Here is a 57,671-nt window from a genome sequence, read left to right as displayed (position 1 = left end):
CACCACGCTGGAGAAGAACGACGCGACCGCGCAGCAGACGCTGGCGCGGGCCAAGGCGGCGGTGGACGCGATCGGTTGATGACTGGCCGCCGGGCTCTCATTGGTTGACAGCTCGGCACCAGCCATCAGCGTTGGACTGGACGACTTGGGGGGACCATGGGCAAGGACAAGGACTGGGACATAGATCCGCCCGGTGTGCGGAGTGTTCTGATCAAGACCGGTGAGATCGCCGGTCAGCTCAAGGGTGAGGGGGAGACCCTCAAGAAGCTGGTGGAGAGGGCGGCGGCATCGGCAGGCACCATCCTCGGTAACGATGTGCATCGGGACCCGTGTAACACCGGGATGAAGGCGGCAGGCGACGCGTACGCCAAGGAACTGGGTCCCGTGGCGATGGCGCTGGCCGCGTACTTCGAGGCGCGGGGCGATTCGCTGTCGTACATGGCCAGCCGCGCCAGCATGTCGCTGAATGCTGCGACGAACGCGACGACCCACTACGTCGAGGGGAACCTCCAGATGGCGGCGCTGAGCCAGCGGAACGCCCGGCCGTTTTTGGAGTTCTGACCGATGGACGAGGGGGGAGTGCTCAAGCCGTGAAGCACATAGACGTCCAGGGGATTCCGCAGTTCACCGGGAATCTGGAGCAGTTGGAGAAGGACGCGCTGGCGTTCAAGACGATCGCGGGCAAGATCCGGAAGACTGGTTCGGGCATTCACACCGGTTTCCAGGGCTTGAAGGCGTTCTACGAAGCGCCGGAGGCGGAGCAGCTCTTCGCGTCCACTGCGCCGGTGCGCGACACCGCCGACGACTTCGCGGGTGAGCTGGAGTGGATCTGGAGCGCGCTGGACAGCTACGCGATCGAGATCAAGCCGATCGTCGAGAAGTTGAAGTCGCTGCAGACTCAGGCGTCGTTGTTCATGGCGAGCGTGGCGGACGACGACGACTGGGATAAGGACGACGACAAGGTCAAGAAGCACAACGCGATCTACAAGGGCGTGGAGGCCGCGGTGGCGGCGTTCCAAGCGGCCGAGCAGCGGGCCCACGACAAAATCGCCATGCTGCACGGCGGCAAGACGCTCAAGGAGCAAGCGGAGGCGTACCAGGCGCGCGCGGGTATGCCTGACGAGGACGAGGAGCCCCCGTGGGGTAGCCCCGTAGAGCGGAAGTACAACTGGTACCACCCGCACAATCTCAAGGTCGCGGTGTGGGACGGGTTCATCGTCGATGGCGTGTGGGGCACCATCAACGGGCTCCTCACCCTTATCGGGGTCCACGGCTGGGACAAGGCGGGGGCCGCCTGGAAGGGCCTGGCTCAGCTGGCGACATTCATCGTTGTTCCACAGATGGCGGTCATTCCTGATAAGTACCTGCCGCAGTGGATGCGCGAGAGCAAGCGGGTCGCTGTGGAGACCGCCAAGGGTGTGGTGGCGTATGACACATGGAAGAAGGACCCGTCCCGGGCAGTCGGCGTCACGGTCTTCAACGCACTGACCATCGCGGCTGCCCCGGCGAAGGCGGGGCAGGCCGCCCACGCGGCGAGTAAGGCCGCCAAGGCGGTGAGCGCCATACGGCAGGGCGGGCGCCTGGTCGACCCGATGACGTATGTGTTCAAGGGGGTCAGCAAGGGCTTGGGGAAGATACCGCTGCCCAAGCTCTCCACCATCCTCGGCAATCTGGACAATCTGATCAAGGCAGACGGCCCCAACCCCACCGGTGTGCAACACGCCTTGGACAACGCCGTCGAAATGCCGGACAAGACGGTTCGGGTCCCGATCAATGACCACGAGTTCGTCTACATCCGCAAGTCGGACGGCGCACTCCTTGACGAGAACGGTCAGCTCCTCCGGAAGGGCGCGATACCCAAGACGGAGTCGTCTGCCGCTGAGCGGCTCCAGGGCGAGGACCATTCCCTTGCGAGGGACCACGAGCTGGCCGGCGTGGGCGGGCGCGGGAACGAACTGAACGCCACGAACCAGGCGGGCGATCCGCCAGGGGCGACCGGCCGCGAGCCTTCGGGGCATGCGGCCAATCATTCTCAGCCGCAGGGCGGGCACGATCTGCCGCCTTCTCGTGAGCATGAGGCTCCGGGACGAATATCTGACGACGGGGCCACCGGTGCGGCGGAGGGCGGTACCCGCACCGGCCAGCACGGTAGCAGCGGCGACAGCGGGGCTGATGGCGCTCACAATGGGGTCGATGGCCGGGACGGTACGCCCGCGAATGAGCTGCCCTCACATGGGGGCGCTTCGGACGGACCTCCTGATATCGATCCGGCGAAGTACAGCAAGGACATCAACGACTCCGCGCAGGCCCACGCGGGCCGTATGGAGCCCGAGCAGGAGGCCGGGGTCGTTGCTGAACTCGCGCGGGCCAAAATGGACGCCCGCGATCAGGCGTCCGTGCTCCGTGCCCTACGCAAGGACCCGTACGGAGCGGCGGTGGCCGAGAGGATCGCGCGGGGACACCTGCGTGAGGTGGAGGGCTACGGCAAGCTCCTCGACATGTGCAAGCAGGGGCCCTCCAAGAATCAGAAGGGCATGGTTCCCGCTGCCTATATGGCCATAAGGCTTGCCGAGGACTTGCAGGCTCGAGGTGCAGGTCGGGTCGGAGTGGAGCTTGATACAGCCACGTTCGACCTTGATGTCTACACGCGCCACCCTGACGGCTCCATCGACTACGCTTACCAGCTCAAAGACGTCGACACGATCGAGGGTATCAACAGCGCTGCTAAGAAGGCTGCAAAGCAACTGGCACATGAAGGGATGAGTCACCGAGTGGCTATCCTGGACGTACATCAACCGATGGGAAGCCTCACCCCCAAGATGTTCAATGTGGCCGAGTCTCAGGCGCGAAAGTCAGGAGGGGTATTTCTCCTGCGCTTCACAGACGGGTCTATCACTGTCCCGCCAAACGGACGCATCTTCCCCTAAGGAACAATCATGTCGACATTGATGCGCGCACCGCAGGAATGCGGTTCCTGGTTCTGGGATCTTGATGAGTACGCCGAACCCGGATTGGAGTCAGCTCTAACGACAGCGGCGCGGATGAGTGAGGCGCTCGCACGACTTGAGCTTCTCGCCCCTTTCAAGCTGGAGTGCAGCTGGTACGTCCTGGATGTGGGTCCCACCGGTATCACCAGTAGCCTTGAGCTCACGACGCCCTTGGGAGACTCAAGTCTTCCGGAGCGGCTGCTCGGCAGTCGCCCCACAGCATTCCCCACTGCCGAGATCGGTGACGTGCGCGTCATCGGCAGAGGAACATGGCTCGACGAGGCGGGAAGGGCCCGCCAAGAGCCGCGACTGATGGATCTGTCGGTGGATCCGGCCCCCGTCGGGCTCTCGGCCGAACTGTCCGTGCACCATGACATTTGGGGCTGGTACGATTTTTCCGGCCGGCCGCATCCCGACGTCTACCGGCATAACGCTCCCCGGCTTGCGGCCGCCCTCAAGGAGCTCGCCAACCTGCTCGGTGTCTCTCCCGAGCCAGGCGAGCCGACCTATTTCGGTGCCGCCACGCCAGAGGGGCTCGCGATTCCGGAAGCGTACGAGGATGGAATGGGACCCGATTTGACAAGTCGACTCTGAATTCTCGGCAAGGAACGAGTTCAACTCTTGGCCACTCATGTGGGCGTCACTCGTTCACATCCTTGCAGTGGCATCAATAGGTCGATCACACAAAGGATATGTGCGGGTTCTTTGCTGCGTTGCCGGGCTACTGCCAGGGGAGGTGAAACGTGGCGATCTATGCGGAAGTCGAGAAGGTATACGAGAGCGACCAGGAGGTCCGCTATAAGTTCATGGGTGCCGAAGGAGTCGAGCGCGTCGTTGTGCTGGACAAGATGGCTCGGCGGACACGCTTTGATGGTGGAGTCGAGCACAACCAGTATCTGGCGGTTGCCAGCAAGGTTGCTGTGACTTGGGGGCGCGATGGGGTGGCACCGGACCGCTTGATCGTGGCGTCCTAGCGTTGATGCCCCAGCGGGGCTCTTTAGCTGGCTGCGGAGTGGATCCGTTCGGATAGTCGGGCTGGGTGGGGATGATGGCGGCGCAGGATTACGACAGTCAGCTGCTGGAGTCGGTGTCGGTGCGGCGTCGGCGGTTGCGGGATGCGCTGCTGCACGGGGCCCAGCGCAGTCGGCGGACCACCGATGAGAATCTCGGGAAGGCGTTCGCCGGGGTGGCCGTCGCTGCTGTGTTGTGTGCCGGATGTGTCGGATGGTCGTTCGTCTCGGGGAAGTTGGGGGACAGAGGGTCCTCGGGGCCGGGCTCTGGGGTGCGGACTGTGCCCACCACTGTGATGGAAACTTCCCGATGATAGGTTCGATCGAGTGCTGAGTGTGGGGGCGGCGTCACAGCGGGTGGAGCTGAGCCGGGTCACGTTGGTCGGGGACCGGCGGCGGGTCGATCTCGTGTTGCCCGCCGATGAGCCGATCGGGCGCCTTCTCCCTGACATTCTGCGGCTGCTCGACGACCGTACGGCCTCTCGGCCGATGCTTCGGCATCTTGTTACCGCTGATGGAAGCCTGCTGGCGCAGGATGCCTCCCTCGCCTCCTCGGGTATTCGTGATGGGGCCGTGCTGCGGCTCGTGCGGGAGGAGGACACCCCCGCCGCTCCCGTCGTGCACGACGTCACCGACGAGGTGGCCGAGGACCTCGATCTGCGGGGATGGCGATGGGGAGCCGGGGCCCGGCAGTGGACCGCCGCCGTGGGGTGTGTCGCGCTCGCCGTGAGTGCGGGGGGCTTGGCGCATGCGAGTCTTGGGGCCGTCGACGTCGCGGTGCCTCTGCTCGCCGTTGCCGTGCTGCTCTCCGCCCTTGGGGCTCCCCTCGCCCGGCGGCGTCAACGGGAGCTCGGCACCGTCCTGATGGTCTGCGGGGGCGCGCTCGGGGTGCTCGGGGCCTGGGCCGCCGCCGATGCCCATGAGTGGGCCTGGCCCGCGCGGCTTGCCGGGGTTGGCGGTGCCCTTGTCGTCATGCTGGTGCTGCTCGGTGTCTTCTCCGCGGTGGGGCGTGGAGGGCTCGTCGGGGCCGGTGCGGTGGTCGGCACCGTGGGGGCCTGGGAAGTCGCCGCCGCGGTGCAGGGCGACCTCAGTCTTGTTGGTGGCGTCCTTGCCGTTGTGTCCGTCGTCGCGCTCGGGGTGCTGCCGCGGCTCGCCTTGTCGGGTGCCGGGCTGACCGCCTTGGACGACCGGCGGTCCGGCGGTACTTCTGTGAGCCGACATGAGGTGGAGTCCGCACTGGCCGCGACGCACCGCGGGCTGGTGCTGGCCACCGTCGTCACCGCCGTCTCCGCTGTCGGCGCCGGGCTGCTCGCCGTCGCCGAATCCTCGCCTTGGACCGTGCTGCTGACCGTCGTACTCGCCGTGGTGCTGCTCTCCCGGTCCCGGGCCTACCCGCTCGTCGCCGAGGCCGTGGTGCTGCTCGCGGGGGCCGCTGTGCTGTTCGTACGGCTGGTGGTGCTCTGGATCGACCACGTCGACGGGGAGCCGTACGCGCCGTTGGCCGTGCTCGCGATGGCTGCTGTGTTGCCGCTCGGTGTGCTGGCCGTCCGGCCGCCGGAGCATGTACGGGTCCGGCTCCGCCGCGTCGTGGACCTTGTCGAGGCGGTCGGCGTCGTCGCGCTGTTCCCGCTCGTCGTCGGGGCATTCGGTGTGTACGGCCGGCTCCTTGACGTCTTCTGATTCCGCACCGCACAGATAGTCGCGCAACCACCGGTGATGCGAGGGGAGGGGAGTGCCATGGCGGGCACCGATTGGCAGGGTGACCTGCTCCGCCAGTTGCGGGGCGGTGATGGCGAGCCCGCTCCCGAGCCCGTCGTTCCGTCGTCGGTGAGCGCCGGGCAGCCCGCTGCCGCCCCTTCCGAGCCAGCCGACCGTGCCAATTCCGCCGCGACCCCTTCCGAGTCGGCCGCCCCTGCCAAGCCCGCTGCCCCCGCCGCCGAACCCATACCTGCCCCCGCCCCCACGCTCCCCGCCCCCTCCCCCATCCCCGTACCTCCCGTCGACCCCCACCTCCTCCCCGCCCACCGCCGCTCCCGGCCCGGCGACTCCGTCCTCCGCCGCACCCGCCGATCCCTCCGCCAACTCCTCCTCTCCTCCGCCTCCCGTGACGTAGCAGAGGCCACCCGTATCGCCCAGGCGTTGCAGCAGCCGGTCACCACCGGTCGGCAGATCGCGGTCACCAGCATCCGCGGGGGCGCCGGTAAGACCACCGTCGCCGCGCTGCTCAACCTCACGTACGCGCACTACCGGCAGGACCCGGTGCTCGTCCTCGAAGCCGATCCCGCGCTCGGTACGCTCCCGATCCGGCTCGCCGCGCCCGCCGTTCGCTGGACCTGCTCCGACCTGGCCCAGGTCATCAACCCCTCCATGCAGTTCGCGGAGGTCACCGGCTATCTCGTCCAGGTGGCGGAAGGTGGCTGGCTGCTGCCCGGCAGCCAGGGGCGGGTCGGTACCCGCCTGGAGCTGCCCTCGTATCGCGCGGTGATGATGGCCCTGCGCCGGTACTTCGGGATCACCGTCGTGGACTGTGAGACGCTGCCGAACCCCCTGGCCCGTACCGCGCTGGCCGCCTCGCACGCGCGGGTTCTCGTGGCGCCCGCGACCATGGAGGGGGTGGCCAGTACGCGGGCGGTGCTGGAGTGGATGGCCGATGTGCCGCGCCCGCGGCTCCTTCCCGGCACCGTGGTCGCCCTGACGATGTCGTCGCCGGACATGACGCTCGACACCGGCGCCGCCTCCGCCTATCTGGGCCAGGCCGGAATCCGCGTGGTGACGATCCCCTACGACCGGCATCTGGCGGCGGGCGGTCCGATCCGGACCGCCGCGCTCGGGCACGAGACCCGCATGGCCGCCGGGCACCTCGGTGCCGAACTCCTCAACCTCGCCCTGGGGAAGCCACGATGAGGAAGCCGCGATGACCACTCGTCTGATCCACCGGCCCGCGCGCACCACCCGCCCCCTCCTCCCTCCGGAGCCCCGCGCCATCGAGCCGCCGCCCAACCTCCCGGAGGGCAAGGCCGGGGGAGCCGCCATGGCTCTCATGCCTGTCGCCGGGGTGATGAGCTCGGTCGTGATGATGACCGTGCTGCGCAGTGGCCAGTTCGCCGCCATCGGCGCGATCGTCCTCGTCGTCACCGTCGTCGGCTCCGTCGCGCTGCTGCTCTCACAGCGCGGCAAGGCCCAGCGCACGCGCCGCCGCCAGCGCGAGCGCTATCTGGAGTACGTGGAGGAGCTGCGCGAGGAGCTCGGGGCGCACGAGCGGGAGCGCCGTGCGGGCGCGCGGGTCCTCGATCCGCCGCCGCAGGCGCTGTACGACATCGTCTCGGATCCGGCTCGGCTGTGGGAGCGGCGCCGGGCCGACGCCGACTTCCTGCGGGTGCGGATCGGCACCGGCGAGATGCCGGTGCGCACCCTGACCGTCTCGCAGCAGGGCAGCAGCGTCCTCACGCCGCCCGACCGGTTCATGCTGAACGAGGCGCGGGCGCTGATCGGCCGGTTCGGGACGGCCGCGGATCTGCCGCTGACGGTGCCGCTGGACCGGGTCGGCAACGTCAGCGTCGTCGGCGAGCGGGAGGCCGTGCTGCGGGTGGTGCGGGCGATCCTCGTCCAGACTGCCGTGTTCCACGCGCCGGACGACGTCGCCATCGCGCTCGCCGCGCCCGGCCTCGGCCCGTCCGGTCTCGCCGCGCCCGGCGACGCCCCATCCGGCGACACCCCGACGCACTGGGAGTGGGTGAAGTGGCTGCCGCACCTCCTCGACGCCGAGGAGCGCGATGGACCGGTGGCCGCCCGCCGCATCGCCCCCGACCTGCCGCAGCTCGCCCGGCTGCTCGGCCGCAACCTGCGGCAGCGCGCCGGCTACGCGGCGGAGATCCGGCGCGGACTGTCCGGCAGGGACGCGCTGGTGATGGCGAGTCGACTGCTCGTCGTCGACGACTGCTACGGCCAGGCCGCCCGCGAACTGGCCCGCCCCGACGAGGCGGTCCCGCTGCCCGACATGGGGGTGACCGTGCTGCACCTGGTGGCGGAGCGGGTGGCCGAGCCCGGCCAGGTGTCGGTCCGTATCACCGTCGAGGGCGACCACGTCGTGGTCGAAGACCTACGGGGTACGGAGCCGGTCTCCGCGCACGGAACGGTGGACCGGATCGCCGTCGCCGGTGCCGAGGGCCTGGCCCGGACGCTCGCCCCGCTGCGGCTCTCCGCCGAGTCCCTCGTCGACGCGCCGCTGTCCGGCCCGGTGGACTTCGCCGAGCTGCTGGGCATCGAGGACCCGGGCGCGCTCGACCTCGACCGGATGTGGCAACCGCGCGGTGAACGCGCCTTCCTGCGCGTGCCGATCGGCATCAGCGACGGGCACGAGCCGGTGCTGCTGGACCTCAAGGAGTCCGCCGAACTGGGCATGGGGCCGCACGGCCTGTGCGTGGGCGCGACCGGCTCGGGCAAGAGCGAGCTGCTGCGCACCCTGGTCCTCGCGCTGGTGGCCACGCACCCGCCGGACGATCTGGCCCTGGTCCTGGTCGACTACAAGGGCGGCGCGACCTTCGCCCCCTTCGAGGGGCTGCCGCACGTGGCCGGGGTGATCACCAACCTGGAGAACCAGGCCGGGCTGATCGAGCGCGTGCACGCCAGCCTCGCCGGGGAAGTCAAGCGCCGCCAGCAGGTGCTCAAGGACGCGGGCAACGTCGCGGACATCGCGACGTACGCGGCGCTGCGCGAGACCCGCCCCGACCTGCCGCCCCTGCCGCACTTGTTCGTCGTGATCGACGAGTTCGGCGAACTCCTCACCGCCAAGCCGGACTTCATCGACCTGTTCCTGTCCATCGGGCGGATCGGCCGGAGCATCGGCGTCCATCTGCTGCTGTCCAGCCAGCGCATCGAGGGCGGCCGGCTCAAGGGCCTGGACACCTACCTCTCGTACCGGCTGGGCTTGCGCACCTTCTCCGCCGACGAGAGCCGTACCGTCCTGGACACCGCCGACGCCTTCCATCTGCCGCCGCTGCCGGGCTTCGGCTACCTCAAGGTCGATACGAGCGCCTACGAGCGGTTCAAGGCGAGCTTCGTCTCCGGGCCGTACCGGGGACCCGCGCGCCGGGAAACCGACGACAAGGGTCCGGCGGCAGTCCCGTACCCCGCGTACAACACCCTCGGCTCCGCCGAAGCGGGCGAGGACGACGGCGAGCCGGTCAAGCGGCATCGCGACCCCGGCCCCACCGTCCTGTCCGTCATGGTCGACCGACTCCGGGACGCCGCGTCGCCGGTGCGCCGGATCTGGCTGCCGCCGCTGCCCGAGGCCCTCACCCTGGACCGGGTCGGCGGCGCCGTCGACGTCGGCGAGCGCGGCATGGGTTTCGTGCGCCGCACCGGCACCCTGCGGGTGCCGCTGGGCCTGCTGGACGACCCGGCCCGCCAGTGGCAGGGACCGTGGATCCTCGACCTCACCGTCGCCGGCGGGCACGCGGCCGTCATCGGCGGCCCCCAGTCCGGCAAGACCACCCTGCTGCGCACCCTCGCCCTCTCCCTGGCGATGACGCACACGCCGCGCGAGGTCGGGATCTACGGTCTCGACCTGGTCGGCGGCGGACTCCAGGCCCTCGCCCACCTCCCGCACGTCGGCGGGATCGCGGGCCGCGCCGACCGCGAACGCGCCGCCCGCACCGTGGAGGAGGTGCACGGCATGCTCGCCGCCCGCGAGGAGATCTTCCGCGAACACGGCATCGACTCCGTCGAACGGCTCCGCGAGCTGCGGGCCGCGGGCAAGGTGCCGGAACTGGCATCCACCGAGATCGTGCTGCTCATCGACGGATTCGGCGCGCTGCGCGACGACTTCGAGGCGCTCGACGACGCGGTGGGCGACCTCCTCAAGCGCGGTGGCGGGTACGGCATCCACGTCGTGGCCGGCATGCTGCGCTGGAACGACGTACGCATCGCCCACCAGTCGACCTTCGGCACCCAGATGGAGCTGCGGCTCAACGACCCCGGCGACAGCAGCATCGACCGCAAGCTCGCCCAGACCCTCACCCCTGACGACACCGGCCGGGCCCTGACCGACGGCAAGCTCTTCGCCCAGGTCGCGCTGCCGCGTATCGACGGTCTGCCCGAGACGGCCGAGCTGGGCTCGGCGATCGAGCAGGCCGCCAGGACGATCCGGGCGGCCTGGCCGGGCGACCTCGCCCAGCAGGTCCGCGTCCTGCCCGCCCGCGTCCCCGCCGCCTCCCTGCCCTCGATCGCGGCCGAGCCCAGGCGCGTGCCCATCGGACTCGACCAGAGCGCGCTCGCCCCGGTGCCGCTCGACCTGTTCGCCCACGACCAGCACCTGCTGATCCTCGGCGACAGCGAGTGCGGCAAGACCAACCTGCTGCGGCTGATCGCCCAGGGGCTCACCGAGCGGTACTCCGCCGACGAACTCGTCTTCGGCGTCATGGACCCCCGGCGCGGCCTGAGGGACGTCGTGCCCGAGCCCTACCGGGGCGGCTACGCCCACAACGCCAAGCTCGCCGGGGCGCTGGCCACCGGCATCACCGCCGAGCTCGACAAACGCATGCCCGACGAGGCGACCGACCCCCTGCCGCCGGCGCCGGGCAGCTGGGGCTCCGGGCCGCGCATCGTGATCCTCGTCGACGACTACGACGTCCTGACCACCGCCGGCCAGCAGCCGCTGACGCCGTTCCTCCCCTACGTGCCGTCCGCCCCCGACATCGGGCTGCACTTCGTCATCGCCCGCCGGGTCGCCGGATCCTCCCGCGCGCTGTACGAGCCGTTCCTGACGACCCTGCGCGAGAGCGGCACCTCCGCGCTCGTCATGACGGGCGACCGTTCGGAGGGGCAGCTCTTCCCCCGGGTGTACGCCTCGGCGCAGCCGCCCGGCCGGGGCACCCTGATCCGCCGCGGCCACCCCAACCGACTGATCCAGACCGCGATGGGCCCGGAAAACGGCCCGGAGAGCGGAGAAAGCCGAGCGACGACGCGATGACCAAGGACGTGATCGTCCTCACCGAGCGGATGCCGGACACCTGGACCCTCCTGGCCGGACTGCTCGCCGGAGGACCGGACCTGCACGTACAGCACGCCGCCGACGACGCCGTCATCCAGCTCTGCGACGACCACGGGCGGCCGCTGGTGTCGATCGAGGCCCCGATCCTGGTACGGGTGCCGGGCGAGGCCGCCCGCCTGCTCGGCCCGGACGCGCCTGCCCAGGACGGCCCCGTGTGGTGGATGGAGGCGCGCGCCTCCACCGCCGTCAAGGAGGCCGGACAGCTCGCCGGGGTCTTCGCCGGCCGCCTCGCCCACCTGCTGGGTGGCGCCGTCTGGCCGCCGGAGGCGGTACCGGCGGCGGGCATCGGGGCCCCCGTCGCCATGGCGGGCGTCACCGCGGCCCCCATCCCGGCCGCCGCGCAGCCCGCCGTGGACGTGCTGACCGACCGGGTCGCGGTCGTCATCCAGGACCGGCCCGTCATCGCCATGACCACCTGGCTCTCCGACGCCCTGAGCGCAGCGCTCGCCGGCGACCGCGGACTGCAGATCGTCACCCCCGCGCACGCCCGGCTCTCCCAGCCCACCAGGTCACTGCTCATGAGGCCGCCGTCCCGCTGGGTGGTCCAGGACGGGGAGGGCGGTTACTACGACGGGCTGACGGGCGCCGTACTGCACTGGCGCGATGGCGCGTTCTCTCCGGACAGGGTGTCCTCTCCGCTCGCGGCGTCCTCTCCTGACGAGGCATCGGCCCGTGACGAGGCTTCAGAGGCCCAGGACAACCCGGTGGCGGAGCGCTTCAAGGAGTTCGCGACCACCGGCGAGCGCCAGCTCCTGCTCTCCCTCCACACCCGCCATCCGGCCGACGACCAGCTCGTGCTCGCCGGTGCGCTGGAGGAGGCGTGCCGGACGCTGACCGGCGCGCCACCCGCCGGCTGGGGCACGGCCGAACCCGCGTCCCTCCCGTGGTCCCGCCGCCAGCTCACCGACGTCGCCCGCGACCGCGCGCCCGACCCCACCTGGACGGTCGTCGTCGGCGACCCCCGGTGCCGGCCCGCCATCGCCACCCTGACCGTCTCGCGCACCACGGGCGGCGTGGAGGAGACCGCGACCCTGGCCGTCGGCTACGCCCCGGACGAGGATCCGCCCCTGGAGGACCTCCCCGCCCTCGCCGACCGTCTCGTACGCGAACACCGCCTGGTCTCGATGCTCGCCCAAGTACGCTCCGGCCGCCGGGACCTGACCGCGCCCGCGCACTTCGAACCACCAGCGGTGCCCGTGGGCTTCGCCCTGGGCCCCGAGGACGTCCACGAGATCGGCCCCACCCACGCCCGCCGACCACCGCTGCCCACCCAGCCGACCGAACTGGGCCCCGCGGCCCGCCCCGGCCTCTACTACCCGCTCGGCGACGGCACGTCAGGCGCGGCCTGGGCCGCGTTCGAGCAACTGGTGCGGCACCTGCGCACGCCCTGACGTGTGCCGGGCCGTGCCGTGTCTCCGGGCACGTGGTCTGGCGGTACGGTCAGATCGCGACGATGGTCAGCATCGTCGGCGTCACCGCCCCTCCGGCAGCAGGAACGCCCGCCGTTCCTCCCCGGTCAGGTCGCGGAAGACCCGGGATCGGGCCTGGCGGAGGAGGGTTTCGAGGTCGGCCTCGGCCAGCTCCCAGATGCGGACGGTGCGGTCGCGGGAGGCTGTGGCCAGGCGGGTGCCGTCCGGGTCCCAGGAGACGCCGTTCGCCCAGTCGGTGTGGGTGCCGAGTACGGCGACCTGGGTGGCGGTGCCCGGGTCCCAGAGGCGGACCGTCCGGTCGCGGGAGACGGAGGCGACGCGGGTGCCGTCGGGGGACCAGGCGACGCCCTGGACCCGGTCCTCGTGGCCGGTGAGGACGGCGAGCTGAGTGCCGTTGAACGGGTCCCAAAGCCGGACGGTGTGGTCCCGGGAAGCGGTGGCGATCCGGCGGCCGTCCGGCGACCAGTCCACTTTCCAGGCGTAGTCCCGGTGACCGTGGACGGTCCGTATCAGTGTGCCGTCGGCCGGGTCCCATACCCTGACCGTTCCGTCCGTCCCGGACGTGGCGAGCAGATCGCCGCCGGGTGACCAGGAGGCTCCGCTGACCCAGTCTTCGTGGCCGCGAAGGACGGTGAGGCAGGCGCCCGTGGTGGTGTCCCAGATCCTGGCGGTGGCGTCGCGTGAGACGGTGACGATCCGGGCGCCGTCGGGCGACCAGCCGACAGCCGAGAGCTCCCCGTCGTGGCCGTGCAGCGAGAGGGCACGGGTGTCGCCGTGGGGCTCCCGCACGACGGCCGTACCGTCGCGCAGGGCGACGGCCAGCCGGAGGCCGTCAGGTGACCAGGCCGCGTCGGCTGCCTCGGCGGGGAAGCGGAGTTCGGATAGCGCGTGGCCACTGGTGGCGTCCCATATCCGGACCGTGCCGTCCTGGGAGGCGGTCGCGATCCGTTCGCCGTCGGGTGACCAAGCGGCCTGCCACACGGAGTCCGTGTGGCCGTACAGGGCGTCCTTCCGTGCGTCCACGTTCCAGACGACCACGGTGTGGTCCCGTGACGCGGTCGCGACCTCGCTACCGCGAGGCGACCAGGAAATGCCGTACAGGGTGTCGGTGTGACCGGCCAGCCAGGTCTCGACCAGGCCGGTTTCAACGTTCCACACGCGAGCCGCACGCTGTTCGTCGCCCGCGGCGAGGCGCTTGCCGTCCGGCGACCAGGACAGGCAGTTGAGGACGTCCAGGCTCTCCAGCGTTCGCTCGACGGTCCAGTCGGCGGTGTTCCAGACCCGGACCTTACGGTCCCCGGAGGCCACAGCCAGCAGGCAGCCGTCCGGTGACCAGCGGACGGACTCGACGTTGCCCTGATGGTCGGCGAGCACGCGCACGGTTCCTGCGGCTGGGTCCCAGACCCGTACCGCGGGGTCCTCGCCGGCGCTGGCCACGTGCTTCCCGTCGGGGGACCACGTCACGCTCCACACCATGCGCTCGTGCCCGCGCAGCGTGGCGACTTCCGCGTACGTACGGGCATCCCAGATCCGCACGGCACAGTCGCCGCCCACTGATGCCAGGTGGCTGCCGTCCGGTGACCAGGCCACGCCGCCCACGCCCTCTTGGCGATCGCCGACCGCTTCCGCGTGGTGCAGGACGGCGAGTTCGGCCCACGTCGCGGCGTCCCAGACGCGCAGGGTGGCGTCCCTCGACCCCGCGGCGAGCCTGCGCCCGTCGGGGGACCAGGCCACGCCGAGGATCCAGTCGCCCCCGCCGGTGAGCACGACGGGCTCCGCGTCGAGCGCGGGACCCCAGACCCGCACCGTCCCGTCGTCGCTCGACGCCGCCAGCCGCCCCCCGTCCGGCGACCACGCCACCCCGGTCACGGCCCGCTCGAAGCCCCGCAGCACCATCCGCAGTTGCGACGCACCCAGCGCCACCCGCAGCGCCTGCACGGCCGTCGGTGTCGCCCCGCACTCCTCCACGGCCGCGAGCGCGGCATGCACCGCCAACTCCGCTTCGCGCTCCGCCCTTTCGAGCACCCGGAGCGCCACCCCGTCCGCCGTACGCGCCATCGTCTCCCGGTCCGCCCGCGTCGAGCGGTCCACCAGTTCCGCGACCAGCGGCGCCGCGCCGAGCGTCTGCGCGGACTCGGCCATCCACTGGCGGGCGACGGTCAACCGCTCCCCGGTGAGCAGGTACGCGTCCAGCCGCCCCGCGTGCTCCCAGTCCTGCGCCCAGCGTTCCAGTTCGGTGCGGCGGCGCAGCTCCTCGACGCGGGCGACGACCGCCTGCCGCAGCGGCGCCCACTGCCGGAACAGCGCCTCATGGGTCACGTCCAAGGCGCCGTCGTCGCTGGCCAGCAGCCGTCCGGCGACGAAGGCGTCCACGATCTCCCGCTCCTGCGGGGTGAGGTCGGCCCGGTGCACCCGGCGGCGGGTGGGCTCGTTGCGGTCGACGGTGACGAAATGCAGCAGCGCGGGGATCACGGGTGCGTCCGTGAGCTCGGCGGCGATCCGGTCGGCCCGGTCGGACAGGGCCCCGGCGACGCCGCCGAGGGCGCGGTAGGTCTCCTCGGTCACCGTCCCGCCGGCCCCTCCGGCGCGCAGGTACAGCTCCTGGAGGGTGTACGCGAGCAGCGGCAGGGCGTCGCCGCCTCCGCAGTCGTCGACCATGCGGGCCACGACGCCCGGCGCGAAGGCCAGCCCGGCCTGTTCGGCGGGCTTCTCGATGACCTCGTGGAGCTCCTCCCGGCCCAGCGCGCCGACCACCGCCGGCTCGCGCACCAGCTCGGCGAAGCCGGACTCCAGGAACTCGGTGAGGAAGTCCGAGCGCAGCGTCGCCACGACCCACAGCTGCGGGTCCGCGCGCAGGCTGTCCCGTACGGCCGCCAGGAACGCTCCCCGTTCCTCGGGACCGGACAGCGTGAACAGCTCCTCCAGCTGGTCGACCACCAGCAACGCGGGCCGGGTGTCGGGGAGTCGGGACAACCGCCGCTCCAGCGCGCGGACCGGGTCCACGCCCGGCGCGAACGGCTCCGCGACCGCCCACCGCCCCCGCCGCCGCGCCAGCGCCGGCAGCAGTCCGGCGCGTACGAGCGACGACTTGCCGCTGCCCGAAGGGCCGACCACGGCCACGAACCGCTGCGCCCGGCCCGGGGCGGCGGGGTGCAGCCGGGCGACGAGCGCGGCGGTCTCCCGGTCCCGGCCGAAGAAGACCGCCGCGTCGTCCTCCGTGAAGGACTCCAGCCCGGGGTACGGCGGCTGGGCCGCGTCCCACACCCGGCGCACCGGCACCGGCCGGTCGAGGCAGTGCAGCCAGACCTGCCCGCCGATGAGCAGCAGCAGGGCGACGCCGACCATGGGCACGGACCACTCGCGCAGCAGCCGCAGGGGCAGCGGCACGTGGTCCGCCTCGCTCGTCGCGTAGTTCGTCGCGATGCCGAGCAGCGCCCCGACGACCATGAGCAGGACGTCGAGTATGAGTTTGAGCGGGCGTCGGTCCACGGATCGACAATCTATCCGCGGGGTGCCCGGCGGGACGGGTGGGTCGAGCCCCGGTGACGACGCGAAGTCCCCGTTACGACGTGAAGTCCCCGTTACGACGCGAAGCCCCCGGTGACGGCTCGAAGCCCCCGACTACGACTCGAAGTAGGCGTCCAGGACCGCGTCGAGTTCCGCCGTCCACTCCTTGAGCAGACCCCTGGCCGACGCCTCGACGTCGGTGTTGTACACGCGCCGATCGGTCGTGTAGACGGTGACGGCGAACCGGCGCCCGAAGCGCGAGGTGTCGAACTCGACCGCGCCGATCTCGCCCCAGCCGAACTCGGCCTTCTCGCTGTCGAGCCGGAACCGGATGCCGGCGCGGTCGGCGGTGACCGACCCGCGGTGGTCGGAGATCTCGAAGACGGGCCCGTCGGCGTCGTCTCCTTCCTCTCCTTCCGCTTCCTCGGACGACGTCTCTTCGGCGCCCTCTTCGGCCTTGCCCTCTTCGGCCTTCTCTGCGATGACGGCGTCGTCAGAGGCGGCGTCCTCGGCGGCGGCGTCCTCCGGCGTGCTCTCCGGTGCCTGCTCCGGGAGCTCCTGCTCGGGGGCCTCCAGCTCAGGGGCTTCCTGTTCCGGGGTTTCCTGTTCCGGGGCGGCGTCTGCCGCCCCGGCGGGCCCTGGGGGCGTGATGCCGGGGACATACGCCGGATCGGTCCCGGCGGCGTGTACGGGCGGGATGGTCGGACCTATGCGCTGCTCCACGGCGGGAAGTATGGCTGATGAACCTGTGCCGGAGACAGTCCGCACCGGCGTGTCAGTCACACCGGCCGGCCACGACCGGGTTTTCGGAAGGCCATCGGCTAGAGCCGGTCCGTGTTCTCGGTGAGGATGCTGTAGGCGAACGCGGCGGAGATCAGCGTCATGTGGTGATGCCAGCCGGGAAACGACCGGCCCTCGAAAGCGCGGAGCCCGAAGTCGCTCTCCAGACGCTCCACCGTGTCGGCGGTGCCGTTGTGCAGATCGGCCAGCGCGAGAATGTCGCCCACGGGCCGGTTGACCAGGTTGGTGATCCACATCCGGCCGAAGCCGCGCTCGACCGGGTCCCATTCGGCGAAGACCCGGAGCGCCTGGTCGGGGACCTCTCCCGGGCGGGCGCCGGGCAGCCGTACCAGCCCCGACAGCACGCTCACCTCCCGTGACCGGCCGCCCCGCGCCCGCACCAGGGCGGTGCGCGCCGGCCGGCCGCGGTGCGGTGAGAGGAACCGCTGTACGGGTATCGGGGCGACGGCGGCGGCCGATTCGGCGCTGTCCGCGCCGGGGCCGTTCGTACCGAGACCGTTCGTACCGGGGCCGCTCGCGCTGGGGCCGTTCGCGACAGGACTGTTCGCACCGAGACCGTTCGCACTGAGACCGTTCGCGGCAGGGCCGTCCGCGCGCCCTCCGACCGGCAGCCGCCGCTCGGGAAGGACCGGCGTCGTGCCGGGCAGGGCGACGACGAAGTGCCGCCGCCGTGCGACGAGCCCGCGGACGATCTCCGCCGTGTCCGCGTACCCGGTCAGATCCGCCACGACCGGCACCTTGGCGAGGGACCCGCGCGTGGCCAGGCTGTCGATGAGGTCGAGGGCCTGCGCCTCGGGCGGGATCCGGCGCGCCGTGTCCGGGATCCGGGCCTGCCGTCGCAGCTGCGGGTCGTCGTACCACCGGTCGGGGAGCAGCAGGCGCCAGTCGACGGGCACGTCCTCGGTGTCCGTCGACAGGAACGCCCCGATCCCGACCTGGCAGTTGACGGTGCGCCCGGCCTGGGGAACGAAGCGGCGGTGCACCCCGCAGGACTGCTCGCCGCGCTTGGGCACCACGGCCAGTCCGATGGTCCAGGCGCGCGGCTCGGTGCGCTGCTCGACCCAGCGGGCCAGTTCGGCTCGGATCGGCGCCCACTCCCACGGGCTGGCGTTGACGAACTGGTGCAGCGCCTGCGAGGCCGTGCGGGAGTCGGACACGGAGGCCGCCAGCCGGCGCGTCGTCTTCTTGCCCGGTGTGGTGAGCAGGCCCTGCACGTAGACCTGGGCCCATCGGCGCTGGTCGGTGCGGGGCAGCGGCCCGAACAGCTCCTCGGCGAAGGCGGCGACCGAAGTCCGCGCCGTCGCCCGTTCCCTCAGCTGTGTCGTCATCGCGAGTCCCCTCCCGCTGGTCTCGGCGCCGTGTTCGGTGCCACGATCAAAAGAATAGAGAACGATCGCTTTGTTTTCGACCGGGGTGCCCGCTCCTCCTTCCCCCGCTGCTCCTCCGCCCGATTCCAGGCGCCGGACGCCCCGGCGCCGAGCCCTACGTGATCGCTGCTCGAACGGAGGGCTTCGCAGCCCGAACGGAGGCCTGCGGCGTCCGGGCCGAGGCCTGCGGTGCTCGAGCGGAGGGCTGCCGGCCGGGGCTGCCGGCCGGGACGCGGCGGGACTCCCCGAAGGCGCCGGGCAGTCCGGTGGACGCCAGGAGCGTCCACAGGCGGCCGAGATGCTCCTCCACGCTGCCTTCCGCGACCCCGGTCCGGACGCACGCCTCCGCACCGGCCATCAGGTACGTGATCAGCAGCTCGACGTCCTCCAGGTCGGACCCGGTGCCGGCCTCCCCCGCCATCCGCGCCAGCAGGCTCCGCAGGATCGGGACCCATGCCGAGTGGCCGCTCTCGACCGGGTCCCGCCGCTCCTGCGCGAGCCGTGCGGCCGCGCGCACGGTGACGTCCGAGTCCAGCAGGCGCGCCAGCTCCAGGGTCAGGTCGACCAGCGACTGGAGGCCCGGCCCGGGCATCGCGGCCACCCGCCACAGCGCCGACTGGGTGGCGCTGTCGCCTTCCGCCCGTACCGCGTCGGCCAGCTCGCCCTTGGTGGGGAAGTGGAAGGTCAGCGCCCCCATCGTCACGCCGGCGGACTTGCAGACGCGCGCGAGGGAGGTGCCGGCGTAGCCGTTGCGGTCGAACTCCCCGGCCGCCGCGATCAGCAGAGCGTGCCGGGTCTGCGCAGCTCTTACCTGTCTCACCACGGCCTCATCCTCGGTAGGCATCGGTAGGCATCGGTAGGCTCGGTAGGCAAACGGGGCCGATCCGTGGGGGCCGCCGCGAAGCCGGTTCCTCCGGGCGGCCGGGACCGAGCACTGAATTCAGTACGGGGGAACGTACCCGTCCACGCCTGCCGCATAGCCCCGACGACCCGCGTCCGGGCCCACTTTGGCAGGTCGTCGAGGTGCGGCGGGGGCGGGGCCGGGGCGGCCGCGCGGGCGAGCGCCATGGAGTCGGCACCGCCGGAGCCGCCGCCCTCACCCGCGGTCCCGCGGTCGCGATCCGGCGCCCGGGGCGGCGCCGCTCCGCTCCGCGAGGTGGCCCCGGTACCAGGCGGCGGCCTCGCCGAGCCGGGCCAGCGGCCCGGGCCCCGCGGGGCAGCCGGACAGCCGCCAGACCTCCTCGCTGCGGTACCAGTGGTCCTGCGCCAGCAGCGAGAACTGACGCTCGCTCACCGCGCCGGGAACCTCCCGCAGCCGCCGCAGGCAGGCGTCCCAGGGCAGGTCCCCGGTGACCGGCGGCAGCACGCCCAGCGCCGCCAACTCGTCCAACAGGTCGCCGGTGCGTACGGGGACCGGGTGGCTCGCGTGGTAGACCCCGGGCGGCGGCGCGTCCGCCGCGCACGCCAAGGCGGCGATCAACCGGGCCAGATCCTCGACGTACACGACCGACACCCGTCCGCGCCCGCCGTCCCAGCGCGCGGGGACCCGCGCCACCAGCTCGGACAGCGCCGGCACCACCCAGCGGTCCCCGGCGCCCAGGACCAGTCCGGGCCGGAGCACGTGCCCGCCCGCGGCCAGCGCGGGCGCCTCGCCGGCCAGCCGGGTTCTGCTGGCCGGCGAGACCGGGGCGGGCACGACCTCGCCGACGTCGACACCGCGGTGCGGGCCCGCGCCGTAGACCGCGGCGGTGGACAGCTGGACGATCCGCTCGACACCCGCGCCGACGGCCTCCTCGACCAGCGCCGCGGTGCCGTGCACGTTGACCGCCTCGCACTGCGCTTCGCTACCGGAAATGCGCGAGGCCAGGTGGATCAGTACGTCGACTCCTTCCACCGCCTGGCGCAGGGACGCGCGGTCCGACAGGTCCCCGGTGGTCCACGCGATGCCCGATCCTCCCTCCGCGCCCTGCTCTCGCGCCCCTTGAGGTAACGTCCGGGCGAGGGCGCGCACGGACAGATGCCGGCCCGCCGCCTGGTGGTCCAGCAGCTCCCGGGCCACCGCCGAGCCGATGAATCCTGTCGCCCCCGTCAACAGCACGCGCAAGGGCTTCACTTGGCCGCCTCCGCCGACGCGTGCCGCTTCGCGGGGCTCTCCTTCACGGCGCTCTGCTTCACGGGGCTCTGCTTCACAGGGGTCTGCTCTACGGTGCTCTGCTTCACGGAGGTCCGCTCCACGGGGATCTGTTCCGTGGGGATCTCCAGACCCGCGATGACCTCGGCGGGCGCGATCGCGGGCAGCAGACAGCGCCACATGGTGGCGATGCGCTCCGGCAGGTCCGCGCGGCGGGTGGCGATCTGCGACATGATCTGCGTCCCCGTGTACGCGCCGACGAGGACCCTGGCGAAGTCCGTCTCGTCGACCTCGGGCCTCAGCTGGCCCATCTCACGGCTGCGGACCAGCTCCTGGCGGAACTGCTCGGCCCACCACTCGTAGATCGCGTAGTCCTGCAGGCCCGCCTCGCCCTGCTCGACCGCCAGCCGTACACCGGCGCGGAAGAGGGTGTTCGTCTGCATCTCGATCGCCAGGTAGTGGGTCATGTCGAGCAGCTGCTGGAGGCCGCCGTCACCCTGCGGCATCTTCAGGTCGGCCGCCTGCTCGTTGATGACGGCCCGGGCCAGCTCCTCCTTCGACGCGAAGTGGAAGTACATCGCTCCGGCTGTCAGGCCGGCCCGTTCGAGGATCTTGGCGACGCTCGCCCCGGAGTACCCGACGTCGTCGAACACCTCCGCCGCGGCGCGCAGCAGCGCTCCCCGGGTCCGCACCGCTCGCTCCTGACGGATCTGCCGGACCATTCCGTCTCCCACCAAACTCTCGACAAACAAAAAGAATGACCTTTATGTTATTCGCCACCGCAGCACTACCGCAGCACTACCGCAGCACTACCGCAGCACTACCGCAGCACTACCGCAGAACGACCGCACGACCGCAGCACCGAGCGCCGCTGTTCAACGGACAACCACGTCAGACGAACGACCACGCCATGGGGGAAACACAGTGATGCCTACGAACACCGCTCAGGGACATCCCGTCGCCGCACCCGTATCCGTACCTGTGCCGCGTGCCTATACGCACAAGTCAAACCCGGCGGAGGTCCTGCTCACAACCTGGGGGCAGACCGGGCCCGACGCCTACACGGTCACCGCGCGGTGGCCGAGAGTCCACGACTTCTACCTCACCCGGTACGGCATGCACGACCCGCTGCTGCTGAGCGAAACGATCCGCCAGACGCTGCCGCTGCTGTCGCACGGGGCGTACGAGGTGCCCTTCGGCCACCAACTGCTCTGGCGGGACTTCCGCTGGGACCTCGACCCCGAAGCGCTGGCCGCCGACGGCGAGCCCGCCGAGCTCACACTGCACCTCACCTGCCCGGAGGTGACGTACCGCCGGAACCGTGCGGCCTCGGTGGCCCTGGAGGTCGAAGCCGTGCGCGGCGGCGTCCGGCTGGGCACGGCGCGCACCCGCTTCGCGATCCAGGACCGGGCCGTCTACGAGCGGCTGCGCGGGCGCTACGCTGACGCCGCCGAGGCCATGGCCCGCGCGCTGCCGCTGCCGCCGCCCGCCCCGGCGCGCCCCCTCGGTCGCGACCGCTTCGAGGACGTCGTGCTCTCGCCCACCGACGGCCCGCACCGCTGGCAGCTGCGGACCGACACGGCCCACCCCGTCCTCTTCGACCACGCCGTCGACCACGCCCCGGGAATGCTGCTGATCGAGGCCGCGCGCCAGGCGGCGCAGGCGGTGGCCGATCCGCGGCCGACGATCGCCGCCGGCATGGACATCGTCTTCACCCGCTACGCGGAAATGGACGCCCCCTGCTGGATCCTGGCCGAGCCGCTCGCCGCGGCCGCGGACGGCCGGGCCCGCGTACGCGTCACCGCGCGCCAGGACGACACGGACATCTTCTCGGCCGCCGTCACCCTCGCCCCGGCCGCGGAGCGCTGAACTCCGCGGGTTTCCACAGGTGTGGGGGAGGACCGGGCCCGGTGGGGGAGGACCGGGCCCGGTGGGGGAGGACCGGGCCCGGTGGGGAAGGGCCGGGCCCGGTGGGGGAGGTCTGGGCCAAGTGCGGGAGGGCCGGGCACTCAGCGGCGGGCGGCGCCGCCCGCCGCGCGGTGGGCCTCGACGGACCGTTCGACGTCCTCCCGCACCAGGTCGGCGTTGATCGCGATCGCCGCCGCCGAGCCCATGCCGGCCGCGGTGACCACCTGCGCCCGCGGGTCCGCGACGTTGCCGGCCGCCCACACCCCGGGCACGCTCGTGCGGCCCGAGGCGTCGGTGGCCACCCACCCGGTGTCGGCCTTCTCGCAGCCCAGGCCGGTCAGCAGCGCGTCGTACGGCACGAAGCGCGGGAAGACGAACACCGCGCTCCGCCGCACCACGCCGCCGCCGGCCAGCGCCACCCCGCGCAGCCGGTCGCCGTCCACCACCAGCCGTTCGACCACGCCGTCCGCGACGCGCACCCCGCGGGCGGACAGCCGCTCGCGGTCGTCGTCCGCCAGGTCGAGGGTGTGCGGGAAGAACACCACGTCGGGCGACCACTGGCGCAGCAGCAGCGCGTGGTGCACCGCGCCGGGCCCGGTGCCCAGCACCCCGATCGGCTGGTCGCGGACCTCGTAGCCGTGGCAGTACGGGCAGTGCAGCAGGGCCTTGCCCCAACGCTCGCGCACCCCGGGAAGGTCCGGTACGTCATCGTGCAGCCCGGTGGCCACCAGCAGCCGGCGGGCCCCGAGCATCGGGCCGCCGGCCAGGCGCACGAGGAAGCCGTTCGCGATGTGCTCCACGCGGCCGTTCGCGATGTGCTCCACGCGGCCGTGCTCGATGCGCTCCACGCGGCCGTGCGCGATGTCCTCCACGCGGCCCGCGACCAGCCGTACGCCGTACCCGGCCACCTCGGCCCGGCCCGTCGCCAGCAGGTCCGCCGGGGGCATCCCGTCCCGGGACAGGAAGCCGTGCATGTGCGCGGCCGGGGCGTTGCGCGGGGCGCCGGTGTCCACGACCGCCACCCGGCGGCGGGCCCGGCCGAGCACCAGCGCGGCGCTCAGCCCGGCGGCGCCTCCGCCGACCACGACCACGTCGTACGCCTCGTCGCTCGCGTCGTATACGGCGTCGCTCACCGCGTTGTCCACAGTGGTGTCGTTCGCCTCACTCATGCCGCTCATGGCGATCACCTCCGCCCACAGGCTGCGATCGCCGTCGGCCGAACGGCAATTTCCGTTGCCGTTTCCGGGACGGGCGCGGTGCAATAGGAGGTGTGGAGCACACCACCGCCATCGCCCGGGCCCTCACCGAGGTCGGCCCCCGCCTCAGGCGCCTGCGTACCCAGCGGGGCGTCACCCTGGCCGCGCTGTCCGAGGCCACCGGCATCTCGAAGAGCACCCTGTCCCGCCTGGAGTCCGGCCAGCGCCGCCCCAGCCTGGAACTCCTGCTCCCCATCGCCCAGGCCCACCAGGTGCCCCTGGACGAACTCGTCGGCGCCCCCGAGGTCGGCGACCCCCGCGTGCGCCTCACTCCCAGGAACGTGAACGGCAACACGGTGCTCCCGCTGACCCGTCAGCCCGGCCCGCTCCAGACCTTCAAAATGATCATCCCGCCCACCAGGACCAACCCGGATCCCTGCACCCACGAGGGATACGAGTGGCTGTACGTCCTCTCCGGGCGGCTGCGGCTGCTCCTGGCCGACCACGACCTGGTCCTGGGAGCGGGCGAGGCAGCCGAGTTCGACACCCGGCTGCCCCACTGGTTCGGCAGCACCGGCGAAGGCCCTGTCGAACTGCTCAGCCTCTTCGGCCGCCAGGGCGAGCGCATGCACGTACGCGCCAGACCGCGCCCGCGCGCCAAGGGCGACGACGACTGACCGTGCCGGGGGCCCGACCGCGGCCCCCGGCGGGGCCGACCGCGACCGGGCCGACCCCGCCGGGACCGATCAACTCACCGGGGCCACGGGCTCCTGGAGCTCGGTCACCCACTGGTCGTGGTCCTCGGAGAAGGCGAGCGTGAGCTCGCGCGCGTATCCCGTGGACCGGTATCCGTTGGCGTCGATCCAATGAGCCAACGCCTGCGAGGTGGGCAGCACGTCGTCCATCGAGCCGCGGTGCACGATGGTGGCGGCGCGCTCGACTCCGGGCAGCTCCACGATCTGTACGCCCTCGATCTCGCGGGCCTTCGCGCTGACGGGCAGCCCCGCGTGCACGATGATCGCCCCGTCCACCGGAGCGTCCTCGTAGCGGGCGATGCCGGGGCCGGTGGGCTCGACTCCGGCAGCCTTCAGACGGCGGCACAGCTCGTCGTAGAGGGGCTCGATGACCGGCCCGACGTCCTGCGGTTCGTAACTCTTGGCGATGCCGGTCAGCTCGGCCAGCCGTACCGGCGGGAGGCTCTTGATGACGATGTCCTCAGTGGGCATGGATCCCTCGCTCTCGATGCTTCGGAGCCTCGCCGCGACCTGGGCCAGTCGCGCCGCCGCGTCGGCCATGGCCGTCTCCAGTTCCGCGTGCCGCAGCCGCAGCATGCCGCGCAACTCCTCCGCGCCGATGCGCTCGTCGAGGATCGACGCGACCTGTTGCAGGCTGAAACCCAGGTCCTTGAGCGCGATGACGCGATTGAGCCGTGCGAGCTGTGCGGCCTCGTAGTAGCGGTAGCCGGTGGCCCGGTCGACGCGGGCGGGGCGCAGCAGTCCGATGGCGTCGTAGTGGCGCAGCATGCGGACCGACACCCGCCCGTGCTTGGCGAAGTCTCCTATGGTGAACATGACGTCTCCCAGTTGAGCGCCTCACACAGTGAGAGGGTCAACAGCGTCGAGAGCGGGTCCGGCTACCTCGCCACGAACTGCGTCAGGATCGCCTGGACTTCGTAGATGTCGACGCCCTTGGTGAAGGTCTTCTCGATCGGGGTGCTGCTGCCGGAGATCCAGATCTTGAGCTCCGCGTCGAGGTCGAAGGTGCCGGCGGTCTCCACCGCGAAGTGCGAGATGCTCTTGTACGGGATGGAGTGGTACTCCACCTTCCTGCCCGTGATCCCCTGCTTGTCGATGAGGACCATCCGGCGGTCGGTGAGGAGGATGGTGTCGCGTATCAGCTGGTACGCGCCGTACACCCGCTCGTCCGTGCCCAGCAGCCGCGCGTAGTCCCGCTGCGCCGCGCCCGGATCGATGGTGTGCGCGTTCCCGAACAGTGCCATGACCGCCCCCGCTTGTCGTCGTTGCACGATCTCCGCACTGTAACCCGGTCAGGCGACCTCGATGCCGTACTCCTCGACCAGGGCCTCCAGCCCGCCGGTGTACCCCTTGCCGCCGATCACGAAGTTCCAGTCGCCGCCGGAACGCCGCCGGAACGAGCCGAGGACCAGGGCGGTCTCTCCGGAGCGGCCGTCGGAGACGGGCAGCCGGTCGAGCTCGGCGCCCGACGGGTCCAGGAGCCGGATTCCCGCGTCGGTGAACCCGGCCAGGTCCGCGTCGGGGTTGGCGACGGGGTCGATCGCCGCGACGAGGACGAGCCGGTCGGCGCCGCCGGGCAGCGCGTCGAACGCGACGCGCAGCGCCGCCTTGTCCGGGCCGGAGGCGGGTACCGCCCGCACCGCCCCGTCGGGGGACTGCGGGTTGTTGAAGAAGACGAAGTGGTCGTCGCTCAGGACGCGTTGCCCGCGGCACACGAGCGCGCACACGTCCAAGGCCACCTGGCCCGACCACGTCATGCCCAACACGTTGTAGTCGGAGGTGGAGTCGGAGGTGGAGGCGGCGTCGGGGGCCGCGCCCGCCTCCGTGTCGCGCGGCGCTGTGCGTGGGGACGGCTGGGATGCCTGGGGCACCTGGGACGCCTGAGGCGCCGCCCCGTTCCGGCCGTCACCGTCACCGTCACCGTCACCCAGCCTGCCCCGCAGTCCGTGGCGGTGCAGGAGATCGACCAGCTCGCCGCCGGACACCAGCTCCAGAGGCTTGCCGTTGGCGAAGGCGTACGACCCGGGGCCGAAGCGGGAGGTGGTGACCAGGACGCCCTTGTTGGCGCCGGCGTCCTGCACCGTTCCGTACAGGTCCCGGACCGCCGTGGGCGGCACCGTGTTGCGGTAGCGCTTGACCTGGACGACGATCTTGCCGCCTCGGATGGGCGCGGGGTCCAGCGCGTCGACGTCGACGCCGCCGTCGTTCGACCGCTCCGTCATGACCGCCTGCATGCCCATGGCCCGGAAGAGCTCCGCGACCAGCGCCTCGAAGGCGATCGGATCCATCCGGTACAGGTCCGGCTCCTCGTCCCCGCCATGGCACACGACGCCGTCGCCGACGTCGTCGGGCCGCCGGCCGGGGCGGATCGCCGAGCGCTGGTCGGGGCGCGCGGACAGCTGGCCCCGAAGCCCGTCGACCAGGCAGTCCACCGCGTTCACCTGCTCCAGGTGCAGCTGGTCGAAGGCCGAGCGCGACACCATGACCGTGGCCAGGACGAGCTGCGTCCGCCGCCCGGTCACCGGGTCGTGGTCGTCCACGAAGCCGTTGAGCGCCACGGATTCCAGCGCCCCGAACTCGTCCGCCGCGAACAGGTCGCGCAGGGCCAGCAGCACGCACTGCGCGAGGACGTCGCGGTACAGCGCCCGGCGCTGCGCGGCGGGCCGGGCCGTCTCCTTGAGCTGGTCGGCGGTGGGCATGTACCGCACCGACTTCGTCTCCGGGACGATGTCGTACCTTGGCAGCTCCCAGTCGATCACCAGTTGGCGGGCGGCGGCGTCGTACGCGGCGGTCAGCTGCCGCGGCATGTCCTCGGGCCACGCGGCGGAGGAGTACAGGGCCGCGGAGAAGTACTCCACCGCCGCGTCCGGGTTCCCGTCGCGGAGCGCCGCCGCCATGTCGGAGACGCCCGCGTTGTGGCGGCGGATCTCCGCCAGCTGCGCCCGCGCCCAGTCGTCGTACTGCTGCTGGTACGCGGCCAGCTGCTGCCGGCGCTGGGCCTCCGCGGCCTGCGCCGCGTGCCAGTCGCGTTCGTACCGCGCCCGCGCCTCCTCCTGTGCCCGCCGGTTCGCCCCGAGCCCCCAACCACCCTGTGCCTGGTACTGGTTGGGGTCGGGCATCGGTACGGGATCGGCGAGTCGGCCGGGGGCGAACGGCTCGACCTGCTCGGGGCGGGCGAGCGCCGACGCGCTGAACGCGGGGGCGCGGCAGCCGGTGGCCAGGAGGCTCTGCAACGCGGCGACCCGCGCTTCCAGCTCCTCGGTCCGCCCCTCGCGTCGGCCTCCCGGTGCTGCCGGTACGCGGCCCGCTGCTCGCGCTGGGTCCGTGCCAGCTCGCGCTCGTGGGCCCGCTGCTGCCGCTCCAGTTCGCGCTGCTGCTGCACGCGGGCCCGGTGCTGCGCCTCCCGTTGCCGCTGCTGCTGGCGCTGGGCCTCGGCCCAGATACCGATCAACCCGTTGGAGCGACGACTCATCGCGCTACCAGCCCCCCTACGACTCCGGCGTCCTGCCATCCCCCGCCAGTGTGCCGCCTGGCGCCCCGCCAACCAGCAGTAATGGGACGACTCTAGTTCGTCGTCGCAGGGTGTGGCGCTCGGTCGCCCGAATCCGGCTCGTCCAGCGAGATGCCGTTCTTCGCCCGGTCCATCGACTCGTCGGAGGGCATTCCGCCGGCGTTCTCCCCGACGAGCGCCTGGTTCAGCTCGACGAACGGCCGCATGCGGGCCTCGTAGCGGGCGAACGCGGCGGTGTGGTCGCCGCCGCCCGCCTTGCCGAGCTCGTCGGCCAGGACGTACGCGCCCACGAGTGCCAGGCTCGTGCCCTGGCCGGAGAGCGGAGAGGCGCAGTAGCCCGCGTCGCCGACCAGCGCCACACGGCCCCGCGACCAGTGGTCCATGTGGATCTGGGCCATGGCGTCGAAGTAGAAGTCGGGCGCCTCCCGCATGGCCTTGAGCAGCCGCGGCGTCTCCCAGCCCACATGGGCCAGCCGGTCGGCCATCAGCGCCTTCTGCGCCTCGGTGTCGCGGTGGTCGTAGGCGATCGGCTCGGACGTGAAGCCGAGGGTCGCCCGCAGCTCGCTGTTGTCGCGGACGGGATAGAGGCAGTAGGAGACGGAGTCCGCGTTGAGCCAGAGCTCCCAGTTGTCGAGCTCCAGGAAGTTCTCGGTGCTGAACACCGTCAGGTACGCGCCGAGGTGCCGGATGAACGCGTGCTCCGGGCCGAACGCCAGCTGCCGCACCTTGGAGTGGAGCCCGTCCGCCCCCACCACCAGGTCGAACGTACGGGTGCTGCTCTGCTCGAAGCCGACCCGTATGTGCTGTGGGTGCTGTGCGTCCTGCGCGTGCGCGCCGTGCGGAGCCTCGTCGAGCGCGGCGATGGAGTCCCCGAAGAGGAACTCCACGCCTTCGGCGAGCGCCCGCTCGTACAGCAGCCCGGTCAGGTCCTCGCGCAGCAGCTCGATGTCCGCGCTGTCCAGCCGTCCGCCGCTGAAGGTCTTCTCGGTGGAGCGCCACTGCTCGTTGCCCTCGCCGTCGAGCATCGCCATGCCGCGCAGCCGGGTGCGCACGCCCCGGGCGTCGTCCAGGATCCCTGTCCGGTCGAGGACGTCGAGGGCCGCGCCGCGGACGTCGATCGCCTGGCCGCCCGGGCGCACGGAGGGGGCCCGTTCCACGACGGTCGGCGCGAAGCCGTTGCGGCGCAGCCAGTAGGCGAGGGTGAGCCCGGCGACGCTTGCGCCGGAGACGAGCACGGTCTTCATGGGTCGGTCTCCCCTTCGATGCTTCGATACGGTGTACGCGCTGAATGTACGCCGTACGCGCAGCCCTGCCAAGTGCGCATTAATGGCCGCTGTACTAGCCCAGCACGGGCTGTAGAGCCTGCTCTCGCGGCGTCTTCACTGCTACTCTCTGTCCTAGTACAGCTGGAAGGGGGCCGTTCCCTTGGCCGAGAAATTCGTTCCGCCCTACCTGCGCATCGCCGCCGAGCTGCGCCGGCGCATCACCGGCGGCGAACTCGCCCCCGGCGACCGCGTCCCGTCCACCCGGCAGATCGCCAAGGAGTGGAACGTCGCGCTCGCCACCGCCACCAAGGTCCTCACCGTCCTGCGGCAGGAAGGGCTCGTACGGGCCCAGCCGCGCGTCGGCACGGTGGTGGCGGCCGCCCGGCCTACCGGCACACCGAGCGTGCCCAACGCGCAAGGCAGACAAGGCAGACCAGGAACACCCGGCGCCTCCACCGAGCCCGCGCACCCGCACCCGCACGCGCACCTGCCCGCGCACCCGTCCGCACCCGCGACCGACCACGAGCTGACCCGGGAGCGCATCGTGCGCGCCGCCGTCGGCATCGCCGACTCCGAAGGGTTGGCCGCGCTGTCCATGCGCGGTGTCGCCGCGCGGCTGGGGGTCGCCGCCATGTCCCCCTACCGCCATGTGAACAGCAAGGACGACCTGGTGTTCCTCATGGCCGACGCGGTGTTCGCCGAGCTGTCCTACCCGGCGGCGTCCCATGCCGACTGGCGGAGCCGCCTGGAGCTGGGGGCCCGCTCACTCTGGGCGGTGCACCGCGCGCACCCGTGGCTCGCCCACATCGGCCCCCTCACCCGCCCCCTCGCCCTGCCGCACCTGATCGCGTACTCCGAGTGGATGCTCAGCGCCCTGGACGGCCACGGCCTCGATCCGGCGACCATGCTCGACATCAACGTCCTGATCTACAGCTACGTACAGGGCACCGCGATCCACCTGGAACGGGAGGCCCAGGCCGCGAGCGCCACGGGACTCTCGGAGGACCAGTGGATGGATGCGCAGTCCGCCGCCTTCGCCGCGCTGGTCGCCTCCGGCGCGTACCCGACGTTCAGCAAAGTGATCGCCTCTTTCAACGAAGACGAAGACGCAGGCGAAGGCGGCGAAGGCGAAAACGAAGATGGCGGCGACGGCCTCACCGGCTACGACCTGCGCCTCGACGAGGTCTTCGAGCTCGGCCTCACCTCGATGCTCGACGGTCTGGCCACGCGGATCGAGAACCGCTGAGCGCCGAACCCGGAGCGGGTCCGGCACAAGGCCGGCCCCACTCCGGGTCTCCCGCTACAGCCCGACCAGCGGGTCTCCCCCTACAGCCCGACCAGCCACGCGAAGGGCGGCAACTCCGCCGCGCGGCAGTAGACATCCACCGCCCACGGCCCGAGCGCCGCCATCGGGTGCAGCCGCGAGCCCTCCAGGCTCGCGAGCTGCCGCGCGCTGTGCCGGACGCACCCGGTGATCTCCCTCCCCTCGGCATCGACCACCGTCACCGCTGACGGCGGCCCCTCACACGTCGTCGGGTCCCTTTCATCAGCCGCGGCACACCGCCCGGCTGCCCGCGCACCCCGGTCAGACACCTTCGCCTCCCCTGGCCGAATTCCGACCCCAAGGGAGTGCCCGAATCAGTCGTCTTTACAGACCGGTTGAAGGTTCGATGGACACGTCTTTGCCCGCCCACTGCCCACGCGCGCCCCCTCGGCCCCCTCGCGCCCCCACGCGCAGGAGGGCGCGGCGGCGGGCTAGTTGGAGAAGTACAGGTACTTCCAGGGGCCGTACGTCGTCGTGTTCACGTTGTCGCCGGACGAACCGTCGACGTACACCGACCGGATCCGCGCCTTGATGCCGGAGCGTCCGGGTGCCTCGAGCCGGATGGCCGACTTCCCGGCCGTGCCGAGCGGGAAGTACTGCGAACCGGTCGAGTGCCACGCGCCGCCCGCGTAGACCTGCACGTCGAAGCGCTGCTTGCGGTCCTTGTAGTAGGTCATGGTCGTCGTGAGCAGCGGGTCGGTGCTCTTGTGGAACCAGTAGTACGACGTCGAGCCGATCTTGGCCGTCTTGTAGTGCCGGGAGACGGCGGTGGAGATCCTCACCCTGGCGCGGGCCGTGGACGTCACCGACCTGGCCGCGGTGCGGGCGTCGCCCTTGAAGACCGCGGTGACGACCGTGTCCCGCGTCATGTCCACCGTGGCGGAGAGGTTGCCGCGGGAGTTGACCGTCCCCGTCTTCACCAGCCTGTTGGGCTTGTCGCCGCCGTAGGGGTTCGCCCAGATCTCGACCGTGCGGTTCTTGTACGTCGAGCCGAGGTGCGCGGTGAAGGAGACGTCGGCGCTGTAGTTGTAGATCTTGCCGTTGTTGTTCAGGGTCAGGGTCGCGGCCGTACGGGAGACGGCGACCTTGTCGGACGCGCTGGCCGCCGCGTGCTCGGCGTCGCCCGCGTAGGAGACCTTGTACGTGACCGTGCCGCCGGCTGGCGGGGCGTCGGTGAAGGAGTACGAGCCGTCCGCCTTCACCGCGGCAGGGGCCAGCGCCTTGCCGCCGGGGCTTTCGATGTCGGTGCGGGTGACCTGGAGCGAGGTGCCGCTCGGCAGCGGCACCGTCGCCGACAGCTTCCCGCTCACGGTGAGCTGCCTGCCGCGCGTGGCGGCCGACGGGGCGTTCACCGTCAGGGTCGGGACGTTCAGCGTCGGGCCGGTGAGCGCCTTGAGCGTGTAGCTGCTGTCCGCCCCCACGAGCGCGAAGATCCGTGAGGAGTCCGGGGCCCACGCCAGGTCGGTGGCCGTGCCCGACGTGCCGACGGTGTACGTACGGACCGGCCGCGTGGCGTTCGGCCGGTACACCGCGACCTTGGTGCCGTTGGCCTGGGCGACGAGCCCGTTCGCGGCGATGTCGGCGCGCTGCCCCGCGGGGTAGGCGCCCGCCTTGGCGAACTTCCCGTCCGCGTACGCGTCCCGGTCGGCGCCGTTGACCAGCACCTGCGAGGCGCCGGGGACGAGATCGATGTCCCCGATGCCGTCGTTCAGCGAGTAGTCGCCGCCGTGCCAGGCGAGCATCTGCGGCGCGGTGCCGGAGACGTCGAGGACGGCCATCGAGTCCGTGGAAAGGCCGGTCTCGCCGACGGCCAGCAGGCCGGGGGCGGACGGGTCGGTGTCGAGGAGCGCCGGGCCCCAGACGCCGGAGTTCCCGTCCTCCGGGAACCGGGTGAGCGTCACCGCGCCGGTCCCGTCCGCCGGGTCGACCGAGCCCAGGTTGCCGTCCCACTGGTCGCCGTACGTGAACCAGACCTTGCCGCCGGCGAAGGCGACATGGCGCGGGCCGGTGTCGGTGGCGACGGCGTAGCGCGCCTTGATGTCGAGCGTGGCCGCGTCCAGGGCCACGACCTCGTGGCTGCCCTGCGCGGCCGCGTACAGGGTGGCGCCGTCGTCGGACAGCGCGAGGTCGGTGACCCCGCTGACGCCGCTCACCGAGTCGACGACCGCGCCGGTGTAGTCGGCGGCCAGGATCTTCCCGGCCGAGCGGTCGCCGACGAAGACCCGCTGCAGGGCGCCGTCCGCGACGATGCCGCCGGGCGAGGCGACGGTGACGGTGACGGGCGCGGCCGAGGCGGAGCCGGCCGCGGCGACGGTCAGCGCCGCCGAGCTGAAGATGACCGCAAGCGCTGTCGCGGTCGAGATGCTGCGCGTACGCACAGTGCTGTTACCCCCACGAAGAAACCCGGTGGATGGCCGGGAGATGAGAGCGCCGCGCAACGCCCGGGCGTGACCGCGAGGGCGCGGTGACGCGCGGGGCGCGGCTGCTACCGCGCAGCGTATGGCATGCCAGCGACAAAACGGGAGGGGGTTCCCGTACCGGAATCCGGCACCCATCACCATGCGGACCCCGCGAGCCGAACCTAGACTGGCGATGACATGGCAATCCCGGCGAAGAAATCCCGGCGAAGGGAGACGCGCACCATGTCCACGCGAGGAAACAAGCGGCGCGCCCGCAAGAAGAAGAAGGCCAACCACGGCAAGCGCCCCAACGCCTGAGCCGGCCCCCGGCCCCTCGGCCTCCCGGGCACGGGGCCTCCCGGGCACGGGGCCCGTGGCAGCGCAATCGTCATCGTCCGTGCTTCGCGGACCTGAGTACGGCGAGGGCCATGACCAGCGTCCACGCCCCCGGCGCGAAGGCCGCGATCCGCTCCATGCCGCCCAGTCCGATGCCCGGATCCACCTGCCCGAAGAACAGCAGCGTCGCCACCATCGCCGTGGCGGCCATGAAGCGGGTTGTCGGGCGCAGTGTGCCGAACAGGGAGGCCCGCGGCGCGAATCCGGCGCAGACGAGGCCGATGTTTCCCAGCCCCATGATGAGCAGCGCGCCCAGGACGTGAAGGTCCTCGTTGACGTCCGCGGGAACGAGTCCCACCAGGACCCATCCCGCGGACGTGGCGATGAGGAGAGCGCGGGCGCTTCGCGAGCCCCATCCCCGGCCCCAGCACGCCCCGGTGAGCAGCACGCCGGCGAGCAGCAGAACGCCCTGGACGACGAACGAGGTGTTCATGGCGTCGTGCAGCGGTGAGCAGACGTATCGGGGCCGGGAGACGTCCCATGTCTGGCAGTGGACGTTGCCCAGATCGCTGATGTTGTAGCTCGCCCAGCTGTAGGGCGTACGCCAGACGGACTCCACGACCAGTTGGACCACGACGAACTGCGCGGTGGCCACGATCCATGCGGCCGCGCCGATCCTCGCGGCCAAGGATGTGGGGGGCTCGGAGCGCGACGCGGGCGGAGACGCGGTGGGGAACGCGGATGGGGACGCGGTCGGGAATTTCACGATGGCCACGATTGCCTTTCATGGACGGCGAATTGAGTCACTACGGAGTTGCTTCCGTTCGCGTGACATTCGCAGGCGAGGGCGTGCCCGCACATCGCGGCGACGGGGGACATCGGCATCGCGATTCCGCGGGATCTCCTGCTGGCTCTTTCGGGGGAGGTGCGCCGCGCGGCCCGAAGGTACGGTGCGGCCGTGAGCACACTGATTCGGCCGCTCTTCAGCGGGGCCGCGTACCGGGGTTGGACATACGCGCTGCTCGGCGCGGTCCTGAGCCTGCCGCCGCTGGTCGTGGCGCTCGTCGCGGCGCCACCGACGTGGCCGGCGGCGCTGCGGGTCGTGGCATTCGGCCTCGCGCTGTGCGCGGTGCTCGTGGCCATGGGCCTTCCCCGGGCGGCCCGCCGGGGGTGCGTCCGATCGGCCGACCGGCTGCTGGGCGCCGCTCTTCCCGCCCCGCTGGAGTCGCCCGCGTCGCCTTGGGCGAACCGGTTCCGTACGTCGGTGTATCTGGCCGCGCACATGACGGTCGGTGCGGCGGTGACCGCGATGACCTGCCTGTCGGCCTTCGCGGCCCTCATACTGCCCTGCGTCTGGCTGAACGGTGGCGGCTCCGTGTCGGCGTTCGGGTGGACCGTTCCGGTGGAGCACGGTTGGCGGGGCCTGTGGACGGCGGTCGTGTCCGCCGGATGCCTGGCGCTCGGCGGGTACGTCGCCGTCGGCGGCGCGGCGGCGCTGCGCCCGCTCGCCCCGGTGCTCCTGGGCCATGGGCCCGCCGAGCGGCGGGCCGCCGCGGAGGAGCAACTGCTTGTGCTGGCCCAGAAGAACCGGCTGGCCCAGGAGTTGCACGACTCGATAGGGCACACCCTGACGGCGTCCACCATTCAGGCCGCCGTCGCGGCCGAGCTGATGGACAGCGACCCGGAGACGGCCCGACGCGCCCTCACCAGCATCGAGGAGACGTCCCGCGCCGCGATGGACGACCTCGACCACGTACTCGGCGTCCTGCGGGAAGGGCGGTCGCCCACGACGCCGCAGCACACCCTCGCCGATCTCGGCCCCTTGGTGGAGCGGGTCCGGCACGCGGGCGCCGGTCTGAGCGTCGAGACCGCCGGAGACCTCGCGCGGATACCCGCCACCGTGTCGCGGGAGGCGTACCGGATCGTCCAGGAGGGCCTGACCAACGCGTTGCGGCACGGCGAGACGGCCGCGATCAGCCTGCGGGTCGGCGCGCGGGACGGCTGGCTGGAGGTGGAGCTCGTCAACCCGGTCGACGCCACCGTGCGTTCCCGTCCCGGCAGGACGGAATGGACCGACAGGACCGACAGGACCGACAGGACCGGCAGGACGGACAGGACCGGCAGGGAGCGCGGCGGCCACGGGCTGACCGGGATCGCCGAGCGGGTGCGGCTGCTGCGCGGCGAGGTGTCCGCGGGGCCTGCGGACGAAAGCGGCCGCCCGCACTGGCGGCTGGCGGCACGGATACCGCTACGGTCGGCGCCATGAGCGCCTTCAGCGGGACGACCCCGGCCGCCGATCCCGTGGGGACCGCCCTCGATCCCGTCGTGACCGTCCTCATCGTGGACGACGACGAGCTCACGCGTACCGGGCTGCGAGCCCTGCTGTCCGCCAAGCCCGACCTGGAGGTCGTCGGCGAGGCCGCCGACGGCGCCGACGCGCTTCCCATGGTCGAGCGGCTGCGCCCCGACGTCGTCCTGATGGATGTGCGGATGCCGCGGGTGGACGGCATCGAGGCGACCCGGCGGCTGCGGTCCGCGCTGCCCGATCCGCCGAAGGTCATCGTGATCACCACCTTCGAGAACGACGAACACGTCTATGACGCCCTGCGCGTCGGCGCCAGCGGGTTCATCCGCAAGCGGGCGCCGTCGCAGCAGATCGCCCACGCCGTCCGGCTGGTGGCCACCGGTGACTCCGTACTCTTCCCGGACGCCGTCCGCAGGCTGGCCGCAGGCCGGCCCGTACGGCGCGACGCCCTCACCGGTGGGGCCGCCGGGCTCACCGGGCGCGAGACCGAGATCCTGCGGCTCATGGCGAAGGGCCTGTCCAACCAGCAGGCCGCCACGCAGCTGCGAGTGAGCCTGGAGACGGTGAAGACGCACGTCGGCAACGTGCTGACCAAACTGGGCGCGAGCAACCGCACCCAGGCGGTCGTCCTGGCCTACGAGTCGGGGCTGATGGGCCCCGGCGAGTAGACCGTCCGGTGGTGCCCCGCGGCAGGGCAGCGGTCCGCCGGGACATTTGTCACCGCTGACTCCGTACATGCGCATCTGCCGAGGTCAGCGCTCGGATCCGTAGCGTCTGGGGCATGACACAGCATGCAGAGAGCGGCCTGGCGGTGCACTTCGCCGGCGTGGTCAGGGACTTCGGCGCGGTGCGCGCCGTGGCCGGGATCGACCTGGACATCCGGCGCGGTGAGACCGTCGCCCTCCTCGGGCGGAACGGCGCGGGCAAGTCCACGACGATCGGTCTGCTCCTCGGGTTGAGCGAGCCGGACGGCGGCCGGGTGCGGCTGTTCGGCGAGCGGCCCGAGCGCGCCGTCCGGTCCGGCCGGGTCGGCGCGATGCTCCAGGAAGGCCGCCCCGTCCCCCGTGTCACCGTCCGCGAGCTCGTCGCGTTCGTTGCCCGCACCTATCCCGCCCCGCTGCCCGTCGCCGAGATCCTGGAGCTCGCCGGGCTCACCGACCTCGCCGACCGCCGCGTCGACCGGCTCTCCGGCGGCCAGGCCCAGCGCGTCCGGTTCGCCGTCGCCTTGGCCGGCGGCCCCGAGCTGATCGTCCTGGACGAGCCGACCGCCGCCCTCGACGTCGAGGCGCGGCACGCCTTCTGGGCCTCCATGCGCGCCTACGCCCGCCGGGGGAACACCGTGCTGTTCTCCACCCACTACCTGGAGGAGGCCGACGACCACGCCGACCGGATCGTCGTCATCGACCGCGGCCGGATCGTCGCCGACGGCGGCGGCGAACAGCTCAGGCAGGCCGCAGGCGGCAGCCTTGTCTCCTTCGACCTGGAGGGCCGCTCCACCGAGGGACTCGCCCGACTGCCCGGGGTCGTCTCGGTGGAGGTCCGCGGGGACCGCGCCCGGCTGCGTACGGAGGACTCCGACGCCACGGTCGTCGCCCTCGTCTCGACCGGCGGGTTCCGGCGCCTCGAAGTGACACCCGGCTCGCTCGACGACGCCTTCCTCGCCCTGACTTCCGCCCCGGACACCCGGACCTCTGCCCCGGACGCCCTGACCCCCGCCTCGGACCCCCTGACCTCCGCCCCGAAACTGGAGACCGCCCGATGATCACGGACTATGTGAAGCTGGAAGTCCGCCGCTCGCTGCGCGACGCGGGCTTCGTGCCCCTCGGCATGGGGATGCCCGTGCTGATGTATCTGCTCTTCACCAACGTCGGCGACCAGTCCGGGCAGTGGAAGACGGCCGACATGGTCGGCATGGCGGCGTACGGGGCACTGGGTGCCGCCCTGTCCACCGGGACCGGCGTCGCCGAGGACAAGTCGATCGGCTGGCTGCGGCAGCTGCGGATCACCCCGATGAGCCCCCGCCAGGTGGTGGCCGGGCGGGCCGCGACCGGCTCGGTCGTCGTGCTGCCCGCCATCCTCGCGGTGCTGGCGGCCGGAGCCCTCGTCAACGGCGTGCGGCTGGCGGCCTGGCAGTGGATCCTGCTCACCGTGCTGCTCTGGATCGGCTCGCTGCCCTTCACCCTGCTCGGCATCGGCAACGGATACAGGCTCTCGGCCCAGACGACGGGTGTGGTCAACGTGGCCTGCAACCTGGGGCTGGCGGTCCTGGGCGGGCTGTGGTTCCCGGTCGGCGAGTTCCCCGGCTGGCTGCGCTCCCTGGCGCGGTACACCCCCACCAACCGCTTCGCCGACCTCGGTTGGTCCGCCTCGCACGGCGGCGCACCCGACCTCACCACCTGCGCGGTGCTGGCCGCCTGGCTGCTGGCGTTCGGCGCGTACGCCGTGATCTCGTACCGTCGGGCAGCGACGACGGCATGACCGGGGGGACGATGCTCGGGAACGACGGATGGAAGGCGCGGCGGGCGGAGTGGCGCGCGTGCCGGAAGGCGCGGCGCGACGCCCCCGCGCCGCCCAGCCCCTACGCCATGCTGCCCTGGCTGCTGATGGGCCTGGGCGCGGCCTCCGACGTCTTCCAGGGGGAGACGCCGCACCTTTGGGCAGGCGCTCTCGGGCTGCTGGTCTTCGTCTCCCTCTACATCGCCGTGGTGTTCCGGGCCTTCGACAAACGGGCCCGGGAGGCGGAGGCCACCCGCTGGCTGCTGGTCGCGCTCTGCGCGGTCACCCTCGCTCTCGCGGGCGGATATGGCGACGACTGGGCGATGCTCTTCCCGCTGCTGGGCCTGGCCACCGGGTCGGTGCTGCGGGGCCGTCGGCTCCCTCTGGTGATGGTGCCGCTGAGCGCCGTGGCCGGGATCACCGCCGGGGTGTACGACGGCTGGGACGCCATCTCCGTCGCGTACGGCACGCTGCTCTCCGGGATGGTGACCTCCGCGATCTTCGCGCTCTCCGAGACGGTCTGGGAACTGCGCGCCACCCGGCAGGAGCTGGCGCGCGCCGCGGTCGAGAAGGAGCGGCTCCGGTTCTCCCGCGACCTGCACGATCTGCTCGGCCACACGCTGTCGGTGATCGTGGTCAAGTCCGAGGCCGCGCGCCGGCTCGCGCCGCGGGACATGGACGCCGCGCTCACGCAGGTCTCCGACATCGAGGCGGTCGGTCGGCAGGCCCTGACCGAGATCCGCGAGGCGGTCACCGGCTACCGCGAGGCGAGCCTCGCCACCGAGCTGGACCGGGCGCGCTCGGCGCTCACCGCGGCCGGAGTCGAGCCCGTCGTACGGCAGTCGGGCCCGCCGCTGGAACCGCAGACCGAGGCGCTGCTGAGCTGGGTGGTCCGGGAGGCCGCCACCAATGTCGTACGGCACTCCGGCGCCACCCGCTGCGAGATCGAGGTCTCCGGCGACTCCGAACAGGCCCGGCTGGTGATCACCGACGACGGGCGGGGCGTAGGCTCGAGCACGCCCGGCAGCGGGCTGAAGGGCCTGACCGAGCGGGTCGCGGCGGCGGGCGGCTCGCTGCGATCGGGCCCGGCGGCACGGCGCGGCTTCCGCGTCGTGGCCGAGTTGCCGGTCGGGGAGCCGGGGGCCGAGGAGTTGCGGTTCGGGGAGCCAGGGGCGGGGGAGCCGCCGGTCGGGGAGCGGGCCGCCGTCGCCGAAGAGGAGCACATCGGATGATCACCGTCCTGCTGGCCGAGGACCAGGGCATGATGCGCGGCGCCCTCGCCCTGCTGCTCGGGCTGGAGGAGGACATCGAGGTGGTCGCCCAGGTGTCCCGGGGCGACGAGATCGTGGACGCCGCGCTCGCCGCGCGCCCCGACGTGGCGCTGCTGGACATCGAACTGCCCGGCCACAGCGGCCTGGACGCGGCCGCCGAGCTGCACGCCCGGCTCCCCGACTGCCGGGTGCTGATCCTGACGACGTTCGGCCGGCCCGGCTATCTGCGCCGGGCGATGGAGGCGGGGGCGGCGGGCTTCCTCGTCAAGGACGGGCCGGTCGAGGAGCTGGCCGACGCGATCCGCCGGGTGCTGGCCGGCGATACGGTGATCGACCCGGCGCTGGCGGCGGCGGCACTGAGCGCGGGCCCCAACCCCCTCACCGCGCGCGAGCGGGACGCGCTGGGCGCCGCGGTGGACGGAGTGACGGTCGCCGACATCGCCGCGAAGCTCCATCTGTCGGAGTCGACGGTGCGCAACTACCTGTCGTCGGCGATCGGGAAGACGGGCACCCGCAACCGCATGGAAGCGGTCCGCGCGGCCCGCCGGCAGGGCTGGCTGTAACTGTCGGTCATGGCCCCGACCCCGACCCCGACCTGCGGGCGGCCGCCGAGACCCCTTTGCCGACCGAGCCCGGAGTTGCGGCCCCGCGGGCACGGCGTGACGCTGGGTAGGAGCCGGAGACGGGGGCCCGGAAAGACGTACGCCGGGAAGGACGAAGCCTGTGAGTGACCCTGTACAGATCCTGTGGACGCCTGCCGGGATCCCCATGCCGTCGCTGGGCTCGCGCGCGCTGGTGGACGTACACGACGGGGATACGCCGAACGTCAAGATGCCGGTCCGCATGCTGTCCATCGACACTCCGGAAACGACAGCGGAAACCGCCGAGACGGCCGGGAGAATCGACGCGGAGTTCAAGCAACTCGCCGCGTGGATACGGGAGGGCATCGCGCCGATCTCCGATGACCTCGCCGCATTCCTGCTGCCGAAGATCGAGACGGGGAAGGCAGGCAGTCTGCAGTTCCGCCAGGGCACGAAGGCGGCCGCGTTCAACACCGAGAACATCAAGAAGCGGCTGGCCGAGGGCAGGAAGCCCGGCAAGGAGCGCGGCATCTTCATCCGCACCGCCGACGCCCCCTTCGACGACCGCAACCGCCTGCTCGCCTACATCGCGCCGAACTACTCGAAGAAGGAACTGGCCGACCGGCCACGGGAGAAGAGGCCGACCTTCAACCTCGATCTCGTCACCGAAGGATGGGCCGCACCCTTCGTCATCTACCCCTCCATCCCCGGCGAACTCGACCTCCCCCTCCTCCTCAAGGCCGCCGACAAGGCGGTCAAGGAGAAGAAGGGGATCTGGAAGGACGCCAAAACGCTGCTCGCCTACGAGTACCGGGCCCTCGAAAAGCTCCACGACGTGACGAAGAAGAAGGTCGAGAAGACGGCGCTGAAGCCCGGCGAGGAATTCTCCTGGCGGAGCCGGTACTGCGTGGACATGCGCAACCGTGAACTGCACGGTCCGGAGGACTACTTCCGGATCCCGCCGGTCTACCGGCTGTGGCTCTGGCCGCAGGACGTGAGCGAGGCCGTCGGCCAGCTCAACCTGACCCCGTCGCAAAGACTCGCCGGAGGCGGCAGCCGCACGCGCTGAGCCCCCGTCCTCGATGGGGGCGCGGCAGTCGGTGATGGGGGCGCGGCAGTCGGTCTTGATCTTTGATCAGCACGCTTCGGCGATGAACCCCGGGTACCCCACGCGGCGCAGCGCCCGGGCCTCGCCCGACAGCAGGTGTGGCCCGGGGACGGTCAGCACGGGGCAGCCCGCCTTGGCCTGGACGAGCCGACACACCGGGCTCCGCCGGATCCGCGCCCGGAGCCCGCCGCCTCGCGCCGCGCCGACGACCAGCAGGTCGTCCGGGCGGTGCGCGATGGTGCACAGGGCCGACTCGGGCTTCCCTCTGACCAGACGCTGTACGACACGGAGGTCCGCCGGGACCCCGCCGAGCGCCTCGTCGAACGCCCGGCTCAGCCGCAGCCGGGCCTCGTCCTCCCACATCCTGGCCCACGAGGGATCGGGCCGCTTCGCGTACAGGGCCTCGCCCTCCGGCGGCTCCCAGGCGAGCACCGCCATGAGCGTCCTGCCGTCACGGCGGGCCTCCAGCACACCGCGCCGCAGAGCCGCGAGGCTGGCCAGTGAGCCGCTGACTCCGACGACGACGCGTCCGCACCCCGCCGTCATACGGGCCTCCCGCTCCGCCGCGACACGAGGTGCCGTCCGCGTTCCGGATGCCGGCCGCGGAGGTACCGGCCCGTGGCCGCGAACAGGCCCCGGATCCACGGGCCTACGGGTAGAGGGTCCGCGATGCGCTCTTCGTGGCGCCGCTGCGTCTCACGCTCCTCGCGATCGGTCATGCGTCGGCACACGTCGATCCCCTCTCTTCCCATGTCGATCCCCTCCATTCCGGAGTCTGTAGGCTCATTGGCCAGGCAAGCAGGGCCAATGGAGAGGGATTGGCATGGCAGGCGCGCGTCCGGTCCACCCTGTGGACCGCGCTCTGGGCGGGCGGCAGCTCGCCGCGTTGATCACCGGCCCGGCCGATACCCGGCTCGGTTACCGCGAACTGGCCCGGGCCGTGCGCTCCCTGGTGCTGAACGGCCGGATCGCCCTGCACATGCGGCTGCCGGCGGAGCGCGCACTCGCGTCGGCGCTCGGCATCAGCCGGGCCACCGTGACGGCCGCGTACGACCTGCTGCGGGAGAGCGGTTACGCGCACAGCCGCCGTGGCGCCGGCACCTGGACCTCGCTCCCGGACGGGCAGCGCCCCACCAGCATCGCCTCCTTCCCGACCGGCGAACAGGACACCATCGACCTCGCGCTCGCCTCCCCCGCGGCTCCCGAAGGGGCGGTCGCCGAAGCGCTCACTGAGGCCACCGCGCTGCTGCCCCGCCACACGGCCGCCCCCGGGTACCACCCGTATGGTCTGCCCGACCTGCGCGCCGCCGTCGCCGACCGCTTCACCCGCCGGGGCCTGCCCACGCTCCCTGACCAGATCCTGATCACCTCCGGCGCGCAGCACGCGCTTGCCCTCGTACTCGCCCTGCTGGGCGGCCCCGGCGACCGGGTCATGGCCGAGAACCCCTCGTACACCAACGGCCTGGACGCCCTCCGCAGGGCCCGGCTGCGGATCGCCTCCGTGCCCGTGACGGAGGCGGGCTGGGACACCGGTCTCATCGAGTCGACGTTGCGCCAGACGACGCCGCGGCTGGCCTATCTGATCCCCGACTTCCACAACCCGACCGGCAGCCTCATGCCGGACGAGCAGCGCGTGGACGTCCTGCGCGTCGCTCACCGCACCGACACCTGGCTGGTGATCGACGAGTCCATCGCCGACATCGCTCTCGACGTGCCGCCTCCGGCTCCCTTCGCGTCACTCGCCCACCCCAGCCAGGGCAGTCAGGTCATCACCATCGGCTCCCTGAGCAAGAGCTGCTGGGGCGGCCTGCGGGTCGGCTGGGTGCGGGCCACCTCCCAGCTCGTCACCGAACTCGCCGCCCTGCGGATGACGGTGGACATGGCCGGCTCGGTGCTCGACCAACTCGTGGCCCTTGCGCTGCTGGACCGCCTTGACGACGTGCTTCCTCGGCGGAGAGAGCGCCTGCGGACCCAACGCGACGCCCTTGCCGTCGCCCTCGACCGCCACCTGCCGGACTGGGTCTGGAACGTCCCACCGGGCGGCCTGTGCCTCTGGGTCGACCTCGGTCATCCAGGCGCCGCGGCCCTCGCCGACCGCGCCCTCGGCTACGGAATCCGCGTCGAGGGCGGGGCCCGGTTCGGAGTGGACCCGGGCACCCACGAACACCGCCTGCGCCTCCCGTACACCCTCCCCGCGCATGTGTACGACACGGCAGCGGAACGCCTCGCCGCCGCCCTGGAGGGCGTCCCGCTGCACGCGACGCACGCGCAGCGCCCGCACTGGGTGGCCTGACCAGCCGAAGCCCCGACCGACGGGCGGCGAAGCCCCGAAACCGCCGTGCGGCCGGAGCCCCGAAACCGCCGGGCGGCCGGACCCTCGCGTCCGCCCTGCGGGCTCGGGGAAGCCCGCGGCGTTGTTCATTCTCCGTTCGTGGCCGCTCCACCGCCGTCTGGCAAGTTGACGCACCCCCCACTAAGGAGTTCACACGATGAACCGACGCGTCATACCGGCCCTTGGTGCCGCGCTTGCCCTGAGTGCGGCGGTCTCCGCCGCCACGGTGACCCCCGCCGAGGCGGACGACGAGACGCTGACCGTGATGACCCTCAACACCTGGCATGGCGGCTCCCAGGTCACGGACGGGATCAACACGACCGTCCAGGAGATCAACGCCTCCGGCGCCGGGGTGGTTGCCCTGCAGGAGACCGACAAGGCCGTCACCAAACAGCTTGCCGAGAAGCTGGGTTGGGAGCACTACACACAGAGCGGTCTGGACGTCGACATCATCAGCAGTGAGCCCATCGAGAAGGTCGACTCGCTGTCGTCGCTGGCGGTGGCCGCGAAGATCAAGGGCGTCTGGGTGTACTCGGTCCACCTGGGCTACACGAAGTACGGGCCGTACAACGCCTGTTTCGACGGTGACAGCTACGAGACGATCTACGCCGACGAGGCCGAGCGCAAGGAGCAGGCCGAGGCGATCGTCACGTGGGCGGGTTCCTCACCGGCGATCATCGCCGGTGATCTCAACACCCCGTCCCACATGGACTGGACCGCGAAGACCAAGGCGAAGCACTGTGACTCGGTCGTGGAGTGGCCCGCGACAAAGGCGTTTGCCAACGGGGGTTACGGGGACTCCTACCGTGAGGTCAACCCGGACGAGGCGGCTTCCCCCGGCGACACCTGGACTCCGAAGTTCGCCACCAACCCCGACTACGGCGACAGGCCCGAGCCCCAGGACCGCATCGACTTCATCCTGTACAAGGGCGGCTCGCTGGACGCCACCGGCTCGAGGGTCCACGGCGGCGACAAGGAGAACTGGCCGTCCGACCACCGGGCCGTCATCACCCGGTTCACACTCTGACGCCACCCGGGCGCCGGACTTACGGGGCGGTGGGCCTGGTCGCGGGCCGGAGCCTGAACGAGATGGCCTCCAGTAGGCGTTTGTGCCGGGTCTTCTGCACGGCGGCGATCCGCCAGCGGCCGTCCGTCTCGCGGACGACGGTGTAGGTGGCGAGCTTGCCGAGCTTCTTCGGCCGGCCCTTGTGGACATCGCCACGGGTGACGACGACGGCGGTGCCGGGACCGTGGAACCGGATGTCGACGATCTCGACGGTCAGCCGGGTCCCCTTGAGGAAGCCGTCGAACAGGGCCTGGTGGGCGCGGCCGATGTCCGGCCCACCGCGGTACACGGTGCCGGCGAAGGTGATGTCGGTGGCGTCCGCGGTGAACTGCTCACCGTAGGCGGTTCCGTCGCCGCGGTTCCAGGCGGCGCAACTGCGCTCCAGCAGGGCACGGATCGCGGTCTCGTCCGGCGTCCGGGAGGTCTCAGCAGGGCTGTGTGTGGTCACTTCTCGGCCTCCGGCCTGGTATCGGGGGAGATCAGGAACGAGACGCGCTCCATGACGCGCTTGCGCTTGGTGTTGTGGAAGGCGGCGATGCGCCAGTCGTGGTCGTTCTGGCGGATCAGCGTGTAGGTCTGGGTCTTGGACAGCTCGCCGGGCTTCTTGGGCGTGCCGGTGTAGGTGTCGCCGCGGCTGGTGACCACGGCGGTGTCGGGGCCGTAGAAGCGGATGTCGAGGAAGGAGTCGGCCAGCTTGGTGTCCTCGAGGAAGCCGCCGAAGAGGGCGCGGTGGGCCTGGGTGATGTCGCGCCGCCCCTGGTAGTGGGTGCCGACATAGGTGGTGTAGGTGGCGTCCGGGGTGAAGTGCTCCCCGTACGCGTCGGCGTCGCCCCGGCCCCATGCGTCGGTCAGCGAGCGCAGCGTGCCGCAGACGGCCCGGTGGTCGTCGGCGTTCGCGGCCCCGGCTGCCGTGGCGGTGACGGTGGGAGTGAGTGCGGTGCAGTCGGCCTGGCCGAGGTTGTGGACGTCGGCGGTGGCGTCGAGCCAGAGGTATCCGGCGCCGGCGGCCGCGGCGAACGTCAGTGCGGTGAAGCCCAGAACACGCCTGATCGTGCGGCGTCGGCGCGGCGTGCGGTGCGGGGCCGCGTCGGCGGTCGGCTCGGCCGTTTCGATCGGGTCGGCTGACAGGGCGTTGGTGGCGGTCACGGTTCCCCTCCATGTTAACTTCGTCAAAGAAGTTTCTTCGTCGAAGATTTCTCTTCCTTGAGGAAGAGATTAGGGAGTGGAGGAGTCCGTGTCAACGCCCGCCATGCGACCCGATGCGAGCCAGATCTACCGCCAGTACCTGAGCGCGGTGCTGCTGCACGGCCACGCGAGCGCCCGAGCCTGCGACCTCGGTGCCACCGACCTGTACGCGCTGAACATCCTGCAGCTGGCCGGGGCGATGACCCCCGGTGAACTGGGTGCGCGCACCGGTCTGACAACCGGGCCGACCACCCGCCTGATCGACCGGCTGGAGCAGGCGGGCTATGTCCGCCGTGTGCCCGACCCCGACGATCGGCGCAAGGTCATCGTCGAACCGATCGCCCAACCTGCCGACCTCGACCGGGTCATGGCGCCCGCCCGGCAGAAGATCGGCGAGATCCTCCGCGGATACTCGCCCGAGCAACTCGACGTCCTCTTCGACTACTTCGCCCGCGCCGCCCACGCCTACCGGGAAGCAGCCGAGCAACTGCACGCCGACCGCTGACCCGCATCCCTGACGGTGTGGCACAACCTGCCCGGAGCCGACGGCGCCGGAAGGCTGCGATGGCTGGATGACCAACAAGGCCCAGGTCTCTGACCTGGGCCTTCGCGCCCGACGGTGTCGCTATTCTTCGTAGCGGGAGGGGAGGCGGTTACCTGCCCGTGCCGGAGCTGCCGGCCGTGGCCAGCGGAGTTGAGGCGCGTGGATCGGCGGGGGCCGGTGTGTCCGGTCGGCTCCGTGCTCGGGTGTGCGGGAGCGCCTGGTTCCGGATGCCGGAGAGCACCTCGTGGGGGCCCAGGCCCTGGGGGTGGCGGCGGATGGCCCCCACGTAGGCGCCGGCCAGGGTCAGGCAGAGGACCGGGGGCAGCAGCAGGACGAGCCCGAACACCGGGTCTGCCGCGAGGCTGTACACCACGTCCTGATAGTTCACCCGGCGCGCGACGTCGAGCAGCGTGGACGGGCGGGCGGCGGAGGCGGAGCCGCCGGCGAGGACCGCGCTCGCTGCGGTGCCGACGACCGCACCCGCGGCCAGGCAGGCGAGGACCAGGAGAGGGCTGAGCACCAGGGCGCGCAGTGCGAGCCCGGCGGGGGCCGGCCGCCCGCCGTCCGGCGTGGTCAGTCGCAGCAACAGCACATGCTTGCCCGGCGTCGCGCCCGTCCGCCACGGGATGACGACGAACCACAGCCCCAAGACGGTCGGCGGCACCCACAGCACCGTCGCCGCGCCGAGCACGACATGCAGGGCGACCGCGACGACCGGGGTCAGCAGCGCGACGCCCGTCACGTCCAGCAGCAGGGCGACGAGGCGGCGGCCGAAGGGGACCTTGCCGGCGGCGAGCGCCCGGTCGTCGAGGGTGTCCAGGGCGGGGAGCGCGCGGGCCAGGGGTCCCGCGATGGCCCAGCCGAGTGCGGCGCCCGCCGTGTTGACGATGAGGTCGTCGACGGCGAAGAGGCGGTACGGGCACTCGTAGAGGCCCCACAGTCCGCTGTACTGGGTCAGCTCGAAGAGCAGCGAGCCCGCGAACCCGGCCGTCGTCGCGGCGGCGAGGCCCCGCCGGAAGTGGATCCGTACGAACATCCCGAGCGGCAGTAGCAGGACCAGGTTGAACGCGGTCTGCCAGACAGCCGAGTTGTGGAGGATCAGCGCGTCGAGGGTGACGCGGTGGTGCGCCTCTTTCCAGATGTCGGCGAAGGCGACGCCCGGGGTGAACTGCGGCTCGGCGAAGCTCGGGTACGCCTTGCAGACGTCAACCGACGGCTTCGGCAGGGGCACGATCGTCATGCAGAAGGCGGTGAGTGCGTAGTAGACGCCGCCGTACACCGACAGGACCCGCCAGCGCGTGATGACGCCGTGCCGCCGGTACAGCACGATCGCCGTCGGCACGAACATCAGGAGGGCCAGCGCGGGGAAGAGCAGCGCGGCCGTCCGGATCGGCAGCAGGTAGGTCTCCGTCATGCCCGCCCACTATACATGGGGTGTATACATGGCAGATATAGAGGCGGTGTATAGAGGGTTTCGCCAGTCCTGTGGCGAAGATCGTGAAGGGCCCGGCCCACCGCCAGGAGACCCGCCAGGCGCGACAGCCCGCTGCTGAAGCCGGGGCTGCCCGCCGACTCCCGGCGGGCGGCCCCGAAGACATCGCGTGCTACGCGGTCACCACTTGTAGGTCCAGACGGTGTCGTTGTACGCGTCGGAGCTGTTCACGTGGATCCGGATGCGGGCGGTGTCATCCTGGAACGTCTGGCCGGGCTTCCAGGTCTGCATGTCCAAAGCGCTGCAGTTCCCGGTGGGTGCGGCGGCCTTGGGGTTGCTCACCACGCGGACCGGCCCACTGCCGCTGGCGACCGAGGTGTCGATCTTGTAGATCAGTACGCCGGTGGCGCAGGCGCCTGAGTCGTTGTTGGCGGCCTTGCGGGACTCGGCGACGTAGGCCGTGGTGGCGCTGGTCTTGATCACCGCCAGCTTGTAGCCACTGCCCCCGTATTCCACCCCGTTCAGGTTGGTGGAGTACGTGCCGTTCGTGGACAGGCAGGAGACCTGGCTGTCGGTGATCCAGCCGAACTTCCACGTGTGCCAGCCGAGGAACTGCGGGGCCGGGCCGCTCACCTTGCCCATGACGTCCCAGCCGCCGACGTACTGGTGCTGTTCGCCGTTGAAGGCGTAGAGGTCGGGCAGGCCGAAGGTGTGGCCGGTCTCGTGGTCGGCGACCTTGTAGCCCCAGAGCCACATGTCCTGTCCGAAGGTCACCGCCCACTTGATCAGCACCCAGGCGTTCGTCGCCTTGTTCCAGACCCAGGTCGGGTTGGCGGGGTCCTGGACCCAGGTGGGGGTGTGGGTGATCGCGGCCGCGGTGCTGGTCGGCACGATGTAGAACATGTCGTATCCGGAGAGGTCGACGCCTGCGTCGGCGGCACCGGCGAGCGCGTCCTTCAGATAGACCCGGTGCGTGTCCCAGGAGAACCCGCGCGCCCAGTTGTAGTCGGTGGAGTTCTTCGGCATGCGCACCCAGTTGCCGTATGGGGCTTTCATGTCCAGCCAGACCTTGCCGTTGGATGCCTTCCACATCCAGTCGGCGGCGCCGGATATCTGGTTGTAGTAACGATCGAGGGGTGTGGTGGTCCCGACGGCGTCGGGGAAGTCCACGTAGATCACGCCCACGCGCTTGGTGCCTTCCGGTTTCTGGAACCGGTTGTAGTCGGTTTGCTGGCCCTCGTCGGTGTAGCCGGTCGTCCCCTGGAGTGCACACGCCGAGGTGCTTGCGTTGGACCCGTGGGCGGTGTTGGCGGGGGCGATGACCAGGGTGAGCAGGGCGACCAGGGTGAGCAGGGCGGACAGGACGAGTACGGACGCCGCGACGCGCGGGCGCCGCAACGCGAGTGGGGATCTCATGGTGTGCCTCCGTGGGGAGAGGTACGCCTCCGTGGGGAGAGGTGTGCCTCCGTGGGGGAATGCCCGCTCTCAGTGATGCGGGCATGACATTCTGTTGCCTGCCGATGAATATGTTGGGGACAGGATGCGGATGCGGCGGCGATACGGAAAGCTACTGGATCCCCATAACAGCGCACTATGAGCCCGAAATTGTGCCGCCTTGATTACGAGCGGTCATCGGGAAACGGGCGAGAAACGCAACACCGGTTCGGCGCGCTGCGCCCTTGCGGAGCATCGTCGAATTCCTCGGAGGGGGCGATGCCGCGTAAGCGGCCGTCTCAGCCCCGTGCCGCCGGAGGCCACACGGGGCTGTCGGCGTAGTGGTTCACGCCCTGACCGCTCAGGGGCGCAGCAGCGGGTAGGTGTGCGTGCGCCACAGTTCTCGGCGGCCTTCGGTGAAGGACTGCGCCGGGGCGGAGCTGTCTTCGGTCGCCCAGATGTGGGCAGGTGCGGTGGACGTGCCGAGGGGCTGCCAGCCGGGGTCGCCGCTGGTGGCGAAGGCGGCCCATGCGGCCACCATGCTCTGCGAGAGGTGGTGGTCTGATGTGCTGGGCGGGCCGCCGATGAGGAACTCGACACTGGGGGCGGTGATGGTGCCGAACGCGAAGGGTATGTCGGCGCAGTGCCAGGCGTGCACCTCTCCCTGTGGGCCGGTGCGCTGCCTGGCGAAGCGGGACATGAACGCCCGGCCACCTGCCTGGGCGTGTGTGTCGGCGAGGCGGCTGCTGTACTCCCCGAAGAGCATGTCGCCGTAGATGGTGAGGTAGATGTCGAGAACGGGTGCGTCGGGCATCAGCTCGCGGTAGCCGGGCACCAGGTCGTCGGGAAGCCCGAAGTCCTTGGCGAAGCGGGCCAGTTGGTCATCAGTGGTGATCTTCTTGCTGCTGCCGACGGCGTCCAGGAGCCAGAACTCCCGCGTGGTGTGGCAGACCAGCAGGTCCACCCCGCGTGCGGCGCCCGCGGCGATCCCGGTGAGGGGGTCCGTGGGGAGGACGTCGCCATCGGCGACCGGTCCGTAGATGACGGGGTCGTAGTGGCGCGCTCCCGAGTCCGGATCCTGCCGGTAGTCGTCGACGACCTTGTCGGAGGCGGCCACCAGCGCCTGTGGTGACGCGGAGGCCAGAGCTGCGGCAGTGGCGGGGATGCCTGCCGCGGCCGCGACTCTCCGGGTGGTCTCCGCTGCGAGTTCGACGGAGTAGCAGGGGCTGACGACACTGTGGGCGATGGCGCGGCGGAACAGCCCCCGTGCCCGGTCCATCACCATCAGACAGGCGATCGAACCCGCCCCTGAGGACTGCCCGGCCACGGTGACGTTGCCGGGATCGCCGCCGAAAGCGGCGATGTTCTCGCGTACCCACCGCAATGCGGCGACCTGGTCGAGCAGGCCCCGGTTCTCCGGGTACGGCGTCTCTCCGTCGGCGGGAAGGCTGCCGAAGCCCTCGAAACCGACACGGTAGTTGAACGTGACCACGACCAGCCCGGCGCGGGCCAGTGCCGTGCCGTCGAAGTCGGGCTGCGCGGAGGACCCGAAGGTGTAGGCACCGCCATGGATCCAGACCAGGACGGGGAGTGAGTCATCAGGCGCTGCCGGGGTCCAGACGTTGACCGTGAGAACGTCCTCGTCGCCGGGCGACCAGGACGGAGCACCGGGCAGGCACGCCGACTGCGGGGAGATGGGACCGAAGCTCCCGCAGTCCCGGACACCCGTCCAGGGCTGGGCGGGGCGCGGCCCGTGGAACCGGTTGGCGCCGAACGGCGCGGCGGCGTAGGGAATGCCGAGCACCGCGACGACGTCGGGGACCGGTCGACGGCCTCGTACCAGTCCGTCCCTGGTCCGGAATGTGTCCACGGAGGTTTCCTCTCAACGGGTGCATCGCATGACGTCGCCGAGTACCGGTCGGCGGCCTGACGCCGAGCCGGGCGCAGACTCCGGCATTCTTCACGGTGCGCTCCGACCGGGTCATGCGGGGCGTTTGAGGCGGTGGGCACGGCCGGTCAGGTGGCGGCAGGACACCGGCCCTCGACATCCGACGACACCTGTCCTCGGCTTTTCTTTCCTACCGCCGTTGACCAGCCGCAAGCACTTGCGTCGAACCGTGGGGACTGTGGGGATCGGCTGGGTGGGGCGTGTCGGGTCGGGTCCGTGCACGCGTGTGGGGGAGGGCGTGGTTGCGGACGCCGGAGAGGGTTTCGTGGGGGCCCAGGCCCTGGGGGTGGCGGCGGATGGCCCTCACGTAGGCGCCGATCAGGGCCAGGCAGAGCGCCGCGGGCAGCAGCAGGACGAGTCCGGCCACTGGGTCGGCCGCGAGGCTGAACGCCACCTCCTTCGCCCGGTCCGCGATCTCGGCCAGGATGGAGGGGTCGGTGGAGGCGCTGCCCCCGACAAGGACCGCGCCTGCGGCGATGCCGACGACCGCGACCCCGCCGAGGTACGCGAGCAGCAGGAGAGGACTCAGCACCACGGCGCGCAGCGCGAGCCCGGCAGGGCTCGGCCGCCCACCTCCCGGTGTGACCAGCCGCAGCCGCAGGACGTGCTTGCCCGGAGTCGCGCCCGTCATCCACGGAATGACGACGAACCACAGGACGAAGGCGACCGGCGGCGCCCCGAGCACCGTTGCCCCGCCGAGCAGGAAATATCCGATGACGGCGACAAACGGGGTCAGCAGCGCGACACCGGTCACGTCCAGCAGCAGGGCGACGAGGCGGCGGCCGAAGGGGACCTTGCCGGCGGCGAGCGCCCGGTCGTCGAGGGTGTCCAGGGCGGGGAGCGCGCGGGCCAGGGGTCCCGCGATGGCCCAGCCGAGTGCGGCGCCCGCCGTGTTGACGATGAGGTCGTCGACGGCGAAGAGGCGGTACGGGCACTCGTAGAGGCCCCACAGCCCGCTGTACTGGGTCAGCTCGAAGAACAGTGAGCCCGCGAATCCGGCCGCCGTCGCGGCGACGAGGCCGCGCCGGAAGTGGATCCGTACGAACACCCCCAGCGGCAGTAGCAGGATCAGGTTGAACGCGGTCTGCCAGAAGGCGGAGTTGTGCAGGATCAGCGCGTCGAGGGTGACGCGGTGGTGTGCCACCTTCCAGATGTCGGAGAAGGCGACACCCGGCGTGAACTGGGGCTCGGCGAAGGACGGATACGCCTTGCAGACGTCAACCGACGGCTTCGGCAGCGGCACGACCGTCATGCAGAAGGCGGTGAACGCGTAGTACACGCCGCCGTACACCGACAGCACCCGCCAGCGGGTCATGACGCCGTGCCGCCGGTACAGCACGATCGCCGTCGGCACGAACATCAGGAGCGCCAGCGCGGGGAAGAGCAGCGCGGCCGTCCGGATCGGCAGCAGGTAGGCCCCCGTCACGCCGGGCGCCTCGCCGCACGCAGCAGATGCAGGCTGACGGCGGCCGGGAGCGCCAGGGCGGCCAGGGAGGCCGGGATGAAGGCCGCTCCGAAGCCGAAGTGCAGCGAGCCCTCGGCGACCACGAACTGCGCCGCCCAGAACAGCAGCGGCATGATGGCGGCCGCCGTCCCGATCACCTTGTCCCGGTGGCGCCACTGCGGCGCGGTCCACAGCAGCCAGAGCGTGCCGATCAGGGCGGGGACGCCCAGCACGGGCGTGAAGAGCGCAAGGGGGCTTGCCATCGCCAGCACCACCAGGGTGGCGATGGTGCGTCCTCGGTTCGCCTGCGGAGCGGGGGGCTCGTCGCCGAGTGCGGTGGCCGCGATCGTACGCGGGTCGCCGAGGCGGGTGAGCACGGCGCGTATCCCGTCGTCGTCGCCGGAGGCGGACTCCTCCGCGATCGCCACGGCGATGTGCTCCTCCAGGTCGGCCAGCAGCTCGTTCCGGCGCTCCGCGCTGAGCCCGGCCGTCTCCCGCGCCACGGCGCGCAGGTAGTCCCGCACCAGCGGGTGCTCGGTGATCGTCATGGTGGTCTCCTGCTCAGTCGGTGATGAAGTGGTCGACCGCGTCACGGAAGTGCGGCCAGATGGCGGTGAACTCCTTCAGCGCCGTGTGCCCCGACGACGTCAGCTCGTAGTAGCGCCGGGGCGGCCCGCTGGGGGACTCCTGCCAGCGGGTCTCCACCAGTCCGTCACGGCGCAGCCGCGACAGCAAGGGGTAAATGGTCCCTTGGCTCGTGGCCATGACGTTCACCGCGCCGAGGGTTTCGAGCAGCTCCACGCCGTAGCGCGGCCCCTTCCGCAAGATCGCAAGCACGCAGTACTCCAGCACCCCCTTGCGGAGCTGGCTCTCCGCCTTGCCCGCGACGGGCTTACCTGCGATGTCAGGTTCCATGCATTGCACAGTACCTGGTTATCTCTAGACGGCCAAAGGTGATGTTGGTCCGCCTACCGAGCGGCGCCAGGCGGATCGCCGCGGTGATCAACGGGGCTCCCTGTCGATCGCGGTCGGGCCCCCGACGCGGTGTGGCTAGCATGGCGGGATGAGCGACGACACATCTGATGACGCCACCTACGGTCGATCATCGACCTCGCGGTCCGGCGGGCCCACGTCGACGGACACGCTCAGGCGCGCGATGCGGTGGGAGACGTTCGCCGTTCTCGCCGTGCTGCTCGTCCTCGCGTTCGCCTTCGCCTAGCCAGTAGGTGTTCAAGCCCCGCTATGCGGGGGGGGGCGACTTGTCCGGACAACGAACAAGGCCCAGGTCCTCGACCTGGGCCGCCCTGCGTGGCGAGCGCGTGCACGTAAGCACGGCTGACGCGCACGGTGGCGGCGATCTTCTCCATCGGCTCCGGGTTCTCGGTGGCGAACCGGGACAGGCCGGACCACGCGAGGTGCAGGGGCAGGTCAGAGGGCCCATACGGACCTCCGGCGAGACCAGCGCAGAGACCTGTGCCCTTCACGTCGGGCAACCCCGAAGCCGTGGTTCAGGCAGTGCCGTAGAGCCCGGCCAACTCGGCGATGGCGCGGGTCATCTCCGCTCGCGCCTCGGAAGGGCCGACGACCTGGACGTCGGTACCGAACTGCAGCAGGTGGCGGACCGCCTCCACGACGGGGTAGACGACCTCCACCCGCAGCCACTCGTCGGTGCCGGCCTCGGGGACAGGTGGCCCGGTGAAGTAGCCGCCGGCGATGCGGGTCACCATGTCCAGCCGCTCCCGGCGCAGCCGGACGGCGATCGTGACGCCGCCGCTGCGGTCTTCCACCTCGCGGCGCAGGTCGTGCCAGACCTGGGTCAGCTCTGCGCCGGGCCGGCGGTGCGCTTCGGCCTCGATGACGCTGACCTGCGAGAGCCGGTCGGTGCGGAAGAGCCGCGGCTTGCCCCTGTGGTCGGCGACCAGGTACCAGGTGCCGGCCTTGGCCACCAGCCCGTACGGATCGACGGTGTAGGTGCGCAGCGCCGTCTGGCCGCTGTGGCGGTAGCGAACGCGTAGCCGGCGGTCGCTGAGGACCGCGGCGTACAGGGCCTCCAGGTCGGCCTCGGGGCGGGGTGCGGCACGCCAGCGGTCGGGTTCGACGAGGATGCGGCGGCTGGTCAGCTCGGCCGCCGGGCGGTGCGGGGCGGGCAGCGCGGCCATCACCTTGCGCAGCGCGGAGCCGAGGGCGTGGTCGAGGCCGAGCGCCGAGTGAGCGCTCTGCGAGGCCAGTACGAACAACGCGCGCGCCTCGTCGGTGGTCAGGCCCGTGACGTCGGTGCGGAAGCCGTTCAGGAGCCCGATGCCGCCGTCCTTGCCGCGCTCGGCGTACACCGGGACACCGGCCGCCGACAGCGCTTCGACGTCGCGGTAGATGGTGCGCTGCGACACCTCCAGGCGCTCGGCGAGCTCCTTGGCCGGGACCAGGTCACGGTGCTGGAGCAGCAGCACGATCGAGAGCAGGCGGTCGAATTTCACCCGCGCAGAATATGACGGCAGATGTCATATAAGCCCATCAAGATCGCTCCCGTTGGCACCGACGAAGGAGCACGACCGTGGAGCGTCACGACATCGAGACCCTGGCCACCCGTATCGAGGGGCCCGTGCTGTTGCCCGGCCAGGAGGGCTTCGACGAGGAGCGGACGGGCTTCAACCTCGCCGTGCGGCACCGTCCGGAGGTGATCGTCGGCGCCGCGCGGGCCGAGGACGTGGCGGCGGCCGTCGTCTTCGCCGCGGCGCACGGCTTGCCGGTAGCCGTACAGAGCACCGGGCACGGCTTCTCGGTGGCCGCCGAGGGCGGGCTGCTGGTCACCACCCGGCGCATGGCCGCTGTCCGCGTCGACCCCGAGACCCGCAGCGCGCACGTCGCAGCCGGCGCCCGCTTCGAGCAGGTGATCCCCGAGGCGGCACGGCACGGCCTGGCGCCGCTGAACGGCTCCGCCCCGCACGTGGGCGTCGTCTCCTACACCCTGGGCGGAGGGCTCCCGCTGCTCGGACGCAGCCACGGCCGGGCGGCCGACCGGGTGCTGGCCATGGACGTGGTGACCGCCGACGGGCGGCTGCGCCACGTCACCCCGGACGCCGAGCCGGAGCTGTACTGGGCGCTGCTGGGCGGGCGGGACAACTTCGGCATCGTCACCGGCATGGAGTTCGGCCTGGTGCCGGTGGCCCGGCTGTACGGCGGCGGGCTCTTCTTCGACGTCGAGCAGAGCCCCGGGATCCTGGAGGCATACCGGCAGTGGACCGCCACGGTGCCCGATGAGATGAACTCGTCGGCGGCACTGATCCCCTTCCCGGACGACCCCCAGGTGCCCGAGCCGATGCGCGGACGCCACGTCTGCCACGTGCGGATCGCCTTCACCGGCTCCCCCGAGGCCGGCGAGCGGATGGTCGAACCGCTCCGCCAGGCCGGTCGCCGGCTGCTGGAGAACCTGCGCGACATGCCCTACGAGCAGAGCGCCGACATCCACGACGACCCCCCGGTCCCGATGCCGTGGGCCGCCGACAACGCCTTCCTGGCGGACCTGGACGGCGACACGGTCCGTACGATCCTCGAGCACACCGGCCCCGGCGCGGCGCTGCCGGCCATCGTGGAGCTGCGCCACCTGGGCGGTGCGCTGGCCCGCCGGCCCGCGCACCCGAACGCCGTCGGCCATCGCGACGCACGCTTCATGCTGGCGGTCCTCACCCCCTTGATCGGCGTCTCCGCCACCGACGCGCATGCGTTCCTGGAGCGCATGTTCAAGGACCTGGAGCCCTGGACCAGCGGCCGGTTCCTCAACTTCATGGGCCACGGCGACGCCGCCGATCAGGAACGGACCCGCACCGCCTACACCACGGACGACCACAACCGGCTGACCGCGCTGAAGGCCCACTACGACCCCCAGAACATCTTCCGCCTCAACTACAACATCCCGCCGCGCACCCATCGGTGACACCGACTGCTGGGAGACCTCAATGACACCGTCATCCGCGGACGTCGCCCCGACGAGTCCCCCCATGCCGGCTCATGCTCCGCTGCGCCGGATCCTCGCCATGGACGCGGCCGGAATGATCGTGTTCGGGCTGGTCTACCTCCTCGTCTCCGGCCCCCTCGCCCGGCTGCTCGGGGTCGGCGACAAGGTGGTACTCACCTCCGGCGGCCTGATGCTGACGATCGGCGTGGGCGTCGCTGTGCTGGCCGGCCGAGCTCGTCCGCCCGCCGCATCGGTGCGACTCGTCGTCGCGATCGGGATCGCGTGGGTGGCGGCGAGCGTCGCCTCCCTCGTCCTCGACTGGTGGCACCCCAACGCCGTCGGCACGGTATGGACCGTCCTGCAGGCCATCCCCGTCTCGGTGTTCGCCATACTGCAACTCGCCGCGCTGCGCGGCAGGACCTGACCCACCGCTACCCGGCCCGCGCCGAGCGGGCCAGGCAGCGCCATCCGACCTTGGAGTTCCCCATGGCCTTGGAGAGCCAGCCGGTGAACGCGCCGGGCTCGTCCGTCACGTTCATCAACATCTTCGAAATAGCCGCCGAACACCTCGACGCGTTCATCGCCCAGTGGGAGCAACGCGCCGCACTCATGAGCGCCAAGCCCGGATTTCTCGACTCCCGGCTGCACCGGGCCCGTTCGTCGGAGACCCGGTTCCAGCTCGTCAACGTGTCCCACTGGGAAAGCCGAGAGGCGTGGGAGGCCGCCACTGCGGACACCGAGTTCGAGGAGCGCACCCGAGCCGCGCGCGAGGACCTGCAGACGCCGATCACCGCAAGCCCGGGCCTGTACGACATCGCCGTCGAGTTCTCCGCGTAGCAGCCGGGAGCGGAGCCCGGTGTGCTCACCGCTGCCTGCGCCGGCGGACTTCCGGCTGAGGGCGGAAACCCGGCCGCCCCGGACAAGGCGTCGGGCTGAGGCGTCGGCGTTCAGCCGTCCCGGCGCCAGATTGTGCTGCCCAGGTCGGTGCCGCGGACGAGCTGGACGCGCCAGGGGTCGATGCGGATCACGTGGTACCGGGGGTCGTCCGGGCCGCCGCGCCAGTAGTGGACCGGGTCGGCGGTCGCGTTCGGAGGGCAGCGCCTCAGATGGCGGTGCGGGTCTCCGTACGGTCCGCGCCGCCTGTCCCGTCCACCCCTTCCGCGCGGCCCCCGCCCCGCAGCCCGAACGCGCCGATGACGACGGCGAGCAGGGCGGTGGTGAGCGGGACGGCGAGGGCGGCGTGGTAGCCGTCGAGCAGGGCGGCGGGGCTGTCCGAATCCGTGGCGGCGACGTTGACCGCGGTGGCGGCGGAGAGGCCGAGCGCGGCGCCGAACTGGAAGGAGGTGTAGAGCAGGCCGCCGGCCAAGCCCTGCTCCGACTCCTCCACGCCCTCCGTGGCGACGATGGTGAGCGGTCCGTACGCCAGCGAGAAGCCGAGGCCGAGGACGATCAGGCTCGGCAGCATCATCGGGTACGTCCAGTCGGCGCCGACCGGCAGGAACAGGCCGTACGAGAGCGCCGCCAGCAGCAGCCCGCCGAAGATCACCCGGGCGTTGCCGAACCGGTTCACGAGTCTGGGGGTGAGCGTGGGCGAC

At 71.6% G+C, this 57,671-nt stretch carries 51 protein-coding genes and 1 pseudogene (2 of these 52 only partly in view); 27 read left to right on the top strand and 25 right to left on the bottom strand.

Annotation, left to right across the window (positions count from 1 at the left end; genetic code table 11):
- The 10 genes from Q3Y56_RS16905 to Q3Y56_RS16860 form a co-directional block, all read left to right on the top strand.
- A protein-coding gene (locus Q3Y56_RS16905; protein WP_304462741.1) for a pore-forming ESAT-6 family protein crosses the window boundary here: on the top strand, positions 1-79 show its final stretch. 230 nt of this gene lie to the left of the window's left edge; 79 of the gene's 309 nt are visible here — the last part of the coding sequence; its start codon lies beyond the left edge, outside the window; its stop codon occupies positions 77-79.
- 77 nt (positions 80-156) lie between these two features.
- Positions 157-561, top strand: a complete 405-nt coding sequence (locus Q3Y56_RS16900; RefSeq protein WP_304462740.1) for a DUF6507 family protein — start codon at positions 157-159, stop codon at positions 559-561.
- A 29-nt stretch (positions 562-590) separates the two neighbouring features.
- On the top strand, positions 591-2,927 hold the full coding sequence (locus Q3Y56_RS16895) for a hypothetical protein (RefSeq protein WP_304462739.1): 2,337 nt from the start codon (positions 591-593) through the stop codon (positions 2,925-2,927).
- A gap of 9 nt (positions 2,928-2,936) precedes the next feature.
- Positions 2,937-3,581 carry a hypothetical protein gene (locus tag Q3Y56_RS16890; RefSeq protein ID WP_304462738.1) on the top strand — a complete coding sequence of 215 codons (645 nt, stop codon included), beginning with the start codon at positions 2,937-2,939 and terminating at the stop codon, positions 3,579-3,581.
- 149 nt (positions 3,582-3,730) lie between these two features.
- Complete coding sequence (locus tag Q3Y56_RS16885) at positions 3,731-3,961, top strand: hypothetical protein (RefSeq protein ID WP_304462737.1); 231 nt, start codon at positions 3,731-3,733, stop codon at positions 3,959-3,961.
- Positions 3,962-4,035: 74 nt separating this feature from the next.
- On the top strand, positions 4,036-4,311 hold the full coding sequence (locus Q3Y56_RS16880) for a hypothetical protein (RefSeq protein ID WP_304465652.1): 276 nt from the start codon (positions 4,036-4,038) through the stop codon (positions 4,309-4,311).
- Between the two features lie 16 nt (positions 4,312-4,327).
- Complete coding sequence (gene eccD / locus Q3Y56_RS16875; protein ID WP_304465651.1) at positions 4,328-5,677, top strand: type VII secretion integral membrane protein EccD; 1,350 nt, start codon at positions 4,328-4,330, stop codon at positions 5,675-5,677.
- A 57-nt stretch (positions 5,678-5,734) separates the two neighbouring features.
- Positions 5,735-6,901: a hypothetical protein gene (locus tag Q3Y56_RS16870; protein WP_304462736.1), complete on the top strand. Its 1,167-nt coding sequence runs from the start codon at positions 5,735-5,737 to the stop codon at positions 6,899-6,901.
- Between the two features lie 10 nt (positions 6,902-6,911).
- Positions 6,912-10,967 carry a type VII secretion protein EccCa gene (eccCa, locus tag Q3Y56_RS16865; RefSeq protein WP_304462735.1) on the top strand — a complete coding sequence of 1,352 codons (4,056 nt, stop codon included), beginning with the start codon at positions 6,912-6,914 and terminating at the stop codon, positions 10,965-10,967.
- Positions 10,964-12,439, top strand: a complete 1,476-nt coding sequence (locus Q3Y56_RS16860; protein ID WP_304462734.1) for a DUF6177 family protein — start codon at positions 10,964-10,966, stop codon at positions 12,437-12,439. The genes eccCa and Q3Y56_RS16860 overlap by 4 nt, the downstream gene beginning before the upstream one ends.
- A gap of 81 nt (positions 12,440-12,520) precedes the next feature.
- Here Q3Y56_RS16860 and Q3Y56_RS16855 read toward each other — a convergent pair whose 3' ends face one another.
- The 6 genes from Q3Y56_RS16855 to Q3Y56_RS16830 form a co-directional block, all read right to left on the bottom strand.
- Positions 12,521-15,967, bottom strand: coding sequence for a WD40 repeat domain-containing protein (locus tag Q3Y56_RS16855; protein WP_304462733.1), 3,447 nt, complete (start codon positions 15,965-15,967; stop codon positions 12,521-12,523).
- Positions 15,968-16,099: 132 nt separating this feature from the next.
- Positions 16,100-16,708 carry a hypothetical protein gene (locus Q3Y56_RS16850; RefSeq protein WP_304462732.1) on the bottom strand — a complete coding sequence of 203 codons (609 nt, stop codon included), beginning with the start codon at positions 16,706-16,708 and terminating at the stop codon, positions 16,100-16,102.
- 98 nt (positions 16,709-16,806) lie between these two features.
- Positions 16,807-18,114: a transposase gene (locus Q3Y56_RS16845; protein WP_304462731.1), complete on the bottom strand. Its 1,308-nt coding sequence runs from the start codon at positions 18,112-18,114 to the stop codon at positions 16,807-16,809.
- Between the two features lie 154 nt (positions 18,115-18,268).
- Positions 18,269-18,976, bottom strand: coding sequence for a TetR family transcriptional regulator (locus tag Q3Y56_RS16840; RefSeq protein ID WP_304462730.1), 708 nt, complete (start codon positions 18,974-18,976; stop codon positions 18,269-18,271).
- 273 nt (positions 18,977-19,249) lie between these two features.
- On the bottom strand, positions 19,250-20,266 hold the full coding sequence (locus tag Q3Y56_RS16835) for an NAD(P)-dependent oxidoreductase (protein ID WP_304462729.1): 1,017 nt from the start codon (positions 20,264-20,266) through the stop codon (positions 19,250-19,252).
- Positions 20,263-20,976, bottom strand: coding sequence for a ScbR family autoregulator-binding transcription factor (locus Q3Y56_RS16830; RefSeq protein ID WP_304462728.1), 714 nt, complete (start codon positions 20,974-20,976; stop codon positions 20,263-20,265). Before Q3Y56_RS16830 ends, Q3Y56_RS16835 begins: the two co-directional genes overlap by 4 nt.
- 235 nt (positions 20,977-21,211) lie before the next feature.
- On the opposite strand from Q3Y56_RS16830, the gene Q3Y56_RS16825 reads away from it, so the two are divergent.
- A complete protein-coding gene (locus Q3Y56_RS16825) occupies positions 21,212-22,153 on the top strand; it encodes a ScbA/BarX family gamma-butyrolactone biosynthesis protein (RefSeq protein ID WP_304462727.1) in 942 nt (313 codons plus the stop codon).
- Positions 22,154-22,293: 140 nt separating this feature from the next.
- On the opposite strand, the gene Q3Y56_RS16820 is transcribed toward Q3Y56_RS16825, so the two are convergent.
- Positions 22,294-23,361 carry an NAD(P)/FAD-dependent oxidoreductase gene (locus tag Q3Y56_RS16820; RefSeq protein ID WP_304465650.1) on the bottom strand — a complete coding sequence of 356 codons (1,068 nt, stop codon included), beginning with the start codon at positions 23,359-23,361 and terminating at the stop codon, positions 22,294-22,296.
- 101 nt (positions 23,362-23,462) lie between these two features.
- Here Q3Y56_RS16820 and Q3Y56_RS16815 point away from each other — a divergent pair, with 101 nt between their 5' ends.
- A complete protein-coding gene (locus tag Q3Y56_RS16815; RefSeq protein WP_304462726.1) occupies positions 23,463-24,065 on the top strand; it encodes a helix-turn-helix domain-containing protein in 603 nt (200 codons plus the stop codon).
- Positions 24,066-24,134: 69 nt separating this feature from the next.
- Here the strand turns inward: Q3Y56_RS16815 and Q3Y56_RS16810 are convergent, their stop codons facing one another.
- From Q3Y56_RS16810 to Q3Y56_RS16795, 4 genes and pseudogenes are all read right to left on the bottom strand, one after another.
- Positions 24,135-24,959, bottom strand: a complete 825-nt coding sequence (locus tag Q3Y56_RS16810; protein ID WP_304462725.1) for a MerR family transcriptional regulator — start codon at positions 24,957-24,959, stop codon at positions 24,135-24,137.
- Between the two features lie 62 nt (positions 24,960-25,021).
- Positions 25,022-25,387, bottom strand: coding sequence for a PH domain-containing protein (locus Q3Y56_RS16805; RefSeq protein ID WP_304462724.1), 366 nt, complete (start codon positions 25,385-25,387; stop codon positions 25,022-25,024).
- 48 nt (positions 25,388-25,435) lie between these two features.
- Positions 25,436-27,615: pseudogene (locus tag Q3Y56_RS16800) on the bottom strand (restriction endonuclease).
- A 92-nt stretch (positions 27,616-27,707) separates the two neighbouring features.
- The gene (locus Q3Y56_RS16795; protein ID WP_304462723.1) at positions 27,708-28,898 is read right to left on the bottom strand and encodes an FAD-dependent monooxygenase; all 1,191 of its coding nucleotides are present in this window, start codon (positions 28,896-28,898) and stop codon (positions 27,708-27,710) included.
- Between the two features lie 181 nt (positions 28,899-29,079).
- On the opposite strand from Q3Y56_RS16795, the gene Q3Y56_RS16790 reads away from it, so the two are divergent.
- Complete coding sequence (locus Q3Y56_RS16790; protein WP_304462722.1) at positions 29,080-30,165, top strand: TetR/AcrR family transcriptional regulator C-terminal domain-containing protein; 1,086 nt, start codon at positions 29,080-29,082, stop codon at positions 30,163-30,165.
- Positions 30,166-30,245: 80 nt separating this feature from the next.
- Here the strand turns inward: Q3Y56_RS16790 and Q3Y56_RS16785 are convergent, their stop codons facing one another.
- From Q3Y56_RS16785 to Q3Y56_RS16775, 3 genes are all read right to left on the bottom strand, one after another.
- Positions 30,246-30,425, bottom strand: coding sequence for a hypothetical protein (locus Q3Y56_RS16785; protein WP_304462721.1), 180 nt, complete (start codon positions 30,423-30,425; stop codon positions 30,246-30,248).
- Between the two features lie 249 nt (positions 30,426-30,674).
- Positions 30,675-32,621, bottom strand: a complete 1,947-nt coding sequence (locus Q3Y56_RS16780) for an Ig-like domain repeat protein (RefSeq protein ID WP_304462720.1) — start codon at positions 32,619-32,621, stop codon at positions 30,675-30,677.
- A 409-nt stretch (positions 32,622-33,030) separates the two neighbouring features.
- Positions 33,031-33,666 carry a DUF998 domain-containing protein gene (locus Q3Y56_RS16775; RefSeq protein WP_304462719.1) on the bottom strand — a complete coding sequence of 212 codons (636 nt, stop codon included), beginning with the start codon at positions 33,664-33,666 and terminating at the stop codon, positions 33,031-33,033.
- Positions 33,667-33,936: 270 nt separating this feature from the next.
- On the opposite strand from Q3Y56_RS16775, the gene Q3Y56_RS16770 reads away from it, so the two are divergent.
- The 7 genes from Q3Y56_RS16770 to Q3Y56_RS16740 all read left to right on the top strand — a co-directional run bounded on the left by Q3Y56_RS16770 (position 33,937) and on the right by Q3Y56_RS16740 (position 40,700).
- Positions 33,937-35,244 (top strand): sensor histidine kinase, encoded by a 1,308-nt coding sequence (locus tag Q3Y56_RS16770; protein WP_304462718.1) that lies wholly within the window; start codon positions 33,937-33,939, stop codon positions 35,242-35,244.
- Positions 35,241-35,951 (top strand): response regulator transcription factor, encoded by a 711-nt coding sequence (locus tag Q3Y56_RS16765; protein ID WP_304462717.1) that lies wholly within the window; start codon positions 35,241-35,243, stop codon positions 35,949-35,951. The genes Q3Y56_RS16770 and Q3Y56_RS16765 overlap by 4 nt, the downstream gene beginning before the upstream one ends.
- A 113-nt stretch (positions 35,952-36,064) precedes the next feature.
- Positions 36,065-37,045 carry an ABC transporter ATP-binding protein gene (locus tag Q3Y56_RS16760; protein WP_304462716.1) on the top strand — a complete coding sequence of 327 codons (981 nt, stop codon included), beginning with the start codon at positions 36,065-36,067 and terminating at the stop codon, positions 37,043-37,045.
- Positions 37,045-37,761 (top strand): ABC transporter permease, encoded by a 717-nt coding sequence (locus tag Q3Y56_RS16755; protein ID WP_304465649.1) that lies wholly within the window; start codon positions 37,045-37,047, stop codon positions 37,759-37,761. Before Q3Y56_RS16760 ends, Q3Y56_RS16755 begins: the two co-directional genes overlap by 1 nt.
- 107 nt (positions 37,762-37,868) lie before the next feature.
- Entirely contained in the window at positions 37,869-39,011 is a 1,143-nt protein-coding gene (locus tag Q3Y56_RS16750) for a sensor histidine kinase (RefSeq protein WP_304465648.1), read from the top strand.
- Positions 39,008-39,613 (top strand): response regulator transcription factor, encoded by a 606-nt coding sequence (locus Q3Y56_RS16745; RefSeq protein WP_304462715.1) that lies wholly within the window; start codon positions 39,008-39,010, stop codon positions 39,611-39,613. The genes Q3Y56_RS16750 and Q3Y56_RS16745 overlap by 4 nt, the downstream gene beginning before the upstream one ends.
- A gap of 160 nt (positions 39,614-39,773) precedes the next feature.
- Positions 39,774-40,700, top strand: coding sequence for a thermonuclease family protein (locus Q3Y56_RS16740; RefSeq protein WP_304462714.1), 927 nt, complete (start codon positions 39,774-39,776; stop codon positions 40,698-40,700).
- Positions 40,701-40,766: 66 nt separating this feature from the next.
- On the opposite strand, the gene Q3Y56_RS16735 is transcribed toward Q3Y56_RS16740, so the two are convergent.
- A complete protein-coding gene (locus Q3Y56_RS16735) occupies positions 40,767-41,285 on the bottom strand; it encodes a universal stress protein (protein ID WP_304462713.1) in 519 nt (172 codons plus the stop codon).
- A gap of 277 nt (positions 41,286-41,562) precedes the next feature.
- On the opposite strand from Q3Y56_RS16735, the gene Q3Y56_RS16730 reads away from it, so the two are divergent.
- Complete coding sequence (locus Q3Y56_RS16730) at positions 41,563-43,032, top strand: PLP-dependent aminotransferase family protein (RefSeq protein WP_304462712.1); 1,470 nt, start codon at positions 41,563-41,565, stop codon at positions 43,030-43,032.
- A gap of 196 nt (positions 43,033-43,228) precedes the next feature.
- Positions 43,229-44,098, top strand: a complete 870-nt coding sequence (locus Q3Y56_RS16725; protein WP_304462711.1) for an endonuclease/exonuclease/phosphatase family protein — start codon at positions 43,229-43,231, stop codon at positions 44,096-44,098.
- Positions 44,099-44,117: 19 nt separating this feature from the next.
- On the opposite strand, the gene Q3Y56_RS16720 is transcribed toward Q3Y56_RS16725, so the two are convergent.
- The gene (locus Q3Y56_RS16720; RefSeq protein WP_304462710.1) at positions 44,118-44,585 is read right to left on the bottom strand and encodes an SgcJ/EcaC family oxidoreductase; all 468 of its coding nucleotides are present in this window, start codon (positions 44,583-44,585) and stop codon (positions 44,118-44,120) included.
- Positions 44,582-45,283, bottom strand: a complete 702-nt coding sequence (locus Q3Y56_RS16715) for an SgcJ/EcaC family oxidoreductase (protein ID WP_304462709.1) — start codon at positions 45,281-45,283, stop codon at positions 44,582-44,584. The genes Q3Y56_RS16720 and Q3Y56_RS16715 overlap by 4 nt, the downstream gene beginning before the upstream one ends.
- Before the next feature lie 88 nt (positions 45,284-45,371).
- On the opposite strand from Q3Y56_RS16715, the gene Q3Y56_RS16710 reads away from it, so the two are divergent.
- Complete coding sequence (locus Q3Y56_RS16710) at positions 45,372-45,827, top strand: MarR family winged helix-turn-helix transcriptional regulator (protein ID WP_369696759.1); 456 nt, start codon at positions 45,372-45,374, stop codon at positions 45,825-45,827.
- 148 nt (positions 45,828-45,975) lie between these two features.
- Here Q3Y56_RS16710 and Q3Y56_RS16705 read toward each other — a convergent pair whose 3' ends face one another.
- From Q3Y56_RS16705 to Q3Y56_RS16680, 6 genes are all read right to left on the bottom strand, one after another.
- Positions 45,976-47,280, bottom strand: a complete 1,305-nt coding sequence (locus Q3Y56_RS16705) for a VanZ family protein (protein ID WP_304462708.1) — start codon at positions 47,278-47,280, stop codon at positions 45,976-45,978.
- A 198-nt stretch (positions 47,281-47,478) separates the two neighbouring features.
- Complete coding sequence (locus Q3Y56_RS16700; RefSeq protein ID WP_304462707.1) at positions 47,479-48,714, bottom strand: M6 family metalloprotease domain-containing protein; 1,236 nt, start codon at positions 48,712-48,714, stop codon at positions 47,479-47,481.
- Between the two features lie 379 nt (positions 48,715-49,093).
- Positions 49,094-50,602, bottom strand: a complete 1,509-nt coding sequence (locus Q3Y56_RS16695) for a carboxylesterase/lipase family protein (protein ID WP_304462706.1) — start codon at positions 50,600-50,602, stop codon at positions 49,094-49,096.
- Positions 50,603-50,810: 208 nt separating this feature from the next.
- Positions 50,811-52,106, bottom strand: a complete 1,296-nt coding sequence (locus tag Q3Y56_RS16690; RefSeq protein WP_304462705.1) for a VanZ family protein — start codon at positions 52,104-52,106, stop codon at positions 50,811-50,813.
- Positions 52,103-52,672 carry a hypothetical protein gene (locus Q3Y56_RS16685; RefSeq protein ID WP_304462704.1) on the bottom strand — a complete coding sequence of 190 codons (570 nt, stop codon included), beginning with the start codon at positions 52,670-52,672 and terminating at the stop codon, positions 52,103-52,105. Before Q3Y56_RS16685 ends, Q3Y56_RS16690 begins: the two co-directional genes overlap by 4 nt.
- A 13-nt stretch (positions 52,673-52,685) precedes the next feature.
- On the bottom strand, positions 52,686-53,039 hold the full coding sequence (locus tag Q3Y56_RS16680; protein ID WP_304462703.1) for a PadR family transcriptional regulator: 354 nt from the start codon (positions 53,037-53,039) through the stop codon (positions 52,686-52,688).
- Positions 53,040-53,187: 148 nt separating this feature from the next.
- On the opposite strand from Q3Y56_RS16680, the gene Q3Y56_RS16675 reads away from it, so the two are divergent.
- Positions 53,188-53,343: a hypothetical protein gene (locus Q3Y56_RS16675; RefSeq protein WP_304462702.1), complete on the top strand. Its 156-nt coding sequence runs from the start codon at positions 53,188-53,190 to the stop codon at positions 53,341-53,343.
- 289 nt (positions 53,344-53,632) lie between these two features.
- On the opposite strand, the gene Q3Y56_RS16670 is transcribed toward Q3Y56_RS16675, so the two are convergent.
- Complete coding sequence (locus Q3Y56_RS16670; RefSeq protein WP_304462701.1) at positions 53,633-54,598, bottom strand: YafY family protein; 966 nt, start codon at positions 54,596-54,598, stop codon at positions 53,633-53,635.
- Positions 54,599-54,675: 77 nt separating this feature from the next.
- Here Q3Y56_RS16670 and Q3Y56_RS16665 point away from each other — a divergent pair, with 77 nt between their 5' ends.
- From Q3Y56_RS16665 to Q3Y56_RS16655, 3 genes are all read left to right on the top strand, one after another.
- Positions 54,676-56,055 (top strand): FAD-binding oxidoreductase, encoded by a 1,380-nt coding sequence (locus Q3Y56_RS16665; RefSeq protein WP_304462700.1) that lies wholly within the window; start codon positions 54,676-54,678, stop codon positions 56,053-56,055.
- Positions 56,056-56,119: 64 nt separating this feature from the next.
- Positions 56,120-56,500 (top strand): hypothetical protein, encoded by a 381-nt coding sequence (locus tag Q3Y56_RS16660; RefSeq protein WP_304462699.1) that lies wholly within the window; start codon positions 56,120-56,122, stop codon positions 56,498-56,500.
- A gap of 62 nt (positions 56,501-56,562) precedes the next feature.
- Positions 56,563-56,913, top strand: a complete 351-nt coding sequence (locus Q3Y56_RS16655) for an antibiotic biosynthesis monooxygenase (RefSeq protein WP_304462698.1) — start codon at positions 56,563-56,565, stop codon at positions 56,911-56,913.
- A gap of 265 nt (positions 56,914-57,178) precedes the next feature.
- On the opposite strand, the gene Q3Y56_RS16650 is transcribed toward Q3Y56_RS16655, so the two are convergent.
- A protein-coding gene (locus Q3Y56_RS16650) for an MFS transporter (RefSeq protein WP_304462697.1) crosses the window boundary here: on the bottom strand, positions 57,179-57,671 show its 3' portion. It continues 929 nt past the right edge of the window; only the last 493 of its 1,422 coding nucleotides appear in the window; its start codon lies beyond the right edge, outside the window — the gene reads right to left on this strand; it ends in the stop codon at positions 57,179-57,181.

It is taken from the genome of Streptomyces sp. XD-27, assembly GCF_030553055.1.
GTDB lineage: Bacteria > Actinomycetota > Actinomycetes > Streptomycetales > Streptomycetaceae > Streptomyces.
This window is presented reverse-complemented; position numbering and strand designations above follow the sequence as displayed.

Bases quoted from the DNA above. Each gene is read 5' to 3' on its own strand.
- Q3Y56_RS16900 (WP_304462740.1), top strand. From the start codon at position 157: ATGGGCAAGGACAAGGACTGGGACATAGATCCGCCCGGTGTGCGGAGT.
- Q3Y56_RS16890 (WP_304462738.1), top strand. From the start codon at position 2,937: ATGTCGACATTGATGCGCGCACCGCAGGAATGCGGTTCCTGGTTCTGG.
- Q3Y56_RS16880 (WP_304465652.1), top strand. From the start codon at position 4,036: ATGGCGGCGCAGGATTACGACAGTCAGCTGCTGGAGTCGGTGTCGGTG.
- Q3Y56_RS16870 (WP_304462736.1), top strand. From the start codon at position 5,735: ATGGCGGGCACCGATTGGCAGGGTGACCTGCTCCGCCAGTTGCGGGGC.
- eccCa (WP_304462735.1), top strand. From the start codon at position 6,912: ATGACCACTCGTCTGATCCACCGGCCCGCGCGCACCACCCGCCCCCTC.
- Q3Y56_RS16860 (WP_304462734.1), top strand. From the start codon at position 10,964: ATGACCAAGGACGTGATCGTCCTCACCGAGCGGATGCCGGACACCTGG.
- Q3Y56_RS16845 (WP_304462731.1), bottom strand. From the start codon at position 18,114: ATGACGACACAGCTGAGGGAACGGGCGACGGCGCGGACTTCGGTCGCC.
- Q3Y56_RS16825 (WP_304462727.1), top strand. From the start codon at position 21,212: ATGCCTACGAACACCGCTCAGGGACATCCCGTCGCCGCACCCGTATCC.
- Q3Y56_RS16820 (WP_304465650.1), bottom strand. From the start codon at position 23,361: ATGAGTGAGGCGAACGACACCACTGTGGACAACGCGGTGAGCGACGCC.
- Q3Y56_RS16810 (WP_304462725.1), bottom strand. From the start codon at position 24,959: ATGTTCACCATAGGAGACTTCGCCAAGCACGGGCGGGTGTCGGTCCGC.
- Q3Y56_RS16805 (WP_304462724.1), bottom strand. From the start codon at position 25,387: ATGGCACTGTTCGGGAACGCGCACACCATCGATCCGGGCGCGGCGCAG.
- Q3Y56_RS16795 (WP_304462723.1), bottom strand. From the start codon at position 28,898: ATGAAGACCGTGCTCGTCTCCGGCGCAAGCGTCGCCGGGCTCACCCTC.
- Q3Y56_RS16765 (WP_304462717.1), top strand. From the start codon at position 35,241: ATGAGCGCCTTCAGCGGGACGACCCCGGCCGCCGATCCCGTGGGGACC.
- Q3Y56_RS16760 (WP_304462716.1), top strand. From the start codon at position 36,065: ATGACACAGCATGCAGAGAGCGGCCTGGCGGTGCACTTCGCCGGCGTG.
- Q3Y56_RS16750 (WP_304465648.1), top strand. From the start codon at position 37,869: ATGCTGCCCTGGCTGCTGATGGGCCTGGGCGCGGCCTCCGACGTCTTC.
- Q3Y56_RS16745 (WP_304462715.1), top strand. From the start codon at position 39,008: ATGATCACCGTCCTGCTGGCCGAGGACCAGGGCATGATGCGCGGCGCC.
- Q3Y56_RS16735 (WP_304462713.1), bottom strand. From the start codon at position 41,285: ATGACGGCGGGGTGCGGACGCGTCGTCGTCGGAGTCAGCGGCTCACTG.
- Q3Y56_RS16730 (WP_304462712.1), top strand. From the start codon at position 41,563: ATGGCAGGCGCGCGTCCGGTCCACCCTGTGGACCGCGCTCTGGGCGGG.
- Q3Y56_RS16725 (WP_304462711.1), top strand. From the start codon at position 43,229: ATGAACCGACGCGTCATACCGGCCCTTGGTGCCGCGCTTGCCCTGAGT.
- Q3Y56_RS16705 (WP_304462708.1), bottom strand. From the start codon at position 47,280: ATGACGGAGACCTACCTGCTGCCGATCCGGACGGCCGCGCTGCTCTTC.
- Q3Y56_RS16700 (WP_304462707.1), bottom strand. From the start codon at position 48,714: ATGAGATCCCCACTCGCGTTGCGGCGCCCGCGCGTCGCGGCGTCCGTA.
- Q3Y56_RS16685 (WP_304462704.1), bottom strand. From the start codon at position 52,672: ATGACGATCACCGAGCACCCGCTGGTGCGGGACTACCTGCGCGCCGTG.
- Q3Y56_RS16680 (WP_304462703.1), bottom strand. From the start codon at position 53,039: ATGGAACCTGACATCGCAGGTAAGCCCGTCGCGGGCAAGGCGGAGAGC.
- Q3Y56_RS16675 (WP_304462702.1), top strand. From the start codon at position 53,188: ATGAGCGACGACACATCTGATGACGCCACCTACGGTCGATCATCGACC.
- Q3Y56_RS16660 (WP_304462699.1), top strand. From the start codon at position 56,120: ATGCCGGCTCATGCTCCGCTGCGCCGGATCCTCGCCATGGACGCGGCC.
- Q3Y56_RS16655 (WP_304462698.1), top strand. From the start codon at position 56,563: ATGGCCTTGGAGAGCCAGCCGGTGAACGCGCCGGGCTCGTCCGTCACG.